Source organism: Rhodococcus sp. A14, from assembly GCF_011603105.1.
GTDB lineage: Bacteria > Actinomycetota > Actinomycetes > Mycobacteriales > Mycobacteriaceae > Rhodococcus_F > Rhodococcus_F opacus.
Genome location: NZ_JAAOQS010000038.1, coordinates 1 through 56,810 on the forward strand (window position 1 = coordinate 1; position 56,810 = coordinate 56,810).

Annotated in this window: 53 protein-coding genes and 2 pseudogenes (1 of these 55 running past the window's edge); 14 read left to right on the plus strand and 41 right to left on the minus strand. The window is 67.2% G+C overall.

What is annotated here, in order from left to right:
- Positions 1-605 (plus strand): tyrosine-protein phosphatase (locus G9373_RS20600; protein WP_167116516.1); only part of this gene is annotated, 605 nt, incomplete at its 5' end.
- A 184-nt stretch (positions 606-789) separates the two neighbouring features.
- Here the strand turns inward: G9373_RS20600 and G9373_RS20605 are convergent.
- The 5 genes from G9373_RS20605 to gnd form a co-directional block, all read right to left on the minus strand.
- Positions 790-3,330 carry a bifunctional FO biosynthesis protein CofGH gene (locus G9373_RS20605; protein ID WP_167116519.1) on the minus strand — a complete coding sequence of 847 codons (2,541 nt, stop codon included), beginning with the start codon at positions 3,328-3,330 and terminating at the stop codon, positions 790-792.
- Between the two features lie 146 nt (positions 3,331-3,476).
- Positions 3,477-3,854 carry a WhiB family transcriptional regulator gene (locus tag G9373_RS20610; protein WP_167116522.1) on the minus strand — a complete coding sequence of 126 codons (378 nt, stop codon included), beginning with the start codon at positions 3,852-3,854 and terminating at the stop codon, positions 3,477-3,479.
- Positions 3,842-5,503, minus strand: coding sequence for a glucose-6-phosphate isomerase (pgi, locus tag G9373_RS20615; protein ID WP_167116525.1), 1,662 nt, complete (start codon positions 5,501-5,503; stop codon positions 3,842-3,844). The genes G9373_RS20610 and pgi overlap by 13 nt, the downstream gene beginning before the upstream one ends.
- Positions 5,503-6,504 (minus strand): glucose-6-phosphate dehydrogenase (coenzyme-F420), encoded by a 1,002-nt coding sequence (gene fgd / locus G9373_RS20620; protein ID WP_167116528.1) that lies wholly within the window; start codon positions 6,502-6,504, stop codon positions 5,503-5,505. Before fgd ends, pgi begins: the two co-directional genes overlap by 1 nt.
- Positions 6,504-7,448 (minus strand): phosphogluconate dehydrogenase (NAD(+)-dependent, decarboxylating), encoded by a 945-nt coding sequence (gene gnd, locus G9373_RS20625; protein WP_346842840.1) that lies wholly within the window; start codon positions 7,446-7,448, stop codon positions 6,504-6,506. The genes fgd and gnd overlap by 1 nt, the downstream gene beginning before the upstream one ends.
- Before the next feature lie 136 nt (positions 7,449-7,584).
- Between gnd and G9373_RS20630 the strand changes: the two genes are divergently transcribed.
- Complete coding sequence (locus G9373_RS20630; protein WP_167116534.1) at positions 7,585-8,367, plus strand: DeoR/GlpR family DNA-binding transcription regulator; 783 nt, start codon at positions 7,585-7,587, stop codon at positions 8,365-8,367.
- 22 nt (positions 8,368-8,389) lie between these two features.
- On the opposite strand, the pseudogene G9373_RS48225 reads toward G9373_RS20630, so the two are convergent.
- Positions 8,390-8,771, minus strand: a pseudogene (locus G9373_RS48225) (helix-turn-helix domain-containing protein); the annotation flags it as partial.
- A gap of 317 nt (positions 8,772-9,088) precedes the next feature.
- A complete protein-coding gene (locus G9373_RS20640; protein WP_346842841.1) occupies positions 9,089-9,916 on the minus strand; it encodes an LLM class F420-dependent oxidoreductase in 828 nt (275 codons plus the stop codon).
- Positions 9,917-9,967: 51 nt separating this feature from the next.
- On the opposite strand from G9373_RS20640, the gene G9373_RS20645 reads away from it, so the two are divergent.
- From G9373_RS20645 to G9373_RS20655, 3 genes are all read left to right on the plus strand, one after another.
- Positions 9,968-10,804, plus strand: coding sequence for an IS5 family transposase (locus G9373_RS20645; protein ID WP_240960643.1), 837 nt, complete (start codon positions 9,968-9,970; stop codon positions 10,802-10,804).
- Between the two features lie 289 nt (positions 10,805-11,093).
- Positions 11,094-12,395 carry a cytochrome P450 gene (locus G9373_RS20650; RefSeq protein WP_167116537.1) on the plus strand — a complete coding sequence of 434 codons (1,302 nt, stop codon included), beginning with the start codon at positions 11,094-11,096 and terminating at the stop codon, positions 12,393-12,395.
- Between the two features lie 76 nt (positions 12,396-12,471).
- A complete protein-coding gene (locus G9373_RS20655) occupies positions 12,472-14,754 on the plus strand; it encodes a LuxR C-terminal-related transcriptional regulator (protein WP_167116541.1) in 2,283 nt (760 codons plus the stop codon).
- Between the two features lie 6 nt (positions 14,755-14,760).
- On the opposite strand, the gene G9373_RS20660 is transcribed toward G9373_RS20655, so the two are convergent.
- The 11 genes and pseudogenes from G9373_RS20660 to G9373_RS20710 form a co-directional block, all read right to left on the minus strand.
- On the minus strand, positions 14,761-15,009 hold the full coding sequence (locus tag G9373_RS20660) for a hypothetical protein (RefSeq protein WP_167116543.1): 249 nt from the start codon (positions 15,007-15,009) through the stop codon (positions 14,761-14,763).
- A 143-nt stretch (positions 15,010-15,152) separates the two neighbouring features.
- Positions 15,153-15,926, minus strand: coding sequence for an enoyl-CoA hydratase-related protein (locus tag G9373_RS20665; protein ID WP_133987150.1), 774 nt, complete (start codon positions 15,924-15,926; stop codon positions 15,153-15,155).
- The gene (locus G9373_RS20670) at positions 15,923-17,047 is read right to left on the minus strand and encodes an acyl-CoA dehydrogenase family protein (protein WP_167116545.1); all 1,125 of its coding nucleotides are present in this window, start codon (positions 17,045-17,047) and stop codon (positions 15,923-15,925) included. Before G9373_RS20670 ends, G9373_RS20665 begins: the two co-directional genes overlap by 4 nt.
- Positions 17,048-17,056: 9 nt before the next feature.
- Positions 17,057-18,286: a MaoC family dehydratase N-terminal domain-containing protein gene (locus tag G9373_RS20675; protein WP_167116548.1), complete on the minus strand. Its 1,230-nt coding sequence runs from the start codon at positions 18,284-18,286 to the stop codon at positions 17,057-17,059.
- Positions 18,283-19,206: an SDR family oxidoreductase gene (locus G9373_RS20680; RefSeq protein WP_133987156.1), complete on the minus strand. Its 924-nt coding sequence runs from the start codon at positions 19,204-19,206 to the stop codon at positions 18,283-18,285. The genes G9373_RS20675 and G9373_RS20680 overlap by 4 nt, the downstream gene beginning before the upstream one ends.
- 61 nt (positions 19,207-19,267) lie before the next feature.
- The gene (locus G9373_RS20685; protein WP_167116551.1) at positions 19,268-20,473 is read right to left on the minus strand and encodes an acyl-CoA dehydrogenase family protein; all 1,206 of its coding nucleotides are present in this window, start codon (positions 20,471-20,473) and stop codon (positions 19,268-19,270) included.
- Between the two features lie 112 nt (positions 20,474-20,585).
- Positions 20,586-20,774, minus strand: a pseudogene (locus G9373_RS20690) (PEP-utilizing enzyme); the annotation flags it as partial.
- A gap of 262 nt (positions 20,775-21,036) precedes the next feature.
- The gene (locus G9373_RS20695) at positions 21,037-21,423 is read right to left on the minus strand and encodes a hypothetical protein (RefSeq protein ID WP_167116554.1); all 387 of its coding nucleotides are present in this window, start codon (positions 21,421-21,423) and stop codon (positions 21,037-21,039) included.
- A complete protein-coding gene (locus tag G9373_RS20700) occupies positions 21,420-22,445 on the minus strand; it encodes a phosphotransferase family protein (protein ID WP_167116557.1) in 1,026 nt (341 codons plus the stop codon). The genes G9373_RS20695 and G9373_RS20700 overlap by 4 nt, the downstream gene beginning before the upstream one ends.
- Positions 22,442-23,578: a hypothetical protein gene (locus G9373_RS20705; RefSeq protein WP_167116560.1), complete on the minus strand. Its 1,137-nt coding sequence runs from the start codon at positions 23,576-23,578 to the stop codon at positions 22,442-22,444. Before G9373_RS20705 ends, G9373_RS20700 begins: the two co-directional genes overlap by 4 nt.
- 3 nt (positions 23,579-23,581) lie before the next feature.
- Positions 23,582-25,177 carry an AMP-binding protein gene (locus tag G9373_RS20710; RefSeq protein WP_167116562.1) on the minus strand — a complete coding sequence of 532 codons (1,596 nt, stop codon included), beginning with the start codon at positions 25,175-25,177 and terminating at the stop codon, positions 23,582-23,584.
- Positions 25,178-25,395: 218 nt separating this feature from the next.
- Here G9373_RS20710 and G9373_RS20715 point away from each other — a divergent pair, with 218 nt between their 5' ends.
- Positions 25,396-26,349 (plus strand): PDR/VanB family oxidoreductase, encoded by a 954-nt coding sequence (locus G9373_RS20715; RefSeq protein WP_133987166.1) that lies wholly within the window; start codon positions 25,396-25,398, stop codon positions 26,347-26,349.
- A 139-nt stretch (positions 26,350-26,488) separates the two neighbouring features.
- On the opposite strand, the gene G9373_RS20720 is transcribed toward G9373_RS20715, so the two are convergent.
- Positions 26,489-27,499 (minus strand): LLM class flavin-dependent oxidoreductase, encoded by a 1,011-nt coding sequence (locus G9373_RS20720; protein ID WP_167116565.1) that lies wholly within the window; start codon positions 27,497-27,499, stop codon positions 26,489-26,491.
- A complete protein-coding gene (locus G9373_RS20725) occupies positions 27,496-28,476 on the minus strand; it encodes a zinc-binding dehydrogenase (RefSeq protein ID WP_167116568.1) in 981 nt (326 codons plus the stop codon). The genes G9373_RS20720 and G9373_RS20725 overlap by 4 nt, the downstream gene beginning before the upstream one ends.
- 280 nt (positions 28,477-28,756) lie before the next feature.
- Between G9373_RS20725 and G9373_RS20730 the strand changes: the two genes are divergently transcribed.
- Positions 28,757-29,404 (plus strand): histidine phosphatase family protein, encoded by a 648-nt coding sequence (locus tag G9373_RS20730; RefSeq protein WP_167116571.1) that lies wholly within the window; start codon positions 28,757-28,759, stop codon positions 29,402-29,404.
- A gap of 82 nt (positions 29,405-29,486) precedes the next feature.
- Here the strand turns inward: G9373_RS20730 and G9373_RS47710 are convergent, their stop codons facing one another.
- Together G9373_RS47710 and G9373_RS20740 are read right to left on the minus strand one after the other, a co-directional pair.
- Positions 29,487-31,229: a PEP-utilizing enzyme gene (locus G9373_RS47710; RefSeq protein ID WP_167116574.1), complete on the minus strand. Its 1,743-nt coding sequence runs from the start codon at positions 31,227-31,229 to the stop codon at positions 29,487-29,489.
- Between the two features lie 200 nt (positions 31,230-31,429).
- Positions 31,430-32,863, minus strand: coding sequence for an FAD-dependent oxidoreductase (locus tag G9373_RS20740; RefSeq protein WP_167116577.1), 1,434 nt, complete (start codon positions 32,861-32,863; stop codon positions 31,430-31,432).
- 367 nt (positions 32,864-33,230) lie between these two features.
- Between G9373_RS20740 and G9373_RS20745 the strand changes: the two genes are divergently transcribed.
- The gene (locus G9373_RS20745; protein WP_167116580.1) at positions 33,231-34,418 is read left to right on the plus strand and encodes a cytochrome P450; all 1,188 of its coding nucleotides are present in this window, start codon (positions 33,231-33,233) and stop codon (positions 34,416-34,418) included.
- Positions 34,419-34,461: 43 nt separating this feature from the next.
- Complete coding sequence (locus tag G9373_RS20750; RefSeq protein WP_167116583.1) at positions 34,462-34,881, plus strand: nuclear transport factor 2 family protein; 420 nt, start codon at positions 34,462-34,464, stop codon at positions 34,879-34,881.
- Between the two features lie 942 nt (positions 34,882-35,823).
- Here the strand turns inward: G9373_RS20750 and G9373_RS20755 are convergent.
- The 8 genes from G9373_RS20755 to G9373_RS20790 form a co-directional block, all read right to left on the minus strand.
- On the minus strand, positions 35,824-36,093 hold the full coding sequence (locus G9373_RS20755; protein WP_167116586.1) for a hypothetical protein: 270 nt from the start codon (positions 36,091-36,093) through the stop codon (positions 35,824-35,826).
- Between the two features lie 137 nt (positions 36,094-36,230).
- Complete coding sequence (locus tag G9373_RS20760) at positions 36,231-37,019, minus strand: enoyl-CoA hydratase/isomerase family protein (protein ID WP_167116590.1); 789 nt, start codon at positions 37,017-37,019, stop codon at positions 36,231-36,233.
- A gap of 22 nt (positions 37,020-37,041) precedes the next feature.
- On the minus strand, positions 37,042-38,259 hold the full coding sequence (locus tag G9373_RS20765; RefSeq protein WP_167116594.1) for an acetyl-CoA C-acetyltransferase: 1,218 nt from the start codon (positions 38,257-38,259) through the stop codon (positions 37,042-37,044).
- A gap of 65 nt (positions 38,260-38,324) precedes the next feature.
- Entirely contained in the window at positions 38,325-39,278 is a 954-nt protein-coding gene (locus G9373_RS20770; RefSeq protein WP_167116597.1) for an acyl-CoA dehydrogenase family protein, read from the minus strand.
- Positions 39,279-39,293: 15 nt separating this feature from the next.
- Positions 39,294-40,439: an acyl-CoA dehydrogenase family protein gene (locus tag G9373_RS20775; RefSeq protein ID WP_167116600.1), complete on the minus strand. Its 1,146-nt coding sequence runs from the start codon at positions 40,437-40,439 to the stop codon at positions 39,294-39,296.
- Positions 40,436-41,581: a CaiB/BaiF CoA-transferase family protein gene (locus tag G9373_RS20780; protein ID WP_133987193.1), complete on the minus strand. Its 1,146-nt coding sequence runs from the start codon at positions 41,579-41,581 to the stop codon at positions 40,436-40,438. Before G9373_RS20780 ends, G9373_RS20775 begins: the two co-directional genes overlap by 4 nt.
- Positions 41,582-41,606: 25 nt before the next feature.
- Positions 41,607-42,815, minus strand: a complete 1,209-nt coding sequence (locus G9373_RS20785; RefSeq protein WP_206032424.1) for a thiolase family protein — start codon at positions 42,813-42,815, stop codon at positions 41,607-41,609.
- Entirely contained in the window at positions 42,812-43,204 is a 393-nt protein-coding gene (locus tag G9373_RS20790) for an OB-fold domain-containing protein (RefSeq protein ID WP_167116606.1), read from the minus strand. The genes G9373_RS20785 and G9373_RS20790 overlap by 4 nt, the downstream gene beginning before the upstream one ends.
- 113 nt (positions 43,205-43,317) lie before the next feature.
- On the opposite strand from G9373_RS20790, the gene G9373_RS20795 reads away from it, so the two are divergent.
- Positions 43,318-44,175, plus strand: coding sequence for a MaoC family dehydratase (locus tag G9373_RS20795; RefSeq protein ID WP_133987199.1), 858 nt, complete (start codon positions 43,318-43,320; stop codon positions 44,173-44,175).
- 5 nt (positions 44,176-44,180) lie between these two features.
- Entirely contained in the window at positions 44,181-44,729 is a 549-nt protein-coding gene (locus G9373_RS20800; RefSeq protein ID WP_167116609.1) for a nuclear transport factor 2 family protein, read from the plus strand.
- Between the two features lie 112 nt (positions 44,730-44,841).
- On the opposite strand, the gene G9373_RS20805 is transcribed toward G9373_RS20800, so the two are convergent.
- From G9373_RS20805 to G9373_RS20830, 6 genes are all read right to left on the minus strand, one after another.
- Positions 44,842-45,819: a nitronate monooxygenase family protein gene (locus tag G9373_RS20805; protein WP_133987203.1), complete on the minus strand. Its 978-nt coding sequence runs from the start codon at positions 45,817-45,819 to the stop codon at positions 44,842-44,844.
- A 73-nt stretch (positions 45,820-45,892) separates the two neighbouring features.
- Positions 45,893-46,360, minus strand: a complete 468-nt coding sequence (locus tag G9373_RS20810; RefSeq protein WP_167116612.1) for a VOC family protein — start codon at positions 46,358-46,360, stop codon at positions 45,893-45,895.
- A 36-nt stretch (positions 46,361-46,396) separates the two neighbouring features.
- Entirely contained in the window at positions 46,397-47,176 is a 780-nt protein-coding gene (locus tag G9373_RS20815) for a ThuA domain-containing protein (RefSeq protein ID WP_133987207.1), read from the minus strand.
- A 15-nt stretch (positions 47,177-47,191) separates the two neighbouring features.
- Positions 47,192-47,395, minus strand: a complete 204-nt coding sequence (locus G9373_RS20820) for a transposase (protein WP_133987209.1) — start codon at positions 47,393-47,395, stop codon at positions 47,192-47,194.
- 1 nt (position 47,396) lies between these two features.
- Positions 47,397-48,743: an aromatic ring-hydroxylating dioxygenase subunit alpha gene (locus G9373_RS20825; protein WP_167116614.1), complete on the minus strand. Its 1,347-nt coding sequence runs from the start codon at positions 48,741-48,743 to the stop codon at positions 47,397-47,399.
- Positions 48,744-48,795: 52 nt separating this feature from the next.
- Complete coding sequence (locus G9373_RS20830) at positions 48,796-49,560, minus strand: SDR family oxidoreductase (RefSeq protein WP_167116617.1); 765 nt, start codon at positions 49,558-49,560, stop codon at positions 48,796-48,798.
- A 98-nt stretch (positions 49,561-49,658) separates the two neighbouring features.
- Here G9373_RS20830 and G9373_RS20835 point away from each other — a divergent pair, with 98 nt between their 5' ends.
- Positions 49,659-50,072 carry a VOC family protein gene (locus tag G9373_RS20835; protein WP_167116620.1) on the plus strand — a complete coding sequence of 138 codons (414 nt, stop codon included), beginning with the start codon at positions 49,659-49,661 and terminating at the stop codon, positions 50,070-50,072.
- A 69-nt stretch (positions 50,073-50,141) separates the two neighbouring features.
- Here the strand turns inward: G9373_RS20835 and G9373_RS20840 are convergent, their stop codons facing one another.
- The 5 genes from G9373_RS20840 to G9373_RS20860 are packed head-to-tail and all read right to left on the minus strand — an operon-like array spanning position 50,142 to position 54,726.
- Positions 50,142-51,119: an alpha-ketoacid dehydrogenase subunit beta gene (locus G9373_RS20840; protein WP_206032425.1), complete on the minus strand. Its 978-nt coding sequence runs from the start codon at positions 51,117-51,119 to the stop codon at positions 50,142-50,144.
- Positions 51,112-52,128, minus strand: coding sequence for a thiamine pyrophosphate-dependent dehydrogenase E1 component subunit alpha (locus G9373_RS20845; RefSeq protein WP_167116623.1), 1,017 nt, complete (start codon positions 52,126-52,128; stop codon positions 51,112-51,114). Before G9373_RS20845 ends, G9373_RS20840 begins: the two co-directional genes overlap by 8 nt.
- Positions 52,129-52,166: 38 nt before the next feature.
- Positions 52,167-53,597 (minus strand): FAD-dependent oxidoreductase, encoded by a 1,431-nt coding sequence (locus G9373_RS20850; protein WP_167116626.1) that lies wholly within the window; start codon positions 53,595-53,597, stop codon positions 52,167-52,169.
- Positions 53,594-54,046 carry a hypothetical protein gene (locus tag G9373_RS20855; RefSeq protein WP_167116629.1) on the minus strand — a complete coding sequence of 151 codons (453 nt, stop codon included), beginning with the start codon at positions 54,044-54,046 and terminating at the stop codon, positions 53,594-53,596. Before G9373_RS20855 ends, G9373_RS20850 begins: the two co-directional genes overlap by 4 nt.
- 56 nt (positions 54,047-54,102) lie before the next feature.
- The gene (locus tag G9373_RS20860; RefSeq protein ID WP_167116632.1) at positions 54,103-54,726 is read right to left on the minus strand and encodes a histidine phosphatase family protein; all 624 of its coding nucleotides are present in this window, start codon (positions 54,724-54,726) and stop codon (positions 54,103-54,105) included.
- A gap of 248 nt (positions 54,727-54,974) precedes the next feature.
- Between G9373_RS20860 and G9373_RS20865 the strand changes: the two genes are divergently transcribed.
- On the plus strand, positions 54,975-55,583 hold the full coding sequence (locus G9373_RS20865; protein ID WP_265147728.1) for a hypothetical protein: 609 nt from the start codon (positions 54,975-54,977) through the stop codon (positions 55,581-55,583).
- A 14-nt stretch (positions 55,584-55,597) separates the two neighbouring features.
- Positions 55,598-56,810: the 5' portion of a pyruvate, phosphate dikinase gene (locus G9373_RS20870; protein WP_167116635.1), read on the plus strand. 221 nt of this gene lie beyond the right edge of the window; only the first 1,213 of its 1,434 coding nucleotides appear in the window; its start codon is at positions 55,598-55,600; its stop codon lies beyond the right edge, outside the window.

A 56,810-nucleotide genomic window follows, 5' to 3' on the forward strand; every position in this document is an offset into this window, starting at 1 on the left:
CCCCAGGCGATGCCCACCCCACCGCCGTCGCCGAATGGCCGGTCCGGACCGTCGTCGATCTCCGCAGCCCCCGGGAGTTCGCCGCCCGCGCGCACCCGTTGCAGTCCGACGGCACCGCCGTGCATCTGATCTCCCTGCTGACCGACACCGAAGTCACCGCGCCCAGCCAGGGCGCCCGGCTCGCCGACATCTACCAGGGGATCCTGATCAACGCGGGGAAGCAACTCGCCGACGTCCTGCAGATCGCGGCCACCGCCCCCGGACCGGTGCTGCTGCACTGCGCCGCAGGCAAGGACCGCACCGGAATCGCCGCCGCTCTCTTGCTGCGCATCGCAGGCGTCGAACCCGGCGACATCGTCGCCGACTACGTCTCGACCAACGAACACATGCCGGCCATCCTGGCGCGGATCACCCGCTTCGCTCCCGAACTCGGCCGGACGCATCCCCACGACCGTGACCTCCGCGGCGCCGTCCCCGCCGCCATCGAAGGGGTTCTGTCGCACTGGGACGCGCACCCCGGCGGAGTGCGCGGGTGGGTGCAGTCGCACGGTGCCACCGCCGAGGCACTCCAACTCTGGACCGCGCGTTTCACCGCGAGCCCGTGACGAAGCACGACGCGGACTCATCCGACGACGCGGACAGAGACGTCCAGTCCCGATCAATCATGACTTGCTCGCGCTTCGGTCATCACAGCCACACAGTGCGCACGCGACTCCCCCGCGGGGCTCGTACCCGTTTTCAGAGATCAGATGGGGACGACCACTCCGTAACGATCGGTCTCGGTTGTGGTCATGGTAGGGATGCCAGGGCGTTCGGGAGGGTGTGGGTGGTGGTGCGTTCGCGTGCCGGGCGGCCGATTCCCTCGGCGATGGCCCGCAGTTCCTCGACGGTCTTCTCGGATCCGTGCTCCGAACCCGCCATCCGGGAGATGGTCTCCTCCATCAACGTGCCGCCGAGATCGTTCGCGCCGCCCTGCAACATCACCTGGGTACCGGTGACCCCGAGCTTGACCCAGCTGGTCTGGATGTTCGGAATCCGCCCGTGCAGCATGATCCGGGCCAGGGCGTGCACCGCCCGGTTGTCACGGTTGGTCGGGCCCGGACGGGACGCGCCCGCCAGATACAGCGGCGCACTCTGATGCACGAACGGCAACGGCACGAACTCGGTGAATCCGCCCGTCCGATCCTGAATTCCGCGCAGCACCCGCAGATGCCCGACCCAGTGCTTCGGGTTGTCGACGTGGCCGTACATCATCGTCGAACTCGACCGCAGACCCAGCTCGTGCGCCGTGGTCACCACCTCGATCCAGGTGGCGGTGGGCAGCTTGCCCTTGGTGAGCACCCAGCGCACCTCGTCGTCGAGGATTTCCGCGGCCGTGCCGGGAATGGTGTCCAGACCCGCCTCGCGCAGTTCCGTCAGCCAGTCCCGGATGCTCTGCCCGCCGCGGGAGGCGCCGTTGACGATCTCCATCGGGCTGAACGCGTGCACGTGCATCGACGGCACCCGCGCCTTCACCGCGCGCACCAGATCGGCGTACCCGGTGACCGGGAGTTCCGGGTCGATGCCGCCCTGCATGCAGACCTCGGTCGCGCCCGCGACGTGGGCCTCCCAGGCCCGGTCCGCGACCTCGTCGGTGGACAGGGTGAACGCGTCCGCGTCGCCCTTGCGCTGCGCGAACGCGCAGAAACGGCAGCCGGTGTAGCAGATGTTGGTGAAGTTGATGTTCCGGTTCACCACATAGGTCACCTCGTCGCCGACGGCGTCCTTGCGGAGCGCATCCGCCAGCGCCACCATCGCCTCGAGCCCCGGACCCTCGGCCGTCGCCAACGCCAGGTACTCGTCGTCGGTGCAGCCCGCCGGGTCCCGTTCGGCGCTGCGCAGCGCCGCGAGGACGTCCGTGTCCACCCGCACCGGGCCGCTCAACTCCAGCACCTGCTCGCGGACGGTCTCCCAGTCCCCGAACGCACTGCCCAGATCGCTGCGCGTCTCGGTGTTGCGGCCGTCGGTGTCGATCTCGGTGTGCAGATCCACCCGGCCCGTCGACTCCCAGGACTCGTCCGGCTCCTGCCACGGCAACCCCACCGGCTTCGTGTCGAGCTTCGCCAGCCCGGTGTGCGGGTCCGCGAGGGCCTGCACGTGCCCGGTGATCCGCGGGTCGATCCACGGCGAGCCGGCCAGCACGAACTGCGGCTGCGCCGCCGTGCGCTCGGTGAGCTCGAACCCGGCCTCCGCGGTGATCGCGGCCAGGGTGTCCAGGTTCGGCCACGGCCGCTCCGGGTTCACATGGTCCGGGGTCAGCGGCGACACGCCGCCCCAGTCGTCGACACCCGCACCCAGCAACGCCAGGCATTCGGTGTTCGACACCAGGTTGGGCGGTGACTGGATGCGCATCCCCGGGCCGAGCAGCAGCCGGGACACGGCGATGGTCGCGGCGAACTCCTCGAGACCCGCATCCGGCGTATCACGCATCGCGGTGTCGGGCTTGGCGAGGAAATTCTGGACGATCACTTCCTGAACGTGGCCGAACGCCTTGTGCGACTTGCGGATCGCCATGATCGACTCCGCCCGCTCCCGCACGGTCTCGCCGATACCCACCAGAATGCCCGTCGTGAACGGCACACTCAACCTGCCGGCGTCGGTGAGCGTGCGCAACCGCACCGCCGGATCCTTGTCCGGGCTGCCGTAGTGGCACTCGCCCTTGTCGGTGAACAACCGGGTGGACGTCGTCTCGAGCATCATGCCCATCGAGGGAGCCACCGGCTTGAGCCGGGAGATCTCCCCCCAGCTCATCACACCCGGGTTCAGGTGCGGCAGCAGTCCGGTCTCCTCGAGCACCCCGATCGACATCGCCCGCAGGTAGTCCAGCGTCGAATCGTAGCCGCGCTCGTCCAGCCACTGCTTGGCCTCCGGCCACCGATCCTCGGGGCGGTCGCCGAGGGTGAAGAGGGCTTCCTTGCAGCCCAATTCGGCGCCCTGCCGCGCAATCTCCAGCACCTCGTCCGGTTCCAGGTACGCGCCGCGCCCCTCGGCCCGCAACTTGCCGGGCACGGTGACGAACGTGCAGTAGTGGCACTTGTCCCGGCACAACCGCGTCAGCGGAATGAACACCTTGCGCGAGTACGTGACAGCCCTGGGTCTGCCCGCCGCCAGCAACCCGGCGTCCCGGACCTTCGCCGCCGACGAACACAGATCGGCCAGATCGTCGCCGCGGGCCTGCAGCAGGACCGTCGCCTCGTCCACGTTCAGAGTGGCGCCGTCGCGCGCGCGGCGCAGCACCCGCCGCATCGACGAAGGAGTCGGGACGTGAGTAGCCATCGAGCACTGTGTCATGACATGTCCTGTCTACGGCTTAGGCGATTTGAACGAGGCAGAGTCGACGGCACGTATTCAACCGCCCGCATAGGCCGAATGGCGCGCGGACAGTGAGTCAAGAAGACCTGATCACCCCTACATTGCGTAGACCGCGACTCGCGTCGCTAGTGGATCGTAGTGGGTGCGCGCACCGCAGATGACGGCAACCTCCGGCCGTGGTCTGCATTCCCCGGCCGGATGGCGGCGGTTGGTTGGCTTTCCACGTCCCGCATCCTTTGAAGCGTCCTACGCTCCTCCTCGATGTAGCCGCCCCAGATTCCGTGGCGTTCGTAGGCTTCGAGTGCGTAGTTGAGGCACCTCGCGCGCACGGGGCATCGGAGGCAGATCCGTTTCGCGGCACGTACTCGACTCGCGCGTGGTTCGCCTCGTTCATTGTCAGGATGGAAGAACACCGCGGGGTCGGCGTCCCGGCAGGCTGCGGACAGTTGCCAATCCCAGGACTCTGCGCTCGGCGACGGAAGCCGTACCGCTAATGCAGGCAAACGTGTTGTCCTCTCGCCAGTTGGTAGGCGCGTATCAACCCTGCGGTGGAGCTATCCCCGTCATAAGCTGCGCCGTCTGTGTCCCAGAGGGCAGGGCCCAGTTCCAGAGCCGATGTCTTGCCGAGTTCGACACCCCACTGGTCGAACGAGTCGATGCCCCACACGACCCCTTGTACGAAGACTTGGTGTTCATACAAGCCGATCAGCTGCCCGAGGGTCGACGGTGTGAGCTTCGTGCCAAGGATCGTGGTCGACGGCCTGTTTCCGGGCATCACCTTGTGCGGTACGAGTTCGGGCGGTGTCCCGTCTGCGACGACCTCGGTAGCGGTTTTTCCGAATGCCAGCACCTTGGACTGGGCGAGCATGTTCGCCGTCAGCACACCGTGCATCGACCCCGCGCCGTCAAGAGTGGGGAGATCATCAATCGGTTGCGCGAACCCCAGGAAGTCCACGGGAATCAACCGCGTGCCCTGATGCAGAAGTTGATGGAAGGCGTGCTGACCGTTCGTGCCGGGTTCACCCCAGAACACTTCGCCGGTCGCCGCACCAACGCGAGTCCCGTCAGCCTGTACCGACTTGCCGTTCGATTCCATCGTCAGCTGCTGCAGGTAGGCCGGAAACCGTGCGAGGTCGTGCGAATACGGCAGCACAGCACGGGAGTCGGCGTCGAAGAAGCTCGCGTACCAGACGCCCAGCAGACCCAACATGACTGGTGCATTCGACTCGAGCGGCGCAGTGCGGAAGTGCTCATCGATCTTGCGGGATCCGTCGAGAAATTCGGCGAAGCGATCTCGTCCGATCGCGGCCATCACCGCGAGTCCGACGGCCGAGCCCACCGAGTACCGTCCGCCGACCCAGTCCCAGAATCCGAAGGTATTCGCCGGGTCGATTCCGAACGCGGCCACCCGTTCGGCGTTCGTCGAGACGGCGGCGAAATGGTGCGGGACCGCATCGTCGCCGAGAGTCTCGGTGACCCATCTGCGGGCCGCTGCCGCGTTGGTCATGGTCTCCAACGTCGAGAACGTCTTGGAAACAACGATGAACAGTGTGCTGGCGGGGTCGAGGTCCGACAAAGTCGAGACCAGGTCCGCGGGGTCGACATTCGACACGAACCGCACCTCGGGTCCGTCTACATAGTGACGCAACGCGCGATAGACCATGGCCGGGCCAAGATCCGAGCCACCGATACCGATGTTCACCACCGTTCGGATGGCCTTACCGGTGGCGCCGCGCCAGTCCCCGGACCGAATCCGATCGGTGAACGCACCCATCCGATCCAACACACGGTGGACGTCGCCGATGACATCCTGCCCGTCCACCATCAGGGTGGCATCGCGGCGCTCTCGCAGCGCCGTATGCAAGACCGCACGGTCTTCGGACACATTGATGTGGGCGCCGGAAAGCATCGCGTCCCGCTGTTCCTCCACGCCGGCGGCACGCGCAAGATCGAGAAGAAGACCGAGGGTTTCACGTGTGATCCGGTGTTTGCTGTAGTCCACATACAAGTCGCCGGCGGTAACGGTCAGATCGGTGCCGCGGCCTGGATCGGTGTCGAACAGCTCCCGCAGATGCAGGGCGGCGATCGCCTGTTGGTGATCGGTGAGTTTCTGCCACACCGGGATTTCGGTGACGTCGGTGGATGTGGTCATCACAGCGCCCGCAGCCGCGGGGCAAGATCCCGCTCGAAGAGTTCCAGGAACCGCTTCTGATCGTGGCCGGGAGCGTGGAAGACCAGGTGGTTCAATCCGGCATCGAGATACGGGCGGATCTGGGCCACCGCCTCATCCGGATCCGACGCCACGATCCACCGCTTCGCGACCTGCTCGATCGGCAACGCATCCGCCGCCTTCTCCATCTCGATCGGATCATCGATGCTGTGCTTCTGCTCCGGCGTCAACGACAACGGCGCCCAGAACCGCGTGTTCTCCAGCGCCAACTCCGGATCCGTGTCGTACGAAATCTTGATCTCGATCATCGTGTCGATCTCCGCCACATCACGGCCGGCCTTCGCCGCCCCCTCCGCGACCGCAGGCATCAACTTCTCCGTGTACAACTCCATGCCCTTACCGGACGTGCAGATGAACCCGTCACCGCTACGACCGGCATACCGGGCCACCACCGGACCACCGGCCGCGATGTACACCGGAATCCCACCCTCGGGCACGTCGTAGATCGACGCCCCCTTCGTGGTGAAGTACTCACCCTCGAAATCGACCCGGTCGCCGAGCCACAGCTCACGCATCAACCGCACCGACTCCCGCAGCCGCGCGAACCGCTCCTTGAACTCCGGCCACTGACCCGCGAAACCCGTCGCGATCTCGTTCAATGCCTCACCGGTACCCACCCCGAGCATGATCCGCCCCGGATACAGACACCCCATCGTCGCGAACGCCTGCGCCACCACCGCCGGGTTGTACCGGAACGTCGGCGTCATCACCGACGTCCCCAACTGCAACCGCTCCGTCCGCTCCCCGACCGCCGTCATCCACGCCAACGAGAACGGCGCATGCCCACCCTCGTGCCGCCACGGCTGGAAATGATCCGACACCGTCGCCGAATCCATACCGTGCGCCTCCGCCAGAACACCCAGCTCCACCAACTCCCGCGGACCGAACTGCTCCGCAGACGCCTTGTAACCCAACCTGATCATTACTGCACCGCCTCCATAGTCCGGACCTGATGTCCACCGAATTTCTGTCGTAGGGCCGACACTGCCTTCATCGTTGGCGAGTCCGGCTGGCGGGAGGAGAATCGTGCGAACAGGGCGGCCGAGATCACCGGAACCGGCACGGCGTGCGCGATAGCCTCTTCGACGGTCCAGCGGCCCTCACCGGAGTCTTCGGTGTATCCGGTGATCGCGCTCAGTCCTGGGTCCTCCCGCAGCGCCGAGACGAGAAGTTCGAGCAGCCAGGAGCGCACCACGGTGCCGTTCTGCCACGCCCTCATCACACTGTCGGGGGCGGTGATCCGGGGTTCGGCGGCCAGCAGTTCGTATCCCTCCGCGTACGCCTGCATCAAGCCGTACTCGATGCCGTTGTGCACCATCTTTGCGTAGTGGCCGGCGCCGACCGGACCGGCATGCACGAAACCCTCGTCCCGCTTCCCTTCGGGCCGCAGTGCGTCGAAGATCGGCATCGCGCGAGCCACATCCGCATCCCCGCCGCCCACCATCAGACCGTAGCCCTCTTCCAGGCCCCATACTCCCCCGGACACGCCGCAGTCCAGGTAACCGATTCCACGCTCCCGCAGGACATCCGCGTGCACCTCGTCATCGGAGAAGCGAGAATTGCCTCCATCGATGACAAGGTCCCCCGCCGCCAACAAACCGCGCAGTGCGTCGATCACACTGCGGGTCGGCTCACCCGCGGGAACCATCACCCAGACCACCCGCGGACTGCTGAGACGAGTCACCAGTGCAGCCAATGACCCCACATCCCGGATCGACGGATCGGCGTCAAACCCGATGACTTCATGACCGGCGGCGCGAACACGCTCTCGCATGTTTCCGCCCATCCGCCCTAGACCTATCAAACCCAATTGCATCGGAAGCTCCTCGACAGTTGCGTGGCGATCGGCGCGGGATCCAGACTCCACCGCTGCACGAAATCGCGCATCGAATGCCTGTAATCATGCCGTTCATCCCGCTGAACTGTCAATATCTGCGCACTCATCGCTAGAATCGTGGAGCCCCAACCAGATTTCACACAGTGCCGATGCCGAGGAGAGAGTCGTGTCCGCCACGGAAAGACGAGGTCAGATACTCCAACGCCTCCAAGTCGACGGCTACGTCGAGGCCAAGATCCTCTCGCGCGAACTCGGCGTCGACACGTCCACGATTCGGCGCGATCTCGACACGCTGGTTCGGTCCGGCCACGCCGAACGGACCCACGGAGGAGCCCGACCCGTCACCGGCGCATCATCCGAGATCCCCTATGCGGTGAAGGAAACCGAGCACCGACAAGAAAAGACCGCGATCGCGCATCTTGCGGCACAGCAGGTAACAGATGGCCAAACCATCATTCTCGACAGCGGGTCAACCACCTACCAGGTGGCCCGCGAACTTCGCCACAAGGCCGATCTGACGATCATCACCAACGACCTCCGAATCGGGAAGTATGTGGCCACCATCCCCGGCACACGACTACTCGTGACCGGCGGTGAGCTGCTCGGATCCGTCTTCACGCTCGTCGGTGAACGCGCCGTCGACTTTCTGTCCGACTACTCGGCCGACTGGGCCTTCCTCGGCGCAGACGCCATCGACCCCATCGCGGGCATCACCAACAGCAACACCCTCGAAGTTCCACTCAAGCGGGCAATAATCTCGGCAGCAACTCGCACCGCAGTCGTCGCCGATAGTTCCAAACTCGGACACCGCGCCCTCGCCAAAGTCGCCGCGATCGACGAAGTCGACATGATCCTCACCGACACCGGACTTCCGGGCGTCCAGGCCGAACAGTACGGCGACCAAGTTGTCCGTGCGCGCGTAGCTGACGACCATCAGCAGAACAACTAAGCTACTCCCAATATCGAGACTCCACCCCCTCGGCGACCAGGAACTCGGCCAGCTTGGACAGGCTCCAGGTCGAGAACGGCAGGTCGCGCTCGGTCGGGGTGGACTTGGCGATCTTCTTGATCTCCCGGCGTCCGGACAGAGTGAACTTCTTCGGTCTTCCCCCTTTGCATTTCGGGTACAGCGAGTCGAACCCGTCGGTGTTGAAATTGTGGATCTCGTCCCGGACCCGGTCGGCGCTGGTGAAGCTGACCTCGCGAATTGACGACAGGCATCCGTTGGACGGACAGTAAGATCATCTGCGCCCGCCGCCAGGTCACCACGGATCCGGTGCCTCGGCGCACGATGCGCAGCAGCCGTTTCCACTCGTCATCATCGATCTCCCGAACCCGCACTCGCTCTGCCATCTGATCAGGATGACCGAGGTAGCGTCCAGCGACCGGCAATCAAGCGGCGCGTCGGACCAACGGGGAAACAAACCCGCGTGCGGCACTAGACCCGAATAGGGGACAGTATTGCAGATTCCGCGTCCGCCGCCTCGGGTGAGGCGACCGCCGCCAGGGACGGGCGACCACGGGATGAGCGCAGCCGTCCCGCCGACTACGTCCCAGCAACGCCGCATCGCTGACGGCGACGAGCCTGTTCTCCGACGACCCGAGCGCGCTCATCCACAATGCCTCACGCTGGCATGCGCGCGCCGTGAACACCCTCGCACTGCACGCACTCAGGGGATCATTTCTGCGGCTTCCCGTTGCCGCCCAGAGAGATACAGTTCTTGGACCTTGCTGCAGACCTCGCCCCATCCCATCCGCACGAAGATATCGTTATGGAAGTTTACGTCCTTGGCGCCCATTCCTCCTGCATACAGCGCAATTACGGATTTGATCCGTGCTGCCGCAGTCTCGACGTCGTCGTGCTCGCTGACCCAGATCACGCCGGCTACATCGAAGGAGTTCTGATCGCGGCGGGCGGTGGGTCGGGCGAAGCCCTCGGTCAGTGCTTTCCGGTAGAAGTCGTCGGATTTCGGCGAGAACCACAGTGGTAACCATCCATCAGCGATTTCAGCTGCGAGCGCCGCATTCTTCGGTCCTTCGGCTCCCAGGTAGACAGGGATGTCGGAGCCCAACGGGTGTACGGTCGATTTCAGTGGTTTGCCCAGTCCGGCGGCGCCGTCCCCGGTGTACGGCAACTGATAGTGGCGGCCGGAGTAGGCTACCGGCTCGTTCCGGGTCCACACTGCCCGCATGATCTCGACGTATTCCCGGGTTCGCTCCAACGGCCGCGGGTAGGGCTGTCCGTACCAGCCTTCGACTACCTGAGGGCCCGACGCCCCGATACCTACCACCATCCGGCCACTGCTCAGATGATCGATGGTTGCAGCGGCCATCGCCAGCGCGGTGGGGTTTCGCGCCGATATCTGGCACATCGCAGTACCCAACCGCATCGCGGACGTGCGAGTCCCCCACCACGCGAGCGGCGAGATCGCATCCGAACCGTAGCTTTCTGCGGTCCACATGCTTTCGACGCCGACTTCCTCGGCCTCGGCCAACACCCGCTCGACGTTCTTCCGGCCCAGCCCCCCAGTAGCCAACACCAATTCCGAATGACATCATCGCCGATTCCGCCATGCCCGTCGTGCCCGCCCCACGCGGCGGGCGGGCACGGTTGCGCGGTGTACCCGTCGTCGGTCACCGACGCAGAGTGGACGACCCTCGAACCGCTGTTGCCCGCGCCCGGCAGCACGGCAGGCCGCGGCGGCAGACCCGAGAAGCATTGCCGCCCTCTAATAGTGGACGCCATCTTGTACATCGTCCGCAGTGGTATCGCGTGGCGGCAACTGCCGATGGAGTTCCCGCCAGCCGGGACGGTGTACGCGGTCTTCGCCCGCTGGTCCCACAGCGGCGCGTGGCAGCGCATCGTCGACGCGCTGCGCGACCGCCTGCGAGTGCGTGACGGGCGGGACCGGTGCCCGACCGCGGCGATCATCTACTCGCAGACGGTGCCGGCCGCGGATACCGTGCCCCGATCGAGCCGCGGCTGGGATGGCGGCAAGAGAACGAACGGCGTCAAGCGACACGTTGCCATCGATGTGAACGGACTGCTGCTCGCCGTCGTCGTCACCGCTGCCTCGATCCAGGACCGACGCCGCGCACCGACTCCTGACCGCACTGCGCGGCAGGTTCTCCACCATCTGGCTGGTCTGGGCCGACGGCGGTTATCCCGGACGGCTGCCCGTCTGGGCGAAAGACGTCCTCGCCCTGCCTATACAGATCATCAAACGCATCCCCGGCGCCACCGGCTTCCACGTCCGACCCCGCGTGTGGGGGGGTCGAGAGAAGTTTCGCGTGGATCAACAAGCACCGCCGCTGCGTGCGAGACTACGAAACCAGACCCGACCACCACGAGGCCATGGTTCACATCGCGACGATCGCGACCATGACGAGGCGGCTCGCCCGAACCTGACGGTTTTCAAACGCACTCTCACAATCCTGACACCCGTGCTTGCGAGGAGTCAGGCCGTGGCCGCCCCACCGGACGGGACACCGCCGATCCGACCCGTTGATCGGTAGTCGATGTGTGCAATTTAGTCGCATCTGCGATTATTTGACACTAGGCTATTTCGCCAATAGCCTGATACACGTCACTTCAACGCCTCGCTGAGTAAATGCGCTTTTGCATGCCGCCGGCCTGAAGTTCGGCGCGACAGACGACCTGCAAGGGAGTGCCCGATGACCACCACCCACACGATTCCCCCGGACACCGGTTTCGATGAACTGGTCGCCCTGGAACCCGAGGCCCGCAAGTGCCCGTTCCCGACGTACTCCACCCTGCAAGCGGACCACCCGATCGCCTACAGCGACACCCTGAATGCGTGGGTGATCACCCGCCACGACGACATCCTCACGATCCTGCGCCAGCCTGAGGTCTTCTCCAGCCGACAGCAGAGCGGGCCGAGCTCGGTGACCGCACTCGCCGAACGGGTGGTGGCCGACGACAGCTACCCCGACGCCACCCGGGACCACGCGGCACGGCGCCTGCGGCTGAGCAAGTCGCCCGTCCTGGTGAACTCCGATCCGCCGGAACATCGCCGGCAACGTCGACTGGTCACCTCCGCCTTCTCCCCCCGCAGCGTCGACTCGATGGTGCCGGCCATCACCGAGATCGCCGAGACCATCGTCGACGCCGCGGTCGCCGCGGGCAAGGTCGACCTGGTGCAGAACTTCACCTTTCCGTTCCCAATGACGGTGATCGCCCGGATCCTCGGCGTCCCGGAGGCGAAGATGGAGGTCTTCAAACTGTGGACCATCGCCTTCACGCGAGGGGTCGGGGCGAATGATCTCGACCGCGAACAGATCATCGAGCTGTTCGCGGCGGTCGACGACTTCTACGACTACTTCACCGAGCAGATCGCCGACCGCGAACGTGAGCCGAAGGACGACCTGCTGACCGCCGTCGTGCAGTCCCGGATCGACGGCGAACGCCCGCTCACCGAAGACGAACTCCTGCAGATGCTGGTTCAGTTCCTGGTTGCGGGCAACGAGACGACCACCAACCTCATCGGCAGCTGCCTGCTGCGATTGTCCGGCGACCCCGAGCTGCTCGCCGGACTCCAGGCGGACATGTCCCGGATTCCCGACTTCGTCGAGGAGGTCCTGCGACTCGAGTCGCCCACCCAGGGTATGTATCGCACCCTCACCCGGGACTACGACCTCGCCGGGATCCACCTGCCCGCCGGGAGCATGGTCTTCATGATCTATGCGGCGGCCAACCGCGATCCCGAGGTCTTCAAGTGCCCGCACGACGTCTCCGAGGAGAACGACCCGAAGCGTCACCTCTCTTTCGGACGCGGCGAACACCTCTGCCTCGGCATGCACCTCGCCCGCCGCGAAGCGATCATCGCGCTCGAGGCGCTGCTGTCTCGCATCGAGAAGATCATCCCGGAGCGCGCCACCACGGAGATCGACTACAACCGCAGCTTCATTCTGCGGGGGATCACCGCACTGCCGGTGGAACTCGTCGCGAAGACGTAGCGACGGCAGCACAAGTGGTCGGCCCGGGCCCCTGCGGCTCGGCCGGCCCGGCGAGGCGAAGTGGGATACTTGCTCGATGACCACCCGTCCGGCCGGCAATCTACCGGTGGAACTGACAAGTTTCGTCGGCCGGCGCGAAGACCTGACACGGGCGAGAACCCTGCTGGGCACCAGCCGACTGCTCACCCTGACCGGAGTCGGCGGGGTCGGCAAGACCCGGCTGGCGTTCGCGGTCGCCGGCAGCGTCCGTCGCGAGTTCCCTGACGGGGTGTGGATCGTCGAACTCGCCGATCTGCGCCAGGGTGGCCTGCTGGTGCAGACGATCTGCCGCCAGTTGGGTCTTCCCAACGATTCTGCCGACGCCTTCGGCCAGCTCGCCGAGCATGCGGCGACCAGACGGCTCCTCTTGGTTCTCGACAACTGTGAGCACCTCATCGACGCCTGCTCAGAGCTGGTGCGCCGGTTGCTCTCCGTGTCGCCGTCGGTCAGGATTCTGGCGACCAGCCGGCATCGGCTCGGTGTCGAGGGTGAGCAATTGCTGCCGGTCAGTCCGCTGACCGTCGACTCGCCGGGCGGCCTGGGCGAAGCGATGGTGTTGTTCGAAGAGCGCGCGTCGGCCGCCAAACCCGATTTCCGGATCGCCGACGACAACCGTGCGGCCGTGGAGGAGATCTGCCGCAGCCTCGAGGGCCTGCCCCTGGCCATCGAGTTGGCAGCGGCGAACATCCGGATCTTCAACCCGGCCGAGATCGCCTCTCGCCTCGGCGACACCGCGTTGCTGTCCTCGACCGAGCGGACCCGCACCGCCCGGCACCAGACCCTCCAGTCGGTCGTCGACTGGAGCTACCGATTGTGTTCACCTCGCGAACGTCAGGTGTGGGAACAACTCTCGGTCTTCTCCGGAGGTTTCACCGCTGAGACGGCCGACGGTGTCTGCCTGCCGGCCGAGCCGGGGAACGGCGTCCTGCGCGAACTAATCGCGTTGCTCGACAAGTCGATGATCGTTCGGATCGACGACGAGAAGGCCCAGCGAGGCCGCTACCGGCTGCTCGAACCGATGCGCCAGTTCGCACTCGAGAAACGGGAATCGTCCGCCGACGCCGCCGCAGTCCGTATCCGTCACCGCGACTACTTCCTGCGCCTCGCGCAGCGTTCCGACACCGACTACTGCAGCCCGGACGACATCGAATGGTTCGCCCGTACCCGGGCCGAGCACGCGAACATCCGAGAGGCGATGGCGTTCAGCGTGGCCGAGCCGGGACAACCTGGGGTAACCCTCGAGATGGTGCGCGCGATGCGGCCCTACTGGTCACAGTCGGGAACCATGGTGGAGGGATTCCAGTGGTCGGTCCGCGCGCTCGAGCAACTCACCGAGCCGACGCCGGAGCGCGCGATGGGCCTGGCCACCGGCAGCCTCCTCGGCTTCCTCATCGGCGAGATCGACCGGGCACACGCGATGCTCCGCGAACACAACGAGCTGGCGGAGCAGCTGGGGACCGATGAGTTCACGTTCCGGGCACACTTCGCAGCCGCCCTCGAGGCATCGTTGCGTCGGGACGGGAGCCGGGCCTTCGAGCTCGCCGAGCAGGCGCTCGAACTGGACACCGCTCGAGCCGATCCCGGACTGGTCGCCGACTGCATGGCACTGTCCGCGCTCTACGCGTTCATCACCGAACACCCGGATGCCGAGAAGTTCACGCAGCGTCACCTGGACTACGCCGACCGCCATCAGGGGCATCTGGTGCGGGCCACCGCCCTGGGACCCATGGGGATCGTGCGTTGGCACCAGGGCGACACCGCCGCCGCCGAGGCCCTGATGGCCGAGGCGATAGACCTGTACGCGGCGTTCGACTATCCGGGGATGACCGTGGTCGCCATCGACGTGATCGGGTGGTGTGCCGCCGACAGCGATCCCCCGCGATCTGCGGCACTCCTGGGAGCGGCCGCGACGCTGTGGCACCAGCACAGTCACATGAAGCTGGCGCAGGCAGCGCTCGATCCGGTCACCCGGATCGTCGAGAAGCGGCTGCGCCAGATGATGGGCGATGCCGCGTTCGTGTCGGCCTTCGACCAGGGGCGGGCCCTGACGCTCGACGAAACGGTGCGGCTCGCGCGCGGCGCCGACGGCCCGACCGAGCCCCGACCAGCTGCACCGGCTCGCCGGTCCGGCGTCACCCGCCGCGAACAGCAAGTGGCCGAACTGGTGGCCGACGGTCTGACCAACAAGGAGATCGCGGCCAAGCTCGTGATCTCCGCGAGAACCGTCGACGCTCACGTCGATCACATCCTGACCAAGCTGGGCTTCCGCTCGCGGACCCAGATCGCACGGTGGATCAGCGCGACCGACGGCGACGCCTGACAGCCGTCAGGGCACGGCAGCGAGGTAGGCCAGTGCCTCCACGCCGGCCGGCGTGATCCGGACGTGACCGCGTTCGGTCGGGCCGCTCGCACCGGTGATCAACCCGAGTTCGACGAGATGCTCCAGGACCGAGGCGCTGGTTGTCGCGACCCCGTTCCGCACCACCGGAGAATCCGCGCTCGCCGTGCCGACCATCGCCGTCGCCAACTCGTCGACCGCGACCCGTTCCAGTACGTCCAGCTGCATTGCGTTCATTTCCGGCCTCCTTTTGCCGCTTCCCAGCTTGGCGTGCGCGGAGGCCGGCGACCATTCGGAAAAGCACCTAAGTCGCTACCTATGTTCTGCATCACATCGACGCATGTAGGCGATTCAAGTCACGTGCCTTAGGTGGGACGACCTCAGCAGGAACGGAAGTCCGGCGAGCGCTTCTCGAAGAAGGCGCGGGCGCCTTCTCGGGACTCCTTGGAACGGAAGGACAAGGCCTGCCCCACCGCCTCGGCCTCGATCGCATCGGCGAACGAGCGCTCGAAGGAGGCGTTGAGCTGCTGCTTGATCACCGACAGGGCGCGCCGGGGGCCGTCGGCGAGCCGGTCGGCCCACTTGTCGACCAGCGCGTCGAGCTCGGCGGCCGGAACAGCACGGTTGACCAGCCCCATCTCCCCCGCCTCGGCGCCGCTGACCCGGGCGGCGAGGAACATGATCTCCTTGGCGCGGCCCAGACCGACCAGCCTCGGCACCAGCCAGGAACCCCCGCCGTCGATGGACAGACCGCGTTCGGCGAAGATCTCGCCGAACACCGCGTCGTCGGCGGCGGCCACGAGGTCGGCGCACAGCGCGAGGTTCGCGCCATACCCGACCGCCCCACCGCGGACCTTCGCGATCACCGGCAGCGGTAGATCGTGGATCAGCGAGCACAGATGCCCGACGCGGCGCATGAAGGTCATCTCGTCGGGCAGGATCTTCTCCGACAGGTCCATGCCGGAGCAGAATGAGGTTCCGGCACCGGTCATCACCAGGACCCGGCAGCGGTCGTCGGCCCACACCAACTCGAGTGCGACGATCGTCTCGTCCACCATCTGCTTGTTCAGCCCGTTCTTGCGGTCGGGCCGGTTCAAGGTCAGGGTCGCGACGCCGGATTCGCTGACGTCCAACAGCACCGCCGGCTCGCTCATCGGACCGCAGCCTGCAGCAAGAGCCCGGCGAAGCGCGACCGGTGTTCGGCCGGGGTGCCGAACAGGACCTCGAGCACCTTGGCCCGCCGGAGATAGAGGTGGGCGTCGTGCTCCCAGGTGAAGCCGATGCCGCCCAGGATGTGGAGTGACGCATCGGCGACGAACATCGCTGCGTCGCCGCACCTCGCCTGAGCCATGCTCGCGGCCACCGACAGGTCTCGGGCGGTCACCTCCGACCGCTCGTCGAGGTAGGCGTCCGCGGCGACGACGGCGATGTCGAGCGACGACCGTCCGAGCTCCACGGCCATGAGCAGGTCGACGAGCTGGTGCTTGATGGCCTGGAACTGACCGATCGGGCGATCGAACTGCACCCGGTCCTTGGCCCACGCGACCGCCGCCTCATGGCAGTGCTGCGCGATGCCCACCTGTTCCGCGGCGATGAGCACCAGGGCGAGATCGGCCGCGGCCCCGAGCGGAACCCCTACACCGAGCAGGGACGCCGGTGCGCCATCGAACTCGACGGTCGCCATGCCCCGCGTCAGATCGAGACCGACCGCCGCTGTCCGCGTGAGACCGGGCGCGTCCGCGTCGACCGCCACCACCGCGACGTCGCCGCCGAGCACGACCGGAACCAGCAGTACGTCGGCGTGCATTCCGTCCAGCACGAACTCGAACGTCCCACTGACGCTGATCTTTTCGTTGCCTTGCTCGCGGCGCGCCCCGGCCGACGGGCCAGGTGTCGTCGATGCCGGATCGGACCAGCACACCGTCGCGGTCCGCCCGTCCTCGCCGAGTTGGCTCAGCAGTTCCGTCGCCGGGCCCGTACCGACCAGCCGCAGCAACGATCCGGCGATGCCGATCGAGGACAGCCCCGGCACCACCGCCAGGGTCCGGGCCAGGTTCTCGACGACGACCGCGAGCTCGGTGACACCCGCGCCCGCACCGCCCTGGGCTTCCGGGACCAGCAGGGCGCCGAGTCCCATCTGCTCGGTCAGGACCTTCCACAACCGCCCGTCGCGTTCCGGGCGGCCGTGATCGTCGAGGAATTCCCGGGGCCCGGCCGAGGCGGCATCGCGCACCGCCTCGGCCAGCGCCGCTCGTTCCTGTGCATCGACAGCCATCTCGATCTCCTACTTGCTCCGGGCCCGCCGGGCGACCGGCGACTGCTCGTCCCGGGACGGCAACGCGATGGTCGCCGCGCCGGGCATGACATCGGCGCCGCGCTGATTGCGGGCGAACGTTCGCAGTTCCACCACATGCTCGCCGTCGGAGGTGACCGACTTGCCGGTCACCTCACCGCCGAGGGTGACCACGTCGGAGAGGTAGACGAAGCCCCGGTACTCGGAACTGCAGTCGCGGACCCAACCCTGGTCGCCGCACCAGTTGGTGAGGACCTGCGTCTGCCAGCACTGTCGCTGGAAGCCGACGTCGTACTGGAAGGCCACACCCATCGCGTTCGCGGCCGCCTTGTTGTAGTGCACCGCGTAGATCGGTTCGCTGGAACCCATCACCGGGTCGCGGAACGACCATGCCGGATGGGTCTGGTAGTCGACGAGTGCGGCGGCATGCGCCTTGAGTCGCGGGATCGGGGTGCCGCCCCCGGCGATGAAGGCGACCTCGTCGGTCAGCCCGATCGGCCCCTTGGTCAGCGTCTGGATCGGGTCACCGACCTCGACGTCTTCCCAGTAGCGCGCCTGCGCGCCGCGTGGCTTCTCGCTCAGCACCCGCGCCTCGACCTCGCGGATCTCCTCCTCCTGCCACGGATGCGGCAGCACCAGCTCCGGCTTGCCGGAGTCCGATGCCGCGGCCTTGGACCGGGACTTGGCCGAACCGCGCTCGAAGTTCACCACCTGCCAGTCGATCTCGGCGACGAGTTCGTCGTGCTGGTTGCGGTAGGAGTTGACGAAGTGGTCGGTCACCATCTGACCGGCGAACGTGCTCGGCCGCGGTCCGGTGAAGCCGTCGTAGCGGCAGGTCGCGGTGATCGTGTCACCCCAGTAGACCGGCTGATGGAAATGCGCCTGGGTGGCGTTGTGGAACGCCCCGAGTCCCGGCCAACCGAACTGGATGCCGGAGAAGCAGCCGATCACGAAGGACGGCGGGGCCACCGGGGCACCGAAGTCAGACTTCGCCGCGTGTTCCGCGTCGGTCCACAGCGGGTTGACGTCGCCGATGCCGCCGGCGAACTTGATCACCGCGATACGGGTGGCCTCTTCGTTGTTGATCGAATGATCGATGCGCAGATCCACCCCGGCCCGGGCCTTCATGGACGCGATCATCTCGTCGGTAATGACCGCCTCGGGCATCTTCGCCTCGGTGGTCTTGTCCACCGGCGCTGCGGCCTTCTCGGTGGTGGTCATCGCGCGGCAGCCTTCTCCGGATTCGCGGTCCAGGTGCTCGCGCCACTGGGGACACCGGCCTCGGCCACTGCCCGGCTCAGCCCGTCGAGGGTCCATCGGCCATCACCCATCAGCTTCCACTCCGGGTCCTTGGTCCACGGCTGGATACGCTGCACCCGCGAGCCGCCGACCAGGAAGACCTCGCCGGTGAGGGGGCACTCCGGTGACAGCAAATATCCGACGAAGGGCGACACGTTGGCCGGATCGAAGCGGTCGAACTCGCCGTCCTTGCCGGCCAGTGCGTCACCGAAGGCACTCTCGGTGAGGCGGGTACGCGCCTGCGGCAGGATCGCGTTGACCCGGACGCCGTAACGCTTGAGTTCCTTGCTTGCGACCTGCGTCAGGCTGGCGACCGCGGCCTTGGCGGCCGAGTAGTTGGTCTGGCCGGGATTGCCGAACACACCCGATTCGCTGCTGGTGTTGACGACCGAGCCGGTCACCTGCTCACCTGCCTTGCTCTGTTCGCGCCAGAAGCGCGAGACCTCTCGGGTCATGAGGAAGGTGCCGCGAAGGTTGACGCGGAGCACGAGGTCCCAGTCGGCGTCGTCGATGTTCACCAGCACGCGGTCACGCAGGATGCCGGCGTTGTTGACCAGTCCGTCCACGCCGCCGAAGGTGTCGATCGCGGTGGCCACGATCCGGCTCGCGCCGGCCGAGTCGGCGACGTCGGCACCGTTGGCGACGGCCCGGCCACCGGCGGCGATGATCTCGTCGACCACGTCCTGGGCCGGGCCGGCCGCGGCGCCGCTGCCGTCCTGTGCGCCGCCGAGGTCGTTGACCACCACATTGGCGCCCTCGGCCGCGAACAGCAGAGCGTGTTCACGTCCGATACCCCGGCCCGCGCCGGTGACGATGACTGTTCTTCCGTCGAGGTGTCCCATCGAGTTTCCTTACCTGTGAGTCGTCTCCCCTGCGGGAGAGCGCAATTCGAGATGCCGGCCGCTAGTGGCGGACCGGCGTGTCCTTGGGGAGTCGCAGAACGCGCTCGGCGACCGTGTTGCGGTGGATCTCGTCGGTCCCGCCACCGATGCGCATACCGGGCACACTGAGCACGAATTCCGACCACGCATACGTGCGCGGCGCACCTGTGTCGGCGACGAGTCGCGGACCCAGTACGACGGTGACCAGCTCGCCCAGTGCCTGCAGGTTCGCTGTCAGTGCCAGCTTCCCGAGCGACATCTCCGGCCCCGGCACCCCGTTGGCCTTGAGATTGGCGTCGGCGCGGCGACGCATCGCCTTGGCCGAGGTCACCCCGGAGTACACCTTCGCGAAGGCCTCGATCACCGCCGGATCCTCGTGTCGTCCGAGATCGGCGATCCAGGCGGCGAGGTCGTCCATCCGGAACAGTCCACTACCGCCGCTCGACGAGCCGCCGATGGCGTTGCGCTCGTGCATGAGCATCGCGATGGCGACCGACCAGCCCTCGCCGACCTCGCCGAGCCTGCACCAGTCCGGCAGCGTGACGTCGGTGAGGAAGACCTCGTTGAAGTCGGCGGCTCCGGTGATCTGGCGCAGCGGCCGCACCTCGACGCCGGGAGCCCGCATGTCGACGACGAAGGCGGTCAGGTTCTTGTGCCGCGGCCCGTCGCTGGTACGGGTCAGGGCGATCCCGATGTCGGAGTAGTGAGCGCCCGAGGTCCACACCTTCTGACCGTTGAGCGTCCACTCGCCGCCCGCCGCATCCGGTACCGCCTTGGTGCGGACGGCGGCGAGATCGGAACCCGCAGCGGGCTCACTGAAGAGCTGGCAACCGATTACGTCGGCCCGGCGCAGGCCGGTGAGCCACTTCCGCTCGGCCTCCGGGGAACCGAACTGCGCCAATGTCGGCGCCACCATGCCCAGACTCACCGACAGCGGCCCCTTCGACGGGATCGGGAACTCCCGCTCGGCCGCGGAGAAGGCGCGCTCGTAGGCGGTCGGCAGGCCGGCTCCGCCGCGGTCTGCCGCCCCGGTGATCCAGCCGAAGCCGGCGTCGAACGCCGCACGCTGGTATTCGACTGCGGCACTGAGTTCTTCGTCGGTCGACCCGGAGAACAGCGCATACCGGGACTTCACCGGGCCCGCCCCCGCCGACCCGTTCCGGCTGTCGGCAACGGTCCCGAGGAACCGCCGGGCCCCGTCCAGGAACTCGTCGATAGTCGGAGTCATCACTTCACCACCTTTCAGAGGTCATCCCAGCTCTTACTCTGGTTTAAGACTGTCTACGTGTAGATCATTTACTTGGAGGGCACCGGTCCTCGACGCCCGCACACGGCCGGACTCAGTGAACGGTGACGGTGCCGTTGGTGCCGTCGACGGTGATGCGGGTGCCGTTGGCGATGCGCTCGGTCGCCTCACGGACACCGAGCACGCAGGGCATGCCGAGTTCCCGGCTGACGATGGCGGCATGACTGAGCGGCGACCCGACGTTCACCACGACCGCCTCGGCGGAGGTGAAGATCGGTGTCCAGCGACTCGACGACCATGCCGCCGTTGAGCGTCCACCGCAACGGGGTGATCACCCCGCCGGCCACCTCACCGGTATTCGCCCGGGTGTAGACCGGGAACCGTTCGCTCGGCGCGTTGTCGATGACGAACGGCTGAGAGATGTCGACCATGGCGCGCCTTCCGATTGCCGATCTCGGTGGGAGACCGTCTACGCGAGACTTTACTCTAGTACTCAACTATTAGCTAGTAGATTATCTACTGATGGACAACAGGTATCTGTGCGGTCAGAGCGCGCGCAGCAGCGCGCGATGGCTGGCCGCGGCGGCATCGTCATCGGGCTCCAGCCGCCGAGCGGTGCGCAGACGACTCAGGGTTGCGACCGCGACCGCCGCCAGCCGTTCGAAGTACTCCTCGAGCGCCGCGTACTCCCCTGTGGCGGGCTGCGGCGGCAACTCGCCGGCCAGCCACGACTGGGCGTCGCGCAGCGCGTCGCCCAACCGGTCGGCACGTTCGGCGAGCTGGAATCCGGCGTTGTCCCAGTCGATCTGGGCAAGGACCGCGCGAACCTCGTGCAACCGGGCACGCGCGTGGTCGCCCTCGACGGCCGGCGCGATCGTGTCGCCCAGGACAGTGCGGACGCCCGCGATGATCTCCGATGGTCGTGGTCTCATCGCTGCCCTCCCGGTCGCTCACGGGTGTGGTCGTCGGAATCCTCGAGAAGCCCGGTCTCCCGCAAGGCCAGGCGCTCGATGCGGTCGGCGGGACCGGCCGGTCGATCGGTGATGCCCTCGCAGAACGCCCTGACCCCGGTCAGTGCGATCACCGCGAGACGCAACGCCGTCATCACCTGCCAGAAGTGCAGACGGTCGTGGTCGACCTCGATGCCCGAGGCCTGCGACCACCGCCGCAGGAAGTCCTCGACGCCCCATCGACCGTCGATGAAGTGTTCAGCCCGGTAGACCGAGCACGTGTACCAGCCGAGATCGTCGTGGGCGTCACCGAGGTGTGCGAGTTCCCAGTCGAGCAGCGCACTGATCCGTTGCCCGTCGACCAGGACATTGGCCGGCCGAAAGTCGCCGTGTACCAACCTGATCGGTGACGGAGGGGGTACATGGTCGCCCAGCCAGGCGATCGTCTCCCGCAGCGCGGGGTGCGGTTCGAGCTCGACGCGGTCGAGCTCGGCCGTCCAGCGTTCGAGCTCGGCGTGCCCGGGATCGGTCGGCACCCTCAGCACGTCGACGAGCCCGGTCGCCGGCGGATCCACCCGGTGCACCGCGCCCAGTAGGTCCGCGAGTTCCTGCGCCAGCGACATCCGGCCGTCGCGTCCGAGTTGCAGCGGATCGCGGTCCCGCAGTGCCGCGCGGTCCGCACGCCCGGCCACTCGGTCGACGATCATCGCCGGGCGGCCCATGAGCGAGCCGTCGGCGTCGAGTGCATGCACCGCGGCGATGGGCAGGCCGGAGCCGGCGAGAGAGCGCAGCAGGCCGAACTCGACGTCGCGCTCGGTGTCGACGACACCGCCGGCAGGCGCCCGGCGCAGCAGCAGGGCTCGCCGGTTTCCGTCGGTCTCGGCGATCGCATCGAAGGCCCAGTTCTCCTGCGAGCTGCCGCCACCGAGTCGGACGGGGTCACTGGCGTCGCGGAATCCGGTGCCGTGCAGGAGTTCTGGCAACCGCTCGCGGAGCGTATTCATCGTGGCTCCGGCTGCGGTGATCGGCGCGGCGGCAGGGCCTCTTCGTAACGGCCGTAGCCGGGCAGCACCATGTACTCGATGACGCCGTATCCGACAGTGTCCCCGCGTCGCACCTCGACGAGGTGATCAGAGCCCGCCTTGGCGTAGCGGTAGAAGTTGTCCCGGTCGGTCAGGTCCCACTCGTCGTGCTCGGCGGTGAGGTCACCGCGCCACTGGCCCTGACGCCAGCCGTTCCAGCCCTCGTAGCCGCCACCCCGCAGATGCGCCCGTCCCCGCAGGGCACGGATCTCGAGTTCGATCTTCTCGCCGTCGAGCTGCGTGAGGGTGACGCGGCCACCCACGAGCGTCGGCGCGGCTGCCCGGTCGTCCCACTTCAGGTCGTGGTCGACCGCCGTGATCGGTGACAGCTCCCGGTCGTCGCCGGGTGGTGCAATCAGGCCGGCGGACAGATGCACCGGCTGGCCGGGGCGGGACTCCTGGACGTACAGGTGGACGGCCAGGTCGGGCAGCTGCAGCGGTGCGAACAGCAGCAGCTTCCATTCCGGACGCTCACCGGGCGGCTGCCCCTCCGCGCGCGGCAGCGGCCGGGTGCCCCAGGAATGGTCCCGCTCGGCCCACCACCGGTCCGGCGTCACCTCGATGCGGCGCCCGTCCGGGGTCACGATCCACCCCCGCGCACGGCCGTGCTGCACGTAGCGGATCGCGTCGTACGTCGTCCGTGCCCGGCTGATCTGGAAGAACTTCCCCTCGAGCATCGGCTCGAACCTCGCCTCGAAGGTCACGTCGAACCTAAGTCCGGAGTCGTTGTTGCCCAGCGTGAATCGCAGTTCCTTCAGCGGCTCGACGATATCGCACGACAACGGGCCCACGGCCATCGCGTGACTGTCGGGCAACAGCGACCGGGAGAGCCGGAGGTTGGTCTGGCGACCGTTGTCAGAGAAGCAGGCGAACGCCTCCATCACGTCCTGGTTCGGATACCGGCCCAATCCCAGCGTGAGCACCGTGTCACCGGTCTCGGTGTCCTGGAGGGAGACCCAGTACCGCTCCCGCCAGGACGGGTCACTGGTCGCGACCATGGCGTGGGTGAGCGCGGTCTGATGGGTGAAGTACTCGTCAGCGGGACTGAGGAACATCGGTCATCCTTCCAGGACGGATTCGACGAAGGCCGCCTTGATGGCCTTCTTGTTCAGCTTCTCGCCGGCCAGCGTGGGCAGTGGCCGGTCGTCGATCTGCCAGTGCGTGGGAATCTCGAAGTAGCCGAGTGTTTTACGGCAGTGGGCGACGAGCTCGTCGGGGGTGATCGCCTCACCGACCCGGTGGGTCACCGCCGCGGCGAGTTCTTCGCCGAGATCCTCGTGCGGCACACCGAAGACCGCCGCCTCGATGACCGACGGGTGGCCGAGGATCGTCTTCTCGATGTGCGCGCAGGCGATGTTCTCACCACCGCGGATCACGATGTCCTTGCTCCGGCCGTCGAGGAACAGGTAGCCGTCGTCGAGGTGTCCGAGGTCGCCGGTGTGCAGCCAGCCGGCGTCGTCCACGGTGCCGTCCTCGATGCCGAGGTAGCCCAGCATCACCGTGGGCGCGCGGACGATGACCTCACCGACTCCACGTTCGTCGGGGTCGCCGATGCGGATCTCGACGACGGGATACGGTCGCCCGACGGTGCCGGGCCGCTCGACGAGGTCCGCGTTGCCCGCGACGGTCATGAACCCGCCGGTCTCGGTCATGCCCCAGGTGTTGGCCAGTCCGCGCCGCTCGAGTTGCGGGAGCTTGGCGATCATCCGGTCGAGCAGGGCCGGCGGCAACGGGGCGCCGCCGAGCGGGAACGACCGCAGACTCGACAGATCGTGGGCGTCGAAGTCGGGGTGTTCGAGCAGGCGAATCGCCATCGTCGGGACGCCACCCCAGGCCTGCACCCGTTCGGCCTCGATCAGTGCGAGGATCTCTCCGGCGTCGAACCTGCCGACGGTCATCACCATCCGTCCGCCGATCAGCAGGTTGGTGAGGATGTTCGACACGCCCCCGATGTGGAACAGCGGGGTGCACACCAGCGCGACCGGCTGCGGTCCGCCCGGATCGAGCCGGTGCGGCAGCCGCCGTGAGCGCACCAGCAGGTTCTGCTGATTGGTGATCACCGAGCGCGACGACAGCACAACGGCTTTCGGCGATCCGGAACTGCCGGAGGTGAACAGGATGAGTGCTGGGTCGTCGAGGGCGACACCCTCGACCGGCGAAAACGTCGAGTTGCTCGTCCATGCCGCGGCAAGCTGCTCGATCGACTCGACCCGAACGCCGTCGTCGAAGAAGTCCGTCGCATCGGACAGGACCAGTGCAGGTTCGGCCACCGCAATCGCATGGCGGGCCTCATCTGTGCTCCACCAGCGGTTGGCGTAGACCGGGACCGCCCCCAACCACCATGCCGCGCAGGTGGCCAGCGCGAACTCGGGACGGTTGTAGCAGTGCAGCAAAACGCGATCCCCACGGGAGACCCCCCGCGCCGCAAGCATTTCCGCAGCGGCAGGGATTGCACGCAGGAAGTCGCGGTGGCCGATCCGGACGTCGCCCTGGACGAGGAAGTCACGCCCGTCCCACGGTCCGATGGTTGCCAGCAGCTCCACGAGTGAACCGGGCGACCGGGCGTAGGTCCGGCCGGGGTGTCCGGCGTAGTCGGCCTCGACGACCTCCTCACCCCACACCACATCCGCCGCGGTCTCGGTATTCACGCTCATGCTTCCTCGCTCTCCGGCTCGGGATATCCCGTCACTAAATAGTAGAGTACTAGAGTATTGATTCCTAGATAAACGTCGATCGAATCCGGCCGGTGACCGCGGTCTCGCAACTCCATTGACTCAAGATAGTCGTTGATGCGACTATTTAGTACAGGACCAATTCTTCCGGCTCGTCCAGAGTCGGCGCCCACCGGGCACGAGTACCGATAGGACCGCCCATGTTCACCACAGTCGCACTTCTCAAGATGCGGGTCACCGCAGCTCGCGTTATAGCCGACCGGATCATCGAGATCACCCTCGAGGACGCGACCGGCCGCGAGCTGCCGGCCTGGCAGCCGGGAGCCCATGTCGAGCTCCGGCTTCCCTCCGGTCTGCTGCGCCAGTACTCTCTCTGTGGCGATCCGGCAGATCTGCGCAGCTACACAATCGCCGTGCTCAACGAGCCGGAAGGCCGCGGCGGGTCCCGCGAGATCCACGAGATCTCCACCGCCGAAGCGATTTTCGAGGTACGCCCGCCCAAGAACAATTTCGAACTCGTCGACGCCGACAACTACGTGTTCATCGGCGGCGGGATCGGCATCACGCCGATGATCCCGATGGTCTCCGAGGCCCGACGCCGCGGCGCCGGCTGGCGGCTGATCTACGGTGGACGCACAGAGTCCTCGATGGCCTACCGGGAGACGATCGCCGCACACGGCGACGCCGTCGACCTGTGGGTCGAGGCCGAGCGCGGACATCCGGACCTTCGCCGCATCCTCGCCGAGGCACCCGCGGGCGCCGAGATCTACACGTGCGGGCCCGGCGCGATGATCGACGCGGTCGCCGAGGAGTTCGCCGAGCACGACCACCTCGGCGCGCTGCACTTCGAGCGTTTCGCGGCGAGCGGGCCAATCGACCACAGCGGTGAGTCCTTCGAGGTGGAGCTCGCCCAGTCCGGGATCACGCTCACGATCCCGGATGGCGCCACGATCCTCGGCGAGGTTCGAAAAGTGTTGCCCGAGCAGCCGTTCTCCTGCGAGGAAGGTTATTGCGGCGAATGTGAGACCCCGGTGCTCGACGGCACCCCCGATCACCGTGACGACTACCTGACCGAGGACGAGCAGGCGGCGAACGACGTCATGATGATCTGCACGAGCCGTTGCAAGGGTGCGCGCCTCGTGCTCGATCTCTGACCGTTCACAACCATCGCCGACGCCGGTGAGTGATGCTCCGTCGCTCACCGGCGTCGTGCTGTGCCACCGCGAAGAGAGCACCGCCCCGGCGAGGTGTGACCTCACCGGGGCGGTGCGACAGCGACTATGCGACGGCTTCCTAGCTCACCGGTGCGACGGCGCGGACCTGCGGGAGGACCTTGTCGGCGAGTAATTCCAGACTCCGCCAGGACAATTCGGGCGGCAGACCGCCGAGCAGCGGATGCAGCCGCAACTCGTAGTCGTCGTCGAGCTCCGAGAGTCGTCGGACCGCGTCGTCGGGACTGAGGATCCACATCGACGGGTCGTCGCGGATCGAGTCGAGGTCGCTCTTCTCACGCCAGTACCCGTTGACGGTGGCATTGGAACGCTCCCCCGCCCAGGACGCGTACATGTTGCTGGCATGCATCACATGGGGAGCGACCTCCGCCAACGCGGCTTCGGGATCCTCTGCCACGTAGACGAACGCCGGGCCGTGCCGCGGGAAGGGTTCCGCTTCCGGGTGTCCCTGCTTGACGCATTCCTCGGCGTAGAAGCGGTACAGCTCCTCGGTCGCCGGCCGGTATCCCAGACCCATCCGGGCAGCTCGGCGCGCCGACGGTTTCGCGTTTCCGCCGATGTAGATCGTCGGCCCACCGGGGGTGCCGGGACGGGGCGTCACGCTGACCCGGGAGCCGCGGTGATCGAATTCCGCTTCGCGCCAGGCGGTTCGGATCACTTCGAGCTTCTCCTCGAAGACCTTGCCCCGGTTCGGGAAGTCGACGCCGAACATGTCGAACTCCTGGGGTCGATAGCCGATGCCGGCGGTGATCAGCACACGGCCAGGACCGGCGATGAGGTCGAGGACCGCGAGGTCTTCGGCCAGCCGCAGCGGGTCGTGCATCGTGATGCACAGCGCCGAGAAGTGCAGTTCGATCTGTTCGGTGGCGCCGGCGATGGCGGCCGCCAGAATCAGCGGCGACGGACAGTAGTTGTCCTCGGCACCGTGGTGTTCGGCCAGATAGACGGTGTCGAAACCTTTTCGGTCGGCCCAGATGCACTGTTCGACGGCCGCCTTGTACAGGTCGCCGGGGCTCGGCGACCCCGGGCCGAGGTCCGGTGCGCGCATGTCGTAGCGCAGTCCGATCTTCATGAGTTCTCCTTGATCCTCGGATCGAGCACGATCTTGATGTCGTCGGTGTCGGCCGCCGTCAGGCCGGCCAGGCCGTCCGCCAGGGAACCGATGCCGACGGTGCGGGTGTGCAACTTCTCGGGTTCGATACCTCGGTCGGCGATCAGTTGCAGGGTCTGCACAATCTCCGCGCGCGTATAACCGGCAGCCGCGATCAGCGTCGCTTCCTTGGCCAGCCACATCCGCGGCGAGATCGTCGCCTGCCCGGCGTCTCCGACCAGCACCACGCGTCCGCCCTGGCGCAGGGCGGCGAGGGCCTGCTCGACCATGTCGGGGGCGCCGGTGCATTCGACGACGACGTCGTGGTCGTCGGAGACCTCGGTGACGGTGGCCGCCACCCGATGTGCACCGGAGGCCTCCGCGGCGAGTCGGCGAGACTCCGAGAGTTCGACGACGGTCACCTCGGCCGCACCGACCGCACGCGCACACTGCACCACGAGGAGTCCGATGGGACCGGCCCCGAGGACGAGCACGCGCTCGCCGGTGGCGACCACGCCGCGACGAATCGCGTGCCAGGCGACAGCTGCGGGCTCGACGAGGGCCGCCGCGACTTCCGAGACCTTGTCGGGGACCGGGACGACGCGATACGCGGGCACCGTCAGCAGTCGGGCAAAGCCACCATGCGGCTGCTCGGGCGCGACGTCTCGACCCCGCGCCACCGACATGACGAGGGCGCAGAACTCCGGGCGTCCGGCACGGCAGGAGTCGCAGTCGCCACACGGATCGGGCACCCCGACGACGACCCGCTGCCCGAGCGCGAGACGGTCGACCGACTCGCCGACCTCGACGAGCCGGCCCGTCCACTCGTGGCCACACAGCGTCGGCCCGTGGCCGGCCCCGGTGGAGTACGCGCGGACCTCGGTCACGCAGACACCGCAGAGATCGATGGAGACCGTGACCTCACCGGCTGCGGGCTTCGGCTCGTCGACCTCGATCACGTCGACGACGCCCGGCCGGGAGACCAGTGCGACCTGCTGATGATTCTCGGACAGTCCGGCCGTCGCGACGGCGCTGTCAGTGGTGATGGGAATGCCGACTCCGATCCTCGACCGCCACGAACGGCGGGGGCCTCCCGGAGCGCTGCCACCCAGGAAGGTCGGTAACCTGGAACACCCCTAGATTGTCGTGTTATCTAGTATTTGTCAATAGAGCTTTAGCCTGTCGGCCAGTACGCTGGAATCGTCGATGGTCTAGTGATCAACAACTTGGGAGTCAGTCATGCAGCCGCCCGCACCCACGCCACAGCGCACCCTCGAATACGACACCAACATCCTCCATGCGGCACGTTCACAGCTGCGCGAGGAGTTGCTGATCGACAAGCCCTGGACCGAGGTGATCCTGGTTCGCCACGCGCAGCAGTCCTTCCTCGACGCGGACCTCGCCGCCGGTGGAGCGGCCGGGCCCCCACTGTCGGCCCTCGGCGAGCGTCAGGCCCACCTGGCGGCCAGACGCCCCGCCGCCCAGTCGGTTTCGGCCGTCTATGCCAGCCATCTGACGCGCGCCGCCGCCACGGCCCAGGCGATCGTCCGGGAGGCCCAGGCGCCCTTGACCGTCGCCACCCGCGCCGATCTTCGTGAAGTCGAGATGCACGGAGACGTCACCGAGGACAGCGCCGCTGTCCGCACCCGCCTCACCGAGGCACTCACCACGATCGCCGCCGATCACCCGGATCAGACCGTCGTCGCAGTCAGTCACGGTGGCGCGATCAGCGCCTTCATCGCGTCGCTGCTCGGCGTCGAACCGAGCATGTTCTTCTTCGCCGCCCACGCCTCGATCACCCGGGTGCGGCATCACGGGGGCCGTTGGGTGGTGCAGTCACTCAACGAGACCGGCCACCTCCCGGCCGGCGACCTCGTCAGCCACTGACCGTGGGTACCGAACACAAACACGAAGCCGGCCAGGCGTTCCTCTCGTGGAGGCCACGCCTGGCCGGCTTCGAGGTGAGACCTCAGTGCACCGTCACCGTCCCGGTCGTGCCGTCGACGGTCAACAACGTGCCCGACTTGATCCGCTTGGTGGCCTGCTCCACCGCGAGAACCGCCGGGATGCCCAGTTCACGACTGACGATGGCCGCGTGACTCAGCGGCGAGCCGACGTTGACCACGACGCCCGCGCAGGTGGTGAACAGCGGCGTCCACCCCGGGTCGGTCTCGGGAGCCACGAGGATCTCGCCGGATTCGAGCTCCTCGGCCTCCGAGGGGTCCATGATCACGCGGGCCACGCCGGTCGCCGAGCCCGGGCAGGCTCCCAGACCCGAGAGGGTCTCGCCCGGACCGGCCACCGGTAGCGCCGACGGCCCGGTCCGCTGCTCCCACGTCGTCGGACTCGGCACGTCACCGGCGACCACGACGAAGGGCGGCTCCCGGCGTTCGAGCTCGGCGATCCACTCCTTGCGCTCAGCGATCACCGACACCACCGACGGATCGTCGATCAGTGCGCTCACCTCGTCGAGCCGCAGCAGCGCCAGGTCGTCGAAGGACTCGAGGACACCTCGGTCGGCGAAGCGCTTGCCCAGCTCCCGCAGCGGGAGGCGGGTCTCGTGCAGCGCCTTGATGAAGTTGGTCTTGCTCAGCTCGCGGGCGGGCATCCACACCGACAGCGCCGCGACCGCGGCCTGCAGCTGGCCCCATCCTTCGGCGTCGTCGGCGAGCCGAACCCTCAGCTCCTCGAGCAGTGCTTCGCGGCCCTGCGACACCTTCTTGCCGGTGGCTTCCGGCGAGCTGTCTTGCGGCAGCTTGCGGAACTGGTTGACGAGGGTCGCCACCATCTCCGGATGCGACTCCCAATCCGGCGGGAAGATGTCCCACTCCTGCGACGAGCGCGAGCCGTACTCGAAGATGAACCCGTCGAACTGCTCGACGAAGGACCTCGCCTCGACCTCACCGCGGCTGCGCAGCCGGTCGAGGACACCGTCGACGCCGACCTCGAACTCCTTGGTGACGAGCTCCGAGGCCGCGGCCAGCCTGCCGATCCGCCACAGCTCGATGGCCGGCGCCGCGGAGGCCACCCCACCCCAGCCGCCCATCAACCGGACACCGAGTGTCGAATCATCGAACCGGCCCAGTGTCTCGTCGAGGAATCCGGTGACGATCGACGACTCGTACATCATCAGCATGTGCTTGCGCAGGAAGTCGGCGGTGTACTCGTCGTTGACCCGGTTCGAGTACGCGACCAGTTCATGGTCGGACATCGCGGAGTAATCGGGCCGGGCTCGACGCAACTCCAGCGCGCGCTGCGCATCCGCCTCGAGGTCGGGACGCGAGGTGGTGCCCATGACCCGGCCGATGCTCGCACCGATCCGCTCGGCATACTGCGGAGCACTGTCACCCGGTTGCTCCACATACTCCGGTGCGCCGGTGCTGGACCCCAGATAGGTGCGGTCCATGAGTTCCGCACTTGCACCGGGCATCCGGACGCCGAACACTCGCTGGATGGACAGGTTGATGTAGATGTAGCCGTGCGCCACACCGATGATGTCGAGCGAGTCCGGACTGAACTCGCAGTCGTCGAAGGCGCCGAAGTCGATGAGCGCCTGGCGCCAGGCGGTCTCCGAGCGCCACCCGCTGATCACGGTCTGCTGCAGCGGCGAGGCGACCATACCGGCCACCTCGCCCGCATTGCCGCGGGTGTAGACCGTGAAGCGCTCGCTCAGGCGACTGTCGACCACCCAGGGCTTGTTGATGTCAACCATTGGTTTTCCGTCTCTCTAGTCAGGTGGCGACTCACCACGACCGCCCGGTCGCGCCCACCGATGCGGTGTTATCTACGCCACACCAGTTTGTCTAACACTAGATTAGTTGTCAATCTACTATTGAGTCTTGGAACACTTCGAGCGCCGGCCCTCGCCCGCAGCTACCGGCCGGCGCTCTTGTGCTTTCATGTCGTTTGCGATCACACCGCGGCGAGGCAATGCCGGGCAGCCACCCGGCCGAAAAACGAACCGCCGCCGAGCATCATGCCGCTGCCATAGCCCTTGGCCGTCTGGATCACACTCGCGGCACAACTTCCGGCCGCATAGAGTCCCGGCACCGGCGCGCCGTTCGCGCCGACGACCCGGGCCTGCTCGTCCACCCGGAGCCCGCCGAGCGAGTGGTAGTGGTACGTCACGACGTCGGCCGAGAGATTGATGGCTGCATACGGGCCGTTCTTCAGCGGGACCAGCCAATCCGGATGCTTGCCGAACCGAGGGTCGCGGCCGACCGCCGCGAACTCGTTGTAATTGTCGAGCGTGCGCTGCAGCGCCCCATCCGGAACACCCAGTCCCGCTTCCATTTCCGGCACCGTCTCCCAACCGTCCACGAGCGCATAGCCGAACTGCTCGGAGAACTGCGGGTAGTCGAAGGTCTCGGAGTCGACGATGAGATACGCCTTGCGATCCGGCTGATCGAAGACGAAGGCGGCGGTCCGGCCGTGATAGCTGTCCTCGGCGACGAACCGCTGGCCGAACTTGTTGACGATGATGCCGCGCACCAGATCTCCGGGCGGGTAGATGCTCGCCGTCGCGTGGATCGCGCCCGGCGACTCGACGTCGGCACCGATCGCCTGGGCCATCTCGATCCCGGACCCGTCACTGGAGTCCTCGCCGATCGGCACACCGTTCTCGAGCAGGAACGGGTAGTCGCGGGCGACCATCTTCTCGTTCATCTGGAATCCGCCGGTGGCCAGCAGAACACCCTTACGAGCACTGGCTGTGTGGTCTTCGCCGTAGCGGCGGAACGTGGCTCCGTCGACCCGGCCCGCAGCGTCGGTCGTGAGATCGAGGACTCGTGCGTCGCCGATCACGCGCACACCCTCGTCTTCGCAGCGCTTCAGCAGCACTTCCATCATCTTCGACCCGGCATTGCCCGACGGACCGTTCACCAGGTGCCCGCGATAAGCCGGCGTCGCGAATTCGCGGTACGGCCAGACCTTTTCGTTACCACTGCTGTAGAGACCCGGGCCCTGGGGCGGGCAGATATGCTTGTCCTTGTACAGCTCCCGGGTGAACGGAACACCCTGCGCCTCCAGCCAATCGAAGTGCTCTGGGCTGCCGTCGCAGTAGCGGCGCAACACAGCCTTGTTCGACACGTTGCAGATCGCGTCCATGAAGCGGTACATCGCGTCCGGGTCGTCGTCGACGCCGAGGTCACGCTGCAGACGGGTGCCACCACCGAGGTAGATCACCCCCTCGGTCATCGCGCTGGTGCCACCACCCGAGGTGGCGCGCTCCAGGATCAGCACATCAGCCCCTCGAGCACGGGCCTCCAGCGCCGCGCAGGCACCGGTCATGCCGAGGCCGACGATCAACAGGTCGCAATCCAGCGACTGGGTATCGCAGTGGGACATTTCTCTCCTCTGAGACGACGGACAAAGCCGCGCGACGGACGCCGACTGCCCGCCGAGGACTCGCCTGGCAGTCCACCGGGCCAGCGCCCGGTGCCGCCGCAAGGAACCGCGGCGGAGGCTGTGGCCGGAATCACATCGACCATTCGTAGACAATAGATCATGCGATTATCCATGTCACGACCTTTTGCAAGAATCGATCCTACCAGGCATGATCCCAGGAAATTCCACGATCGCCGTGCCGTCAACGTCCGCGGAAAGTCGTCGAAGTCCTGGACATGTGATCGCAATCACCCTAGTGTGCTCTACAACTCACTAGTTGATCCGTAGACCTATACCAGGCACTCGCAGTCCCAAGGAGGGCAGCACCATGTCCACAACCGAAACCTCCCTCGATCACCAACTCGCAGACTTCGACCTCTTCGACGACACCTGCTTCGCTCGGATGGACGAGGTGATGGAGCACGCCCGCAGCACCTGCCCGGTGGCCCACACCCGCGCACACGGAGGGATGTACCTGGTCACCACCTTCCCGCTGCTCAAGGAGGTCCTCTCGAATCCGGAGGTCTACTCCTCGACCGAGTCCACACCGCTGCCGAGCCCGGTGCGTCTGCCACCCCTGGATGTGGATCCCCCTCTGCACGAAGACTTCCGGAAGTTCCTCAACCCGTTCTTCACCCGGCCTCACCTGATGAAGTACGAGCCGGTCCTCCGCGATCTCGCCCGCACCGCCATCGAGAAGTTCCTCGACAAGGGGCAGGTTGACTTCATCGACGACTTCGCCATCCCGTTCACCTCGTCGGCCGCCGCGAAGATCGTCTTCGACGAGGACGACCCGTCGCGTCTGCAGCGTGCCGTGAAGGCCGTCGAGCGTATCGTCCGGGAGAACAGTCCGGAGTCCTATCAGGGACTCGCGGTCCTCGCCGCGGAGTATCTCGCCGAACGGGCCGAGACGGCCGACGACGGCAGCATCATCTCCGCCATCGCGAGCGCCACCGTCGACGGTCGCCCGCTCACCATGGAAGAACAAATCGGTGTGGTCACCGTCTTGTTCATCGGCGGACTCGACACCACCCGCGGCGCGATCTCCAACATCGCGGCCACCCTCGCGCACGAACCCGATCTGGAACACCGCCTGCGGCAGAAGAACTGGGTGAAGAACGACCTCGACGAACTGCTGCGGCAGCAGTCACCGGTCCTGGCCCTGCGACGCATCGTGACGCGCGACGTCGTCCTCGGCGACCAGCAACTCACCAAGGGCGACATCCTGATGCTGATGTACTCCTCGGCCAATCGGGACGCCGAGCACTTCCCGGGCGCCGACATCCTCGACTTCGACCGGAAAGACAAGAACCACCTGGCGTTCGGTCACGGGACGCATCGCTGCCTGGGCGCCACCTTCGCCCGGATGCAGATCGACATCGCCTTCGACGAACTACTCGGCCGCATCACCAACGTGCGCCCGTCCGGACCGGACGCCGGACCGATCTATCAGGCCGGCGCCGTGTACGCCCCCACCCGGCTCGCCCTCGCCTTCGATCGCGTCGACAACCCCTGACCCACCCCGAACACCGCTTCAACCAAACAGGAGAACTGAAGTCATGGCATCACGTGCAGCCCAAATTGTCCGCGGCACACTCGGACTCGCTGACGAAGGCATCAACGGCGACCTCACCGACGCCAGCGTGGAGGGTCAGGCCGACCCGTTCCACGAGAACATCGTGGTCCGCGAGGCGGCCGAACTGCCCTACGGCGGCGAATGGAAGGGCAAGGAGGGCCTGCGCGCCCTCATGACCAAGATCCAGTCCCTGGCCAACCTGACCGTCAGCGACATCGACATCTTCGACGTCGACGAGCAGAACGTGATCACCCGCCAGACCGCCACCTTCAAGCGTGACGGCGCCGACGGAACGCTCACCATCCCGATGGTCGAGGTGTACCGCTTCGAGAACGATCAGATCGTCGAGATCGACGTCTACTACAAGGACACCAAGGCGATGGTCGATTACCTGACCCCGTAAACCACAGCCTCCGTTTACCAGCTCGATCAGTCGAAATCGCACACCACGGCTGATCGAGCTGGTGCAGTCGACGACTTAACTGAAGAGATCAGAAACCGACAATGAGCACCACAAGCGTGAACATGCTCGAGCAGATCGAAACTTTTCAGCCCAGCCGGGCAAGATCACTCGCGCAGTGCGAACGCCACTACGTCGAAGTACACAGGCGCTGGGCCTTGGAAGCATTGGCCGCCAGCAAGACTCTTGTGCACTCCACACCACACTTTTCGACGCTCAATGGGACATCTACGGCCGTTTCGAACAGACCTCGGATGTGTGGCGCGCAGCATCGTTGCAGTTCAATCCGCCCGGAGAGGAGTTTCCGTCGGCGCTGCTCGAGATGCTCTCCGAAGATCACACGAAGTTCCTGCGTGACCTGCGCTCCTTCGATGTGCAAGACTCGATCGCCTTCGATCTCACCAGCGGACAGTTGGTTTCGAGCAAGTACCTGGTGATCGTGACTGCCCTTCGGGTTTGGAGAGACCAGCGGCGCTCGCAGAGGCCGACAACCTCACCGACTCGTTGTCCTCGTTGATGAAAGACGCCTATGCGGCACGGCGACTGGTCGTGAATCGTGTGCAGAGCGAGAATGGGACCGCCCCGATCGACGAACCCGGCCAGACACTTACTGGCGAGGTGTTCGATTCCAAACGCCTACTGATGCTTGAGGCCTACTTCGACGACTCACACTGGGGTGACCGATTTTTCGCCCAGCCGGAGGTTTCCGCCTTGGTGCGAAGTTCTTGCTTCGCATCCACGATCTCGATTCACCGCGGCATCGAGCAGACCGGGCATGATCGCCGGAGGTAGCCGGACGGTCTATTTGGTCGCGGCACGCCCTCGTCGATCGAATGTCATCGATGTCCTCAGCGGAGAGGCGGCTCGCCCGGCGTACGACTCACTTCAATAGATTCCGATCAACGACGGGTCGGGGCCCGCGTCCTCGATGCTCCGCCGGCGCCGTCGGGCCGCGCGAAGACCACCACCGACGCTGCACTCACGGAACTGGATGCGTCCTACAGTCTTTCGCGCGCTCTGGCCGGGCGCCAGCAGCCGGCTGGTTGGGCCGACCGTCGCGATGTACCGGGCTCTCCGTGAGGGGATCGAGGCCGGCCCCACCGGCACCAGACTGGCGGCCTTCGCCGACGGCGTCGCCGACACCACGGTACACATGGCGATGCTCCGCTCGATCGTGAGCGGACGGCCAGAGGAAGTGCCCGGCGAAGGTCAACCCCCCGGATCACAAGCGCCCGATCACCGTGTCGGCGATCCGGTGCGCTCAGCCGATCCCCGGCGCCGGCCCGGCGGGGTCAGCTCCCCGACCAATTCCCCTGACGCTTCTCCTTGAAGGCAGTCACGGCCTCGACCGCGTCGTTGCTGCGGTTGGAAAGCGCTTCGAGATAGAAGCCGGTGTCGAGCACCTGGTCGGTGGCCTGCGACAGCACCCGGTTGAGTGCCCGCTTGGTCAGCTGGGTCGCGATCGGGGGCAGGCCCGCCACGTGCGCGGCCAACTCCAGCGCGCGATCGCGGAGCCCGTCGTCCGACTCGACCAGATCGGTGGCCAGCCCAAGCTCGAAGGCCTCGCGACCGGTGAGCGGCTCACCCCAGAGCAGCTTGCGTTTGGCGCGCGCCAGACCGGCGCTCAGCGGCCAGGTGACCGCGCCGCCGTCACCGGCCACCAGACCCATGTGGACGTGCGGATCCGCGAGTTTCGTCGTGGGCGTCACGACCACCGCATCCGAGGTGAACACAAGGCTCGTCGCGACCCCGAAACTGCTTCCCTGCACCGCCGTCACCAGAGGTTTGGGGAAGTCGGCGAAGGCTCGGAACAGCCGACGACCGTCGTCGACGCCGCGGAGCAGCACGGTGAGATCGTCGTGTCCTGCCACGATCGTCTCCATGTCGCCGCCCGCCGAGAAGTGCCGGCCGCTGGAGGTCCACGCGACTGCCCGGACATCGGTGTCACGGGCGAGGTCGATCAGCACCCCCGGCAGTTCGTTGACCAGGGCGTCGTCGAACGCGTTGAGGACCTCGGGACGGTCGAGCCGTAGTTCGGCGACGTGATCGTGCAACTCGACCGTGACTGTCTGATGATTCATGACTCTCCTCGATCGGTACCGGTCAGATTCGTTCCACGATTGTCGCCGTGGCCATCCCGCCGCCGGTGCACATCGTCACCAACCCGGTCGACAGGTCGCGGCGTTCCAGTTCGTCGATGACGGTCTGGAGGAGCATCGCGCCGGTGGCACCGATCGGGTGCCCGAGCGCGATGGCTCCTCCGTTGACGTTGACCCGGTCGGGGTCGATCGCCAAGTCCTTCATGACCTTCAGCGGGACAGCAGCGAAGGCCTCGTTGATCTCCCAGAGGTCGATGTCGGCGACGCTCATCCCGGCCTGACGCAGGCACTGCTCCGACGCCGGTCCGGGTGCGGTGAGCATGATGACCGGCTCGGCACCGAGCACCGCGCCGGTGACGATGCGGGCCCGGGGGGTCAGTCCGTGCGCCCTGGCGTACCGGTCAGAGGCCACGACCACGGCTGCGGCGCCGTCGACGACGCCCGACGAGTTGCCTGCATGATGGACGTGCTGGATCTCGCCGGCGGCCGGGTAGACCGCGCGGGCCATGTCGTCATAGGAGCGGCCCTGATCGTCGCGGGGCTTGGCTCCCGAGCGTTCGAACGACGGCGGCAGCGTGGCCAGCGACTCCGCGGTGGTGCCCGGGCGCGCGTGCTCGTCGCGGTCGAGCAGGACGGTGCCGTCGGCCCCGGTCACCGGAATCAGACTGCGCGCGAAGCGATCCTCCTTGATCGCCGTTGCCGCAAGCTCCTGGCTGCGGGCCGCGAAGGCATCCACGTCCGATCGGCCGAACCCTTCCAGGGTGGCGATGAGATCCGCCGAGATCCCCTGCGGCACCATCGGATACCGCTCACGCAGTACCGGGTTCCCCGCGTCGAGGGGCTGACCGTAGCTGTGCCGGGACATGGATTCGACGCCGCCGGCCACCACGACGTCCTGCCAGCCGGCGAGGACGCCGGTGGCCGCGGCCATGACCGCCTGCTGCCCACCGCCGCAGAAGCGGTTGAGGGTCAGTCCCGGCACACTGACCGGCCAACCCGCCGTGAGCACCGCGGATCGGGCGACGTCATTGGCGTGATCGCCGGCGTGCTCGCCGTTGCCCATGATGACGTCGGCGACGTCCTCGGGGGCCAGGCCGCGTTCGGCGAGCGCGCTCAGCAGACCGCCGAGCAGTTCCTGCGGGTGCACGCCGTGCAGCGCGCCGGACGGTTTGCCTTTGCCGCGCGGGGTGCGCACGCCGTCTATGATCCACGCTTCGGTCATGGCGTCTCCTCAAAATTTCTACGGTGCAACGATTGTCGTCGTCCGGATGGTTGATGTCGGTGCGCTCACAGCGCGATCAGGTCGTGACTCACCGCGCCGGAGCGCAGTGCGGCACCGAGTTCGCGGTGCAGGCCGGGGCCACCGCCGAGCATCGGCTCGAGGGTCAGAGCCCGGCGTAGATAGCGGTGGAAGTCGTGTTCCCAGGTGAAGCCCATGCCGCCGAGAAGCTGCTGACAGCTCCGACGGGCCGCTGCCGAGGCACGTACGGCCGCCGCCTTGGCCAGTGCCGCCGACACCTCGCCACCGTCCTCCCAGGCGGCATCGGCCGCGAGTCGGGCCACCGTGGTCCAGAGCTTCACGTCGGCCAGCTGGTGCTTGACCGCCTGGAAAGACCCGAGGGCCCGGCCGAACTGGTGCCGGGACGCGACATGCTCGACGGTCATCTCCAGCATCTTCTCGCTCACGCCGATCAGTTCGTAGGCCAGCGCCCGACGACCTGCCGCCAGCATCGCCGACCACGCGACATCGGGATCGATGCCGGTCGGCGTGCGCTTCTCGAGAACCGCCGGTGATCCGGTGAGCCGCGCCCACCCGGCCGACGGGTCCAACGGATCACCCGCGACGACACCAGGGTCGTCACACAGCGCGAGGGTGAGTCCGCCGTCGGTCGCCATCAGGACCAGGATCGGGCCATACCCGGTGGCGAGCACCCCGTCGATCTCGACGCGATCTCCGACGAGTCGACCCGGGGCGCGAGTGCTGCCGAGCGCCGGGAGCACCACTCGCAATCCCGTCGGGTCGGCGACACCACCGGCGCGCACCAGAATCGGATCGAGCAGACTGCCCTGCGCCAGCGACCGACCCCAGATCGGCAGCAGCGTGCTCACCGCGATCTGCTCCTGATCGTCGAGGAGTTCCAGCCAGCCGAACTCAGTGATCGCCTTCCGCGCCGCCGCCGGGTCGGCCTCGACCGTCTGACGCAACGCTTCGGTGATCTGGGTGATGTCGTCGTCGTCCATGAAATGTCTCCAACCTCAGCGGGGCAGGCCCAGCAGGCGTTCGGCGATGATGTTGCGCTGAATCTCGGCGGCGCCGCCGTAGATCGACGAGGCGCGGCTGTAGAGGTAGTCGTTGCGCCAGTTCTCGTCGGGGTGTCCGAACACGGTGTCGGCGGACTTGCCGGCCAGGGCCACGTCGAACAGGAACTTCTCGGCCGTCGACATGGCCAGCTTGTCCAGCGAGGTGGTCGAACCCACCGGCTCGTCTGCGGACAATCTGGCCACAGTGCGCCGCGACAGCAGCCGCAGCGCGGTCAGCAGTTCCAGGGACTCGCCGATCGCGTCGTCCCCGACGTCGGCGGCCGGATCGGCGGCGAGCTCGTCGAGCCGCGACCGCAGCCAGATCTGCCGCTGCCACGCCGCGGCGCCCCGCTCACCGGCAAGCACATGCGTGGCCACCGCCCAGCCGCCGTCGACCTCGCCGAGGAGTCGGCCCTCGGGAATGACGACGTTGTCGAAGAACAGTGAGCAGAACTCGTCGTCGCCGTTCATGCTGCGCAAGCGGCTGACCGTGATGCCGGGGGTGTTCATGTCGAGCAGGAACGCCGAGATGCCCCGGTGGCCGGAGTCCGACGGCCCGGTGCGGGCCAGGAGCAGGCACCGGTCGGCGAGCTGCGCCCAGCTGGTCCAGACCTTTTCGCCACAGACCTGCCAGCCGCCGTCGACGCGGACCGCCTGGAGCCGCAGCGAAGCGAGGTCGCTGCCCGCTCCCGGCTCGGAGAAGCCCTGGCACCACGTCTCCTCGCCCTGGAGCAGTCGCGGCAGCGCCACCGCGGCCAGCTCGGCCGGGGCGAACTCGGCGACCGCCGGCCCAAGCACCTCCTGGGTCGCGAAGGAGAACGGTGGCGGATAGCCGGCGTGGGCGAGTTCCTCGCTGATGATGCTGCGCAGGATCCGCCGGCCGCCGAGCCCGCCGGCGGATTCCGGCCAGCCCAACCGGATCCAGCCGGCGTCGTACAGCATCCGCTGCAGTCGGCGGAGCCGGTCGAAGATTTCGGTCAGTTCGCCGCCGGTCTCCCGGAACTGTTCCAGCGGTGCCCGGTTCTCGGCCAGCCACGTCCGGAATCCCGTGCGTGCCTCGGCGACGGTCTCCGGGACCATCAGCGTCTCTACGGTCGTCACGACGCAGCCACCTCGTTGTCTGTGCGGATGCCGGCCAGAGCGGGCATGCAGTCCCAATCGGTCAGTACCTGCTCGGTGTCCTCGCCGGGTAGCCGGGGCGGAGTCGGCTCGGTCGCAGGCGTCCGGGAGAACCGCGGCGCGGGTGCAGGCTGGCGTACCCCTGCGACGTCGACGAAACCTGCACGGGCAGTGGCATGTTCACCATCCGGCGCCTCGTGCGGCGCCAGCACCGGCGACACACAGGCGTCGAGATCGGCGAACACCGCCGACCACTCGTCCCGGGTACGGGAGGCGAAGGCCTCCGCGAACCTGGTGCGCAGATGCGCCCAGCCGTCCCGGTCCAGCTGCCCCGGCAGGGACGGGTCGTCGTCGAGCCCGAGACCGACCAGCAACTGCTCATAGAAGCGGCGTTCCAGCGCTCCCACCGCCATGTGCCCGCCGTCGGCGGTGCGATAGGTGTCGTAGAACGGTGCGCCGCCGTCGAGCAGGTTGGTGCCGCGTTCGTCGGACCAATGGCCCTCTGCCCGCACGCCGTGGACGAAGGCGGTCAGCAGTGCCGCGCCGTCGACCATGGCGGCGTCGACCACCTGCCCCCGACCCGACTGCGAGCGCTCGTGCAGTGCGGCGAGGATGCCCACCGCCAACAGCATCCCGCCACCGCCGAAGTCGCCCACCAGGTTCAGCGGCGGCAGCGGCCGTTGCCCGGCCCGACCGATCGGCTCGAGTGCCCCGGCGACGGCGATGTAGTTGATGTCGTGGCCTGCGCGCGGCGCCAGCGGACCGTCCTGCCCGTAGCCGGTCATCCGGGCGAAGATCAGGGCCGGGTTGAGCTCGGCCAGGACCTCGGGACCCAGACCCAGACGTTCCATGACGCCCGGGCGGAATCCCTCGACGAGGATGTCGGCCCGGGTCGCGAGGCGTCGTACCGTGGCCACCCCCTCGGGGGTCTTGAGATCGGCGACCACCGACCGGCGCGAGCGGACGAGCGGGTCCTTGGGACGACGCGGCGTACGGCCGGGTTTGGCCGGCCGGTCCACCGTGACCACGTCGGCGCCGAAGTCCGCGAGCATCATGCAGGCGAAGGGAGCCGGTGCGGCGCTGGCGATCTCCAGTACCCGCAGTCCGTCGAGTGGGCCGGACATCAGCGACTCCCGTCGATGCCGGCGGTCATGCCGCGGGCGCTTCCAGGACGTGCACCGCGCAGGCCGATGCGAGGCCGATGACGTGGGTCAGACCCACCTTGGCGCCCTCGATCTGCCGGTCACCCGCCTCGCCCCGCAGGTGCGTGGCGACCTCGTACAGGTTGGCGATGCCGGTGGCGCCGATGGGATGGCCCTTGGACAGCAGGCCGCCCGACACGTTCACCGGAATCCGGCCGTCGCGCAGCGGCGCGCCGGAGTCGATGAAGTCGCCGGCACCGCCGGGCTCGCAGAGCCGCAGGTTGTCGTAGTGGATGAGTTCGGCGGTGGCGAAACAGTCGTGCAGTTCCACCAGGTCGAGATCCTCGGGGCCGATTCCGGCGGCCTCGTAGGCCTGGTCGGCGGCCAGTCGGGTCAGGGTGTTGACATCGGGCTGGACCTGGCCACCGTCCGCCCACGGGTCCGAGGTCATCACCGAGGCGCTGATCTTGATCGCCCGACGTCGCACGTCGGGGTCGAGGGTCTTGAGCTTCGCATCCGAGACCAGCACCACCGCGGCGGCGCCGTCGCCGGTCGGGCAGCACATCGGCAGCGTGTTGGGGTAGCCGATCACCTCGGCGCCGAGTACCTCGTCGAGGGAGAACTCCTTGCGGTACTGGGCGAGCGGGTTGAGTGTCGAGTGGAGATGGTTCTTCACCGCGACCTTGGCGAACTGCTCGGTGGTGACACCGTGCGCGAGTGCGTATTCGGTGCCCGCCTGGGCGAAGACACCCGGCATCAGGCCGGTACCGAGCAGACCCTCGGTTTTCACCACGGCGCCGTAACGACCCTTGGGCGTGAAGATCTTCTTGTCGCCGGCCTTGCGGGCAGCTCCGCCGAGCATGCCCATCTTGCCCATCTTCTCGACGCCCACGGCGAGGGCCATGTCGCATTCACCGGCCTTGATGCCCATCATCGCCACACGCACCGCGGTCGCGCCGGTGGCACAGGCGTTGACCACGTTGTAGACGGGGATACCGGTCTGGCCGATCTGCTTCTGCAACCGCTGACCGTTGTGCGAGTTGGCCTCGTAGACGTTGCCCATCGTGAGCATCCCCATGTCGGCCATGCCCTGCCCCGAGTCGGCGAGGGCGTCGAGGGAGGCCGTCGACGCCAGATCCAGCAGATCCTGGTCGGCGAAGCGGCCGAACTTCGTCATCGATGCGCCGATGATCCACACGTTGTCACTCATGGTCATGCTCCGATCGGTTCGAATCCGAAGGCGACGACGACGGTGCCGTCGTCGTCGACGGAGGCCTCGAAGGTCGCCAATCGGACCTTCATCTCGGGTTGGATCACTTCGGGATCGGTGACACCCAGCAGGTTCGCCTTGACGATCCCGCCACCCTCGAGTTCCACGACGGCCGAGGTGAACGGGCCGTTCTTCGCACCGCGCTCGACGATCGTGTAGGCGCGCAGCACGCCTTCGGTGGCCAGCGGGCGGGTGCCGAACTCCGTGGCAAAGCACTTGGCGCAGGCGTTGCGCCGGTCAAAGTAGAGGGCGCCGCACTGTGCACAGGCCTGCGCGACCAGGTGTGGCTCATCGCCCAGCACCAGGTAATCCACCGCTGGAATGGTCTGCGTCATCTCACGCCTTCCGGGGTCGGGCCGGGCCCGGCAGGACCTAGCCAACTAAATAATAGAGTACTAGAGTATTTACTACACGACCATCTGGATGACAACCGCCCCGAGGAGACGTCATGTCCGACTCACAGCCCTTCGACCCCGCAGCGATCGGCGCCAGATCCGCCCCCAAGACGGTCCGCTGGACCTCGCGCGACTGCATGCTCTATGCACTGGGTGTGGGCGCGGGCACCGCCGATCTACAGTTCACGACCGACAACACCAAGGGCGTCGAGCAGCGTATGGTCCCGACGATGCCGGTCACGCTCGGCGTCGACTTCAGCGTCCTCAAGCAGGCCGGCCGATTCGACTGGGCAAAGCTGCTCCACGCCGATCAGCGAGTCGAGATCCTCGGCGACATCCCCGTCGAGGGCGAGGCGCAGGCGGTCACCGAGATCACCGAAATGTGGGACAAGGACAAGGCCGCGCTGATCGTCGCGCAGACCACCGGCACCGATGCCGACGGCCGCGTGCTGTGGCGCAGTTCGGCCGGCCTATTCATCCGTGGGGTCGGCGGCTGGGGCGGCGCGCGCGGACCGGCAGAGTCGGCCGGAAAGTCGACCGAGGCACCCACCGACGACAGCAGGATCACCACGCTGACCTACGAGACCCACCCGGATCAGGCGCTGATCTACCGCCTGTCCGGCGACCGCAACCCGCTGCACTCCGACCCGGCGTTCGCCGCACGGGCCGGACTGGACCACCCGATCCTGCACGGGCTGTGCACCTTCGGCTTCGCCGGGCGTGCCGCGCTCGCGGTGGCGGGCAAGGACGCGACCCTGCGGTCGATGTCGGCACGATTCGCCGGCCCCGTCTGGCCCGGCGATACCCTGACCGTCGACCTGTGGCATCGCGACGACACGACGGTCGGCTTCCGGATGCGCGGCCGCGACGACAAAGAGGTCCTCACCGGCGGCCTGGCGAGTGTGGGTTGATCGGCATGAAGACACCTGGCTGGCAGCCCCTGCTCGACCGGATCTCCGCCGAGTCCGACCCGGTCCGCCTGCGCAACCTCGAGGTGGTCGCGCGGCATGTCGTGGAAGAGGTGGCCGGGAACATGCCCGCCCTCATGGCGACTCTCGTCCCGCATCCCGAATACCGGGTGTGGGGAGCCTCCGACAGCGTCGGCCCGTCCGGCCGCGACGAGGTGGTGCAGTGGTACACCGCACTTGAGGCAGCCGACCGCAACCGGCTCGACTACGTGATCCACCGGGTGGTGGTCGACGAATCGTGCGTCGTCACCGAGGGTGACTTCCAGTACGCCATCCTCGGCCGGGGTCTGGGCGGCGCCACCGCGACCGAAGCCGGTGAGACCATCCGCCCGGACGACTACCACCTGGTCACCCACCGCACCACCGTCCTGTGGCCGATCTCGTCGGACGGACTGATCGAAGGCGAGCACATCTACGCCGGTGAGCGCCATCGAATCCGGCGTCGGTTGGAGTCGGGCGAGTTGCCGCACCTGGGCCCGGCCACCCGCGCCGGGTGATCAGACGCACGGTGATCACACGCACCGTGTCATCAGACGCACCGGTTGATCAGATCAGGACGACCGCCGCCGGAAGATCCCGGCGGCGGTCGTCCTCGGTCGTGCTCCGCGATCAGGCGAGCAGCTTGGGCATCCGCTCCCCGATGAGCGCCTCCGCCTCGGCGACGATGGAGCCGACCACCTCGCGACAGCTGCGCACCTCGTCGATGAGACCCTGCGCCTGGCCTGCCCACCACATGCCGCCGTCCATGTTTCCCTCGGCCAGCACCTCGCGTCGGCCGCGCTCACCCGACGCCAGGTGGGCCACGTCGGCGAACGTCGCACCGGGACGCGCCGAGATGGCCGCGATCTCTTCGGAGACCGCGTTGCGGGCGACCCGTGCGGTGTTGCGGAACTCCCGGAACACGAGAATCGTCGACCGCTCGTCGTTCGCCACGATCTGCTGTTTGACGTTCTCGTGCACCGGCGCCTCGGTGGTGGCCACGAATCGGGTGCCCATGTTGATCGCGTCGGCGCCCAACGCGAGCGCGGCGACGAGGCCTGCGCCGTTGGCGAAACCCCCGGAGGCGACGATCGGGATCGACAACGAGCGCGCCGCCGCGTTGATGAGGACCAGACCGGGCACGTCGTCGTCGCCGGGATGTCCGGCGCATTCGAAGCCGTCGATGCTGATGGCGTCGACCCCGACCCGCTCGGCCTTGAGGGCATGCCGAATGGCCACTGCCTTGTGGACGACCTTCACCCCGGCCGCCTTGAAGGCGGGCATGTGCGGTTCCGGGTTGGCGCCTGCGGTCTCGACGATCGAGACCCCGCCCTCGATGATCGCGTCGCGGTACTCGTCGTAGGGCACCGGATCCACCGTCGGCAGGATGGTGAGGTTGACGCCGAACGGCTTGTCGGTGAGGTCGCGCACCCGGCCGATCTCCGCGGCCAGCGCCTCGGGGGTCGGCTGCGTCAGGGCGGTGAGGAAGCCGAGCGCTCCGGCCTCGGCCACGGCCGCGATGAGTTCGGCCTTGCCCACGGCCGTCATGCCGCCGCAGACGATCGGGTGGTCGACTCCGAAGATGTCGGTGAAGCGTGTCTTGATCACAGCAAAACTCCCTACAACAGAACGATTTCGGGCCGTTGGCGCGGTCCGGCAAGAGCGAGAAGAACGTCGGCGGTCAGAAGCTGCCGGTGTCGAACCAGCGCTCGAGTTGCTCGCGTCGGTCGTCGTTGACGTACTCGATCCGGGTGTGGGTCACGGTGCTTGTGGCGTAGATGGCCGAGATCTCCCCCGTCGACCGCCACAGCACTGCCTCGACGGTGATCAGCGGGTCGGCGTCGAGGGACTCGAGCCGCCGCGCGATGTCGGACTCCCAGACCCCGACATGATGCAACCCGATCCGTTCTGCCGCATAGATACCCGTGCCGTGGGCGGCGATCAGCTCGAGCCGGTGCGGGCCGGTCCGGCTGTAGGTCACCGTCAGCTCCATCGGCCCTTCGGTGCCGGCGATCCGGTCGTCGAACCGGGACACGGTGAGCGTCGTCGGGGTGTTGAACTCGTAAGAGATCTCACCGTTCAGACCGGCCATGGCCTTGCCGAGGTCGTCGACGAGAATGCCGGAGTGATAGGGGATCTGGGCAGCCATCAGGGACTCGTTTCGTCGGTTGGTGCGGGTCGCAGGTCACGCCGGGCGGTCGGCCACCCAGTGCAGTGCGTTGTGCAGCAGTCGCTGGAACGACGGATTGCCGTACGCCGACGGTCCGTCGCCGAACTGGAGGTAGACGATGCGGCTGCGGTCGTGCGGGCGTTCCCACGCCACCACGCCTGCGCCGGGCTCGTGGTGCCAACCGTCGTTGGTGTCGCGTCGGCCCAGAACCGCGTTCCAGGTGGACCAGTGGTTGTCGACGGTCAGTGCCGAACGCGTCGTCAGCAGCGGCCGGATGTCCGGCGAGACCTCGCACAGATAGGTCTCGTCGGTGATCTCGAAGCCGTCGACGAGTCCGGCGGTGACCGGATGAACGGGGTCGGTGACCGAGATCGTCTGGTTCACCTCGTGGCGGTACCCCGAATCCGGGGCGTCCTCGTCCCGCAGGAAGCGGAATCGTCCGCCCATGACGCCGGCGTACTCCGGCCAGGTCGGCCAGGAGGCCAGGGCATGGTGCACGAACACGAAGCCGTGCCCCCGCTCGACGGCAGCCAGGAAGTTCCGCCGGAACTCCGCCGACGGCTCGTGCAGGTCTGGTGGGCTGTGGTCGGGATGGAAGGTGTAGCCGGGCATGTCGTACATGAGGTACGCATCCCATTCGGCGGCGATTTCGGGGCGGAAGAAGGCTTCCGCGGCAGGTTGCTCCGCCTGACTGACCGCGAGGCCGTCCAGACCGTCGAGCATCGCCGCGAATCCGTTGCGCTCGAACTTGTGCCCCCGGGTGACCGCGAGTACCCGCTTGTCGTTCTCAGCCATAGGACTTGGCGCCCATCACTTCTCGGCCATCCGGTGGATACCGCGGTCGGCGGCCACCCATCCGGTCAGCTGCGGGTCGGCACCGATCTTGTCGCCGGAGACCCAGCGGCCGTCCGCGGCGAAGACGGCAACCTTGCCGTCACGCTGCGTGACCTGGACTCGCCGCTCACCGAGTGGCTCGTAGAGTGCACCGCTGTAGGGATGTCGCAGTCCGTGCATGTCAGTCCTCCTCCATATAGGCGTCCATCAGCTGATGCATCCAGCGGATGTTGTCCTCCTGGTACTGCGCGAAGGTGACCGTCTTCTTGGAGGCGGCCTCCATGCCGTACTGGACCTTCTCCATGTTGTAGACATCCTGGTCGAGGATGTTCCCGACCAGCCCCAGCTCCGACCGGCTACCGAACGAGGTGTCGGCGTCGAGCTTGATCTCCTCGGCCGGCGGCGGCCGCTCACCGGTGTACGGCCCGATCAGGAAGACGTCCATGATCGACTCGCGATGGTTGTCGCCGTATGGCCGGAACCGGTAACAGAGCCGGTGCACGCCGCCCCACGGCATCATGTTCGGGAAAACGGTGTAGGTGAAGTTGTCCACCAGTTCGCAATCGGCCCAGTCGTCGATCTCGTCGCCGATCAGACCCCGCCACTTCTCGCGCGAGTTGCGGACCACGAAGTCACGCGCGGTCTCGCCATCGAGGGGGTGGACCGGCAGCTCTTCGTCGACGCGGACGTCCATGGTCGCCTTGAGCATCTCCTCGGTCGTGGGATCGCCGAGGGTCATCGGGCCGACGACCTCCGACGGGGTGACGAACCGGGCGAAGTTGTCGTAGCAGTCGACCTGGCACACCCCGAAGGCCGCGTAGGGCACGGTCTGCGGATGGGTCGCCGCGGCGTGCCAGCACTCCATGTACGCCTCCTGCGCGACCTTCCAGTTGCAGCGCAGGACCTTTGACACATGGGCCTGGATGTAGCGGTCCTCGAGCTTCCACTTGGCGAAGTGATCGGTCAGCTCACCCAGGTAGTCGTCGAGCGGCTCGGCGTCGGGATCGGGGTTGATGAACACGAAACCCGCCCAGGTGCCGACGCTCACCGCAGGCAGCGAGAAATCGTCTTTCTCGACGTGCGGGAATTCCCAGGGGGCCGGGATCTGCTTCAGTGCCCCGTCGAGGTCCCAGCTCATGCCGTGGAAGGAACAGCGGATCTCCGAGCACCAGCCGTCGAAGTCCTTCAGCTGGCGACCCCGGTGCAGACAGGCGTTGGGATAGGCCCGGATGGTGTCCGGCGCCGATCGGATCACCAGGTACTGCAGGTCGGCCACGGTGTAGACGATGTGGTCGCCGACGTCCGGGATGTTCTCCTCCCGGCAGACGAACTGCCACGTCCGCTTCCACACCCGATCCTTCTCACGGAGATGCCACTCGCGGCTGGTGTACCGCTCGATCGACGCCTCGGTCCACGAGAACTCACCCCGGTTCTCCTGCCGAATATGTTTGGGCACTTCATGTGTGTCCAAATCGAGCACGTCCTGGTAGGACAACAGCCGATCCCCGACATCCAACCGCTCGCCCATGACTCCTCCACTTCCCGACTTGTCTGTGTTTCCAGTTCCGAAAGGCCCGGATTCAGTGCTGCACCCGGGACAACAGGCCTCCGTCGACCACGAGGTTCACGCCGGTACAGAACGCCGCGCGACGACTGACCAGGAAGGCCACGCCGTGTGCGACGTCGTCGACGGTGCCCAGCCGACCGAGCGGCACCCGGTCGACGACGGTCTGATAGGTCTCCGGCCGAGCCTGCCGGACCGTGTCCCAGGCACCGCCCGCGAACTCGATCGGCCCCGGTGAGACCGTGTTGACCCGGATGCCCTCGGCGGCCCAGCTGCGGGCGAGTGCCGATGCGTGGTGCAGGACGGCCGCTTTGATGGCGCCGAACGAGTTGGGTCCGGACGGGAGATCGACGTCGAGGGCACTGGTCGAGCTGATCGCGACCGCCGAACCCGCATCGGACTGCGCGAGATGCGGACGGGCGGCGTCGGCGAGGATCGCAAACGCCTGCAGATCGCCGCGTGCACTGGTCACCCAGGCGTCATCGCCCTTGACGCTTCCCGGCGATGCGTTGGAGATCAGGATGTCCACTCCGCCGAGCGCGTCGGCCGCGGCGCCGATGAAGCTGCGCGCCGCGTCGGGATCTGCGACATCCACCGACAGCGGGTGGGCTTCGGCCCCTGACTTCCGCAGCCCCTCGGCCGCTTCTGTCAGCGGCCCTTCGCTGCGGGCACCGATCACGAGCCGGCACCCTTCGGCGGCGAGAACCTCCGCGATACGCAGGCCGATTCCGCGACTCGCGCCGGTGATCACCGCGCGCATTCCGTTCAGACCGAGATCCATGGTCGCCCTTTCATCTGGTGTCCTAAGTATTCCATAATTAGATTATTTATGTCTAGAGTAAAGGCGTCCGACACCCCTCATCGAAAGCGGAGAATCCCGTGACCATCGTTCTCTCCAAGCCCGTCGTCGACTTCGGCATCGTGACCACGAACCCCGATCGGATGACCGAGTTCTACGGCACGACGATGGGCCTCCCCCAGCTCGATCCGATTCGAATGGACGGCTTCTCGATCAGCCGGTTCCAGCTCGGCGACACCGTATTGAAGGTCCTCGTCTACGACGCCGAACCCACGGCGACCGCCGCCATCGGCGGTATCGGCAACGGCACCGGCATCCGGTATCTCACCATCTCGGTGGCGAATCTGTCCGAACTCCTCGAGGCCTGCCGCACATCGGACACGGGATCGGTGGTCGACGAACCGGTCGAGGTCCGCCCCGGCGCCTGGATCGCCTTCGTCGCGGACCCCGACGGCAACATCATCGAGCTGGTGCAGCGCGGCGGCACTCTCTGAGGCCGCCGCACACAATCCCCGCACCGCCGTCGCTCCCCTCTCACGGCGGCGGTGCGGACCCTGCTTGGCTCAGCACAGCTCCCGAACTTTGGCGACGATACGCTCGACGGTCGGAAAACCGTTGAGCGCCTTGGAGAACGGGACGGGTGTGAACTTCGCCCCGACGCGGCCGACCGGCGCGAGCAACTCGTTGAACAAGGACTCGTGGATGCGGGCGCTGATCTCGGCCCCCGGCCCACAGAACTCGGTGGCCTCGTGCACCACGACGCACCGCCGCGTACGCTCCACCGACTCCAGCACGGTCGGGATGTCCAGCGGGACCAGACTGCGCAGGTCGATGATCTCGGCCTCGATCCCCTTCTCCGCCAGTGCTTCCGCCGCCTGGGTGCAGACTCCGACGCCGGTTCCGTAGGTGACCAGGGTGACGTCCTCGCCGGTGCGCAGCGTCGCCGCCTTACCCAACGGAATCGAGTACCGACCCTCGTCGACCGGTTCCTTGGTCGAATAGAGCAGTCCCGAATGCTGGATGAACAGGCACGGGTCCGGCGACTCCAGGCACGACTGCAACAGCCCCTTGGCATCGACCGGATTGGACGGCATGACCACATTGATCCCCGGCACGTGCATGAACCACGCCTCCAGCGACTGTGCGTGCTGCGCGCCGAAGTGGCTGCTGCCGATGACGGTGGTCACCAGGATCGGTGTGGGCGTCGCCCCGCCGGTCATGTACCGCAGTTTCGCGGCATGGTTCACCACCTGATCGAGTGCCAGGGTGATGAAGTCGAAGAACATGATCTCGGCGACCGGCCGGTAGCCGCCGAGGGCGAGGCCGACCGCGGTGCCCGCGATGGTGCCCTCGGCGATCGGCGTGGAGCGCACGCGATCTCGGCCGTACTCGCTCGACAATCCCTTACTGGTCTTGAACGGGCCGCCGATCGGGTCCTCGACGTCCTCGCCGAGGACGACGATCTTCGGGTCGGCCGCCATCGCTCTGTGGAAACCGGAGTTGATGGCCGCGGCCATCGTCATGGTCTTCTTCTCAGTCATGGTTCAGGCTCCGAACGAACTCGGGGTCGGCGAACACATCGGAGTCGATGGTCGCCGGGTCGGGAAATGGACTCGCTTCGGCATAGGTGAAGGCGTCGTCGACGTCGGCCTGTGCCCGTCGCTCGATCTCGGTGAGCGCGTCGTCGTCGAAGATCCCGCGCTCGGCCAGCCAGCGGCGGAAGTTGGGGGCCGGGTCACGCTCCATCGCCGCGGCGAGTTCGTCTTTGGGGACGTAACTGAAATCCGCGGTGCCGGTGTGGCCGGTCAGCCGGTAGTGCATGAACTCCAGGAACGTCGGACCCCCGCCGGCGCGGGCACGTTCGACCGCCTCGCGGATCGCCCGCGTCGAGGCGATCGGATCGAACCCGTCGACGCGCTGCGTCGGCATCGCATACGACGCGGCCCGTTTGGCGAGTTCGACGTCGGGCGCGTAGTCAGCGATCGCGGTGTGCTCACCCCACTGGTTGTTCTGGCAGATGAACACGATCGGCAACTTCCACAGTGCGGCGAAGTTCATCGACTCGTGATAGGTCCCGATGGACGTCGCGCCGTCACCGAAAGTGGTGACTATCGCCCGGGATTCGCCGTCGAGCTGGGTCGCCATGGCCAGGCCGACCGCCAGCGGCAGCCCCTGCCCGACGATGCCGGTGGTCGCGGTGAACCCGACGGCCTGATCCTGCAGATGCATCGGGCCGCCCTTGCCCCCGGACATCCCGGGCGCCCGACCGTAGAGCTCGGCCATGATCGAGCGCAGCGTGGCTCCTTTGGCGAGGGCATCGCCGAGGTTCCGGTAGGTCGACACCATCTTGTCGTCCGCGTCGAGCACCGCGCCCATCGCCGCGCACACTGCCTCCATACCCCGCACCGGGTAGAAGGCCGCCTGGAGCCTGCCCGCCTTGGCCTCGCGAGCCGAACGCTCGTCGGCCAGGGTCGTGACGAGCATGAGGTGATACATCTCGGCGAGCTCGTCGTCGCTGAGGCCGGCGGTTACGCCATCATCTGAGGCCATCTGCCCCTCCTGTCGGGTCGAAGACGGTGATCTACGGTTCACACCGAGACCGGCGTCTGGCTGAGTCGTTCGGTGACGGTCTGGCCGCAGATGCGGCCGAATCCGGTGGCGCTGGCCAGGGAACTTCCCGAGCCCACGTAGACCCGGCCCGAGATTCCGCCGGTACATTCACCTGCCGCGTACAACCCGGGGATCACCTGACCGGTGCGGGCCAGCACCCGCCCGGCCTCATCGATCTTGAGGCCGAAGCCGGTGTGCGCGATCGCGGTCGGGCGGACCTCGACGGCGTAGAACGGACCGGTGGCCAGCGGGTTGAGGAACTTGGCCGGCTTGGCGTAGTCGGCGTCCTCGCCGAGTGCGACGAGGTCGTTGTAGCGGTCGATCTCACCGCGGAGGTCGACGTCCGGGATTCCGATCGACGCTGCCAGCGCTTCGACCGTGTCGGCGATGTGCACGCGCTCGTGTTCGGCGAACAACTCCATGACCTCGGCGGTGTAATGCTTCGGACGGAACGCGGCATGGTTGGGCCAGACCTGCTTGTAGGCGTCGCGGTAGCGGTCGGCGAGCGCGGCAGGCGGGTTCAGGCAGGCCTCGTCGAAGATCACGTAGCCGACGTTGCCCCGGTTTCGCATCAGCGCGTCGAGGATTCCGTAAGGCGCGGTCTCGTCGGCGAATCGCCGGCCGTGCCGGTCTACCAGGATGGTCCAGCCGGGCAGGAAGGCCTCGTGGACCTTGTCGATACCGGGGTTGAGCATCCGCAGACCCCGGTCGAATCCAGTGAGCTGGACGCCGAGCTGCTCGGCGAAGTCCAGGTGATCACCCTGCGCGCCGTCGGCCCCGATGTAGAAGCTCTCACCGGGCACCCACGCCGACGGGTAGAACTCCGCGAGACGGTCCGGGTTGGCACCGAATCCGCCGCTTGCCAGCACCACGGCCGCAGCGGTCAGCGTCTCTCCGCCCGACACGACTCCGACGACGTCACCGCCCTCGACGGCCAGCGAGTCGACCCGACGCCCGAAGGCGATCTCACCGCCGCGCGCGGTGTAGGCCGCCGCCAGCGCCTTGACCAGCGCCTGTCCGCCGCCCTCGACACAGTGCCCGCGAGGGCGGCTCTCGTCACCGCCGAAGATGAGCTGCTCGTAGAAGGGCACTCCGTGGCCCTGCAACCAGTCGATCGTCTCGCCGAGGGAGTCGGCCCAGCGTCGCACCGGCCCGGCCGAGAGATCCCAGGCGTTGAGAGACATGTACTCCCGGAACAGGTTGCCCTCTGCATCGTCGATGCCGGCGGCCTGCTGCAACGTGCTCCGGCTCGCCATGACGACGCCGCCGGACAGCCGGGACGACCCGCCGACCTCGCCTTGCGATTCGACGATGAGGACCGAGGCGCCGCGCTCGATCGCGGACAATCCGGCGGACAATCCGGCCGCACCGGAGCCGATGACGATGACGTCGAAGTCGGGGGTTGTCATGGTTGAGCCTTCCCAGTTTCGTTGTGGTTCAGGGAGTTGTCGTGGTTCGCGACGTCTCGGAACGGTTCTCCGACGCGAAGGTGTGCGGTGTCGTTGAGGGACACGATTTCCCGGTGCCCGGCGCGGGACGCCATGATCCGGGTGATGCCGGTCGGGTCGGGCGAACGGACCACCTGCGCGGCCACGCCGAAAGCCCGGCGCACGATCTCGTCGATCACCTGGGGGCAGGCGCAGACGAGCACCCGCTGCCCGGGGTGATCGGCGATCACGGCGTCGATGGCGTCCGCGGTCGCGGGACTCGACCTGGGCGTCAACCCGGTCGCCGCGCCGATCGCGGCCGCGGTGTCGGCAGCCGGTGGGCCCGCGGCGTAGAGCGCATCCCATCCACCTTCCGCGCCGAGCCGCCGCGCGACGGCCGGCGCCTGGTGTCCACCTGTCGCGCCAGGCACGAATGCGCCACCACCTTCGACGTCCCGGGTCGCAGGGTCGGCATGTTGGACGAAGATCAGTTCCACGAGGCACCCGCCCTCGCCACCGGAACACTCCCGACCGGAGCTCCGGGGGCGCGTGTCGGCGGCCGGGCGTTCAGTTCGCGGACCGACCACCCCGCGTCCGCGCGGTACTCGAAACGGCTGACCGAGCCGTAGTCGGGCGCGAACAGGCGTAGCGCCGACTCGCCGAGTATCCAGGCCAAGAAGATGTTGATGACTCCGCCGTGGCACACCGCGACCACCCGCTCGCCGACGTGCTCGATCCGGATCGCCTCGAGCGCGGTCACCACCCGCTGCCGGAACTCCTCGGCGGTCGTCCCCCAGGGGCTCAGGTCTCCTTCGCGGTATCGCTGCCACACGTCGGCACCGTCTTCGTAGTGCAGATAGTCGCTGTCTCGGTCGAACTCCGCGAGGTCGGCGACCTCGCTGACCGGGACGTCGGGGCCGAGCGCATACCGGGCGCTCTCGCTCGCCCGGCGCAGATTCGAGGCGAACACCGCGTCATAGCCGTCGGCCCGCAGCAGCCCTCCGGTTTCCTGCATCTGCGCGACGCCGAGAGGACTCAGCGGCGGATCGTTCTGGAGCTCTCCGGAAGCGGCTCGGGCCGGCTCTCCGTGACGGACCATCGAGAGGATCACTGTCGACCCACCTTCCTCGGTGCGGGCACTGCCTCATGCCCAATTACTCTAACACTAGATTTTCCATGCGTAGAGTAAACCTTCGCGCCGTCCCGGTCGGTACGCGCGGACGTGGCCGCGGCCCAGCGGCTCCTGTGATTGACGTCTCAGCCACTTTCGGTTAATACTCTAGCTGTAGATTATCTTGCGATAGATGATTGCGCTATAGAGAACCTCATCCAGTCCACGCGCAACGAAAGAGGAGAATCGTGGCCCACGAGCTCACCATCCTGCAGGCGGCCCGCATGAAGGGCCGCCTGTCGCCCGAACTCGCCGCGGCATCGACCGGTCTCGACGTCGACGCGGCGAGCGCCGTCCTGGCCGAGCTGCGCGATGCCGGCCTCGTCAAGGGCGAGCCGTCCGTGCGCCTCACCCCGGAGGGCCGCGAACGTCTCGCCACCCTGGTGGCCGCGGAACGCGAGGGCATCGATCAGACCGCACTGAGCGTGCTCTACGGCGAATTCGACGACCACAACAGCGATCTCAAGCACATCATTACCGACTGGCAACTCCGTGACGGTGCACCGAACGACCACACGGACGCCACTTACGACGGTCAGATCATCGCGCGACTGGTCGCGCTCGACGACAGCTTCACCCCGCTGGTCGACCGCATGTCGGCGACCGCGCCCCGGCTGGCCACCTACCGGGCCCGCTTCGCCAACGCGATCGAGCAGATCACCGCGGGCGACAAGGGCTTCGTCGCGCGGCCCATCGCCGACAGCTACCACACCGTGTGGTTCGAACTTCACGAAGAACTGATCGGACTGCTCGGCCTCAGCCGGGCCGAAGAAGCGGCCGCCGGCCGCGCCGTCTAGGAGGGAACACACCGATGACGTTCATCTGGCTGGGAGATGCTCCCGATCTGGATCCCGCCCTCGTCGGCGGCAAGGCCCGCAGCATCAACCGGATGCGTGCCCTGGGGATGCCGGTGCCGCCGGCATTCGTCCTGTCCACCGCGTTCTGCGCGGAGGTCAGTGCCAACAACGGTCGCCTCACCGACCGCATCATGCAGCACATGAGTGATGGCATCGACCGGTTGCAGGCCGAGACCGGCCGCCGCCTCGGCTGCGACACCGCGCCGCTGCTCGTCTCGGTTCGCTCCGGCGGCGCGCAGAGCATGCCCGGCATGATGGACACCGTCCTCAACCTCGGGATGAACACCGACGTGGAGCGCCGCGTGGCGGAATACAGCGGCAGTCCCGACTTCGCTGCCGACACCCACCGACGGTTCGTCGAGCAGTTCTCCCGGGTGGTCGGGACCGAGGCCACCGGCGTGCCCTGGGACGACCTGATCCTCGCGGCGGAGGCGGTGTTCGCCTCCTGGAACTCGCCACGAGCTCGCTCCTACCGCGCGCACCACGACATCAGTCACGAGGGCGGCACCGCGGTGACCGTTCAGGCGATGGTCTTCGGCAACTACGACGAGAACTCCGGCACCGGCGTCCTGTTCAGCCGCAATCCGCTGACCGGCGATCCCGCCCCGTACGGCGAGTGGCTGCCCGGCGGCCAGGGCGAGGACGTGGTGTCCGGCCGGTTCGACGCCTTGCACCTCGAAGAACTCGAGAAGCAGTTGCCCGAGGTCCACGCCCAGCTGATGGCGGCCTCGGAAGCCTTGGAGCGACACGGTCGCGATGCCCAGGACATCGAGTTCACCGTCGAGAACGGGCGACTCTGGCTCCTGCAGACGCGCGCGGCCAAGCGCTCGCCGCAGGCGGCGGTCCGGATCGCGGTGACCCTCGCCCAGGAGGGCATCATCACGCGGCAGGAGGCGGTGGCCCTGGCCACCGATGCCCAGATCGCGGCGGCAACCGCACCCCACGTTGATCCGGTGGCGCGCCGCGACGCCACCCTGGTCGCCTCCGGACTGCCCGCGTGTCCGGGCGTGGCCAGCGGCCGTGTGGTCTCCGATTGCGAAGCGGCAGAGAAACTTTCCGATGAGGGTATCCCGGTGATCCTGGCCCGTCCCACCACCGACCCCGACGATGTGGCCGGCATGGTGGTCTCCGAGGCCATCATCACCGAGATCGGCGGAGCCACAAGCC

What these genes read in the sequence shown, in the direction of transcription:
- G9373_RS20720 (WP_167116565.1), bottom strand. Translation starts at nt 27,499, where the DNA reads ATGAAGATCGGACTGCGCTACGACATGCGCGCACCGGACCTCGGCCCG.
- G9373_RS20660 (WP_167116543.1), bottom strand. Translation starts at nt 15,009, where the DNA reads ATGAACGCAATGCAGCTGGACGTACTGGAACGGGTCGCGGTCGACGAG.
- G9373_RS20650 (WP_167116537.1), top strand. Translation starts at nt 11,094, where the DNA reads ATGACCACCACCCACACGATTCCCCCGGACACCGGTTTCGATGAACTG.
- G9373_RS20645 (WP_240960643.1), top strand. Translation starts at nt 9,968, where the DNA reads ATGACATCATCGCCGATTCCGCCATGCCCGTCGTGCCCGCCCCACGCG.
- G9373_RS20850 (WP_167116626.1), bottom strand. Translation starts at nt 53,597, where the DNA reads ATGACAACCCCCGACTTCGACGTCATCGTCATCGGCTCCGGTGCGGCC.
- G9373_RS20810 (WP_167116612.1), bottom strand. Translation starts at nt 46,360, where the DNA reads ATGGCTGCCCAGATCCCCTATCACTCCGGCATTCTCGTCGACGACCTC.
- G9373_RS20815 (WP_133987207.1), bottom strand. Translation starts at nt 47,176, where the DNA reads ATGGCTGAGAACGACAAGCGGGTACTCGCGGTCACCCGGGGGCACAAG.
- G9373_RS20820 (WP_133987209.1), bottom strand. Translation starts at nt 47,395, where the DNA reads ATGCACGGACTGCGACATCCCTACAGCGGTGCACTCTACGAGCCACTC.
- G9373_RS20715 (WP_133987166.1), top strand. Translation starts at nt 25,396, where the DNA reads ATGTTCACCACAGTCGCACTTCTCAAGATGCGGGTCACCGCAGCTCGC.
- pgi (WP_167116525.1), bottom strand. Translation starts at nt 5,503, where the DNA reads ATGACCACATCCACCGACGTCACCGAAATCCCGGTGTGGCAGAAACTC.
- G9373_RS20700 (WP_167116557.1), bottom strand. Translation starts at nt 22,445, where the DNA reads ATGAATACGCTCCGCGAGCGGTTGCCAGAACTCCTGCACGGCACCGGA.
- G9373_RS20675 (WP_167116548.1), bottom strand. Translation starts at nt 18,286, where the DNA reads ATGACCACCACCGAGAAGGCCGCAGCGCCGGTGGACAAGACCACCGAG.
- G9373_RS20845 (WP_167116623.1), bottom strand. Translation starts at nt 52,128, where the DNA reads ATGGCCTCAGATGATGGCGTAACCGCCGGCCTCAGCGACGACGAGCTC.
- G9373_RS47710 (WP_167116574.1), bottom strand. Translation starts at nt 31,229, where the DNA reads ATGGTTGACATCAACAAGCCCTGGGTGGTCGACAGTCGCCTGAGCGAG.
- G9373_RS20840 (WP_206032425.1), bottom strand. Translation starts at nt 51,119, where the DNA reads ATGACTGAGAAGAAGACCATGACGATGGCCGCGGCCATCAACTCCGGT.
- G9373_RS20760 (WP_167116590.1), bottom strand. Translation starts at nt 37,019, where the DNA reads ATGAATCATCAGACAGTCACGGTCGAGTTGCACGATCACGTCGCCGAA.
- G9373_RS20730 (WP_167116571.1), top strand. Translation starts at nt 28,757, where the DNA reads ATGCAGCCGCCCGCACCCACGCCACAGCGCACCCTCGAATACGACACC.
- G9373_RS20795 (WP_133987199.1), top strand. Translation starts at nt 43,318, where the DNA reads ATGTCCGACTCACAGCCCTTCGACCCCGCAGCGATCGGCGCCAGATCC.
- G9373_RS20755 (WP_167116586.1), bottom strand. Translation starts at nt 36,093, where the DNA reads ATGTGTACCGTGGTGTCGGCGACGCCGTCGGCGAAGGCCGCCAGTCTG.
- G9373_RS20765 (WP_167116594.1), bottom strand. Translation starts at nt 38,259, where the DNA reads ATGACCGAAGCGTGGATCATAGACGGCGTGCGCACCCCGCGCGGCAAA.
- G9373_RS20740 (WP_167116577.1), bottom strand. Translation starts at nt 32,863, where the DNA reads ATGTCCCACTGCGATACCCAGTCGCTGGATTGCGACCTGTTGATCGTC.
- G9373_RS20685 (WP_167116551.1), bottom strand. Translation starts at nt 20,473, where the DNA reads ATGACTCCGACTATCGACGAGTTCCTGGACGGGGCCCGGCGGTTCCTC.
- G9373_RS20605 (WP_167116519.1), bottom strand. Translation starts at nt 3,330, where the DNA reads ATGACACAGTGCTCGATGGCTACTCACGTCCCGACTCCTTCGTCGATG.
- G9373_RS20830 (WP_167116617.1), bottom strand. Translation starts at nt 49,560, where the DNA reads ATGGATCTCGGTCTGAACGGAATGCGCGCGGTGATCACCGGCGCGAGT.
- G9373_RS20670 (WP_167116545.1), bottom strand. Translation starts at nt 17,047, where the DNA reads ATGGCTGTCGATGCACAGGAACGAGCGGCGCTGGCCGAGGCGGTGCGC.
- G9373_RS20710 (WP_167116562.1), bottom strand. Translation starts at nt 25,177, where the DNA reads ATGAGCGTGAATACCGAGACCGCGGCGGATGTGGTGTGGGGTGAGGAG.
- G9373_RS20790 (WP_167116606.1), bottom strand. Translation starts at nt 43,204, where the DNA reads ATGACGCAGACCATTCCAGCGGTGGATTACCTGGTGCTGGGCGATGAG.
- G9373_RS20655 (WP_167116541.1), top strand. Translation starts at nt 12,472, where the DNA reads ATGACCACCCGTCCGGCCGGCAATCTACCGGTGGAACTGACAAGTTTC.
- G9373_RS20800 (WP_167116609.1), top strand. Translation starts at nt 44,181, where the DNA reads ATGAAGACACCTGGCTGGCAGCCCCTGCTCGACCGGATCTCCGCCGAG.
- G9373_RS20665 (WP_133987150.1), bottom strand. Translation starts at nt 15,926, where the DNA reads ATGAGCGAGCCGGCGGTGCTGTTGGACGTCAGCGAATCCGGCGTCGCG.
- G9373_RS20780 (WP_133987193.1), bottom strand. Translation starts at nt 41,581, where the DNA reads ATGTCCGGCCCACTCGACGGACTGCGGGTACTGGAGATCGCCAGCGCC.
- G9373_RS20825 (WP_167116614.1), bottom strand. Translation starts at nt 48,743, where the DNA reads ATGGGCGAGCGGTTGGATGTCGGGGATCGGCTGTTGTCCTACCAGGAC.
- G9373_RS20695 (WP_167116554.1), bottom strand. Translation starts at nt 21,423, where the DNA reads ATGAGACCACGACCATCGGAGATCATCGCGGGCGTCCGCACTGTCCTG.
- G9373_RS20680 (WP_133987156.1), bottom strand. Translation starts at nt 19,206, where the DNA reads ATGGGACACCTCGACGGAAGAACAGTCATCGTCACCGGCGCGGGCCGG.
- G9373_RS20785 (WP_206032424.1), bottom strand. Translation starts at nt 42,815, where the DNA reads ATGACCATGAGTGACAACGTGTGGATCATCGGCGCATCGATGACGAAG.
- G9373_RS20770 (WP_167116597.1), bottom strand. Translation starts at nt 39,278, where the DNA reads ATGGACGACGACGACATCACCCAGATCACCGAAGCGTTGCGTCAGACG.
- fgd (WP_167116528.1), bottom strand. Translation starts at nt 6,504, where the DNA reads ATGATCAGGTTGGGTTACAAGGCGTCTGCGGAGCAGTTCGGTCCGCGG.
- G9373_RS20745 (WP_167116580.1), top strand. Translation starts at nt 33,231, where the DNA reads ATGTCCACAACCGAAACCTCCCTCGATCACCAACTCGCAGACTTCGAC.
- G9373_RS20705 (WP_167116560.1), bottom strand. Translation starts at nt 23,578, where the DNA reads ATGTTCCTCAGTCCCGCTGACGAGTACTTCACCCATCAGACCGCGCTC.
- G9373_RS20750 (WP_167116583.1), top strand. Translation starts at nt 34,462, where the DNA reads ATGGCATCACGTGCAGCCCAAATTGTCCGCGGCACACTCGGACTCGCT.